The 45,413-nt window shown below is 37.2% G+C and carries 41 protein-coding genes, 2 tRNA genes and 1 pseudogene; 29 read left to right on the top strand and 15 right to left on the bottom strand.

Annotated elements, in window-relative coordinates; translation table 11 throughout:
- Positions 1–90 precede the first annotated feature (90 nt).
- The 6 genes from KIM67_RS11335 to KIM67_RS11310 all read left to right on the top strand — a co-directional run bounded on the left by KIM67_RS11335 (position 91) and on the right by KIM67_RS11310 (position 5,203).
- The gene (locus KIM67_RS11335; protein WP_213831442.1) at positions 91–669 is read left to right on the top strand and encodes a Crp/Fnr family transcriptional regulator; all 579 of its coding nucleotides are present in this window, start codon (positions 91–93) and stop codon (positions 667–669) included.
- A gap of 76 nt (positions 670–745) precedes the next feature.
- Positions 746–1,435 carry a hypothetical protein gene (locus tag KIM67_RS11330; RefSeq protein ID WP_213831441.1) on the top strand — a complete coding sequence of 230 codons (690 nt, stop codon included), beginning with the start codon at positions 746–748 and terminating at the stop codon, positions 1,433–1,435.
- Positions 1,436–1,449: 14 nt separating this feature from the next.
- Entirely contained in the window at positions 1,450–1,863 is a 414-nt protein-coding gene (locus tag KIM67_RS11325) for a hypothetical protein (protein ID WP_213831440.1), read from the top strand.
- A 21-nt stretch (positions 1,864–1,884) separates the two neighbouring features.
- A complete protein-coding gene (locus KIM67_RS11320; protein ID WP_213831439.1) occupies positions 1,885–2,394 on the top strand; it encodes a DUF6653 family protein in 510 nt (169 codons plus the stop codon).
- Between the two features lie 168 nt (positions 2,395–2,562).
- Positions 2,563–3,762: a serine hydrolase gene (locus tag KIM67_RS11315; RefSeq protein WP_213831438.1), complete on the top strand. Its 1,200-nt coding sequence runs from the start codon at positions 2,563–2,565 to the stop codon at positions 3,760–3,762.
- Positions 3,763–3,928: 166 nt separating this feature from the next.
- Complete coding sequence (locus tag KIM67_RS11310; protein ID WP_213831437.1) at positions 3,929–5,203, top strand: alpha/beta hydrolase-fold protein; 1,275 nt, start codon at positions 3,929–3,931, stop codon at positions 5,201–5,203.
- 176 nt (positions 5,204–5,379) lie between these two features.
- On the opposite strand, the gene KIM67_RS11305 is transcribed toward KIM67_RS11310, so the two are convergent.
- On the bottom strand, positions 5,380–5,568 hold the full coding sequence (locus KIM67_RS11305) for a hypothetical protein (protein ID WP_213831436.1): 189 nt from the start codon (positions 5,566–5,568) through the stop codon (positions 5,380–5,382).
- 100 nt (positions 5,569–5,668) lie between these two features.
- On the opposite strand from KIM67_RS11305, the gene KIM67_RS11300 reads away from it, so the two are divergent.
- Entirely contained in the window at positions 5,669–6,724 is a 1,056-nt protein-coding gene (locus KIM67_RS11300; RefSeq protein WP_213831435.1) for a DUF2911 domain-containing protein, read from the top strand.
- Between the two features lie 44 nt (positions 6,725–6,768).
- Here the strand turns inward: KIM67_RS11300 and KIM67_RS11295 are convergent, their stop codons facing one another.
- Positions 6,769–7,620 (bottom strand): MurR/RpiR family transcriptional regulator, encoded by an 852-nt coding sequence (locus tag KIM67_RS11295; RefSeq protein ID WP_213831434.1) that lies wholly within the window; start codon positions 7,618–7,620, stop codon positions 6,769–6,771.
- Between the two features lie 233 nt (positions 7,621–7,853).
- On the opposite strand from KIM67_RS11295, the gene KIM67_RS11290 reads away from it, so the two are divergent.
- From KIM67_RS11290 to KIM67_RS11240, 12 genes and pseudogenes are all read left to right on the top strand, one after another.
- Positions 7,854–9,188 carry a sodium-dependent transporter gene (locus tag KIM67_RS11290; protein ID WP_213831433.1) on the top strand — a complete coding sequence of 445 codons (1,335 nt, stop codon included), beginning with the start codon at positions 7,854–7,856 and terminating at the stop codon, positions 9,186–9,188.
- Positions 9,189–9,307: 119 nt separating this feature from the next.
- Positions 9,308–10,507, top strand: coding sequence for an FAD-binding oxidoreductase (locus tag KIM67_RS11285; protein ID WP_213831432.1), 1,200 nt, complete (start codon positions 9,308–9,310; stop codon positions 10,505–10,507).
- Between the two features lie 5 nt (positions 10,508–10,512).
- Positions 10,513–10,887 carry a nuclear transport factor 2 family protein gene (locus KIM67_RS11280; protein WP_213831431.1) on the top strand — a complete coding sequence of 125 codons (375 nt, stop codon included), beginning with the start codon at positions 10,513–10,515 and terminating at the stop codon, positions 10,885–10,887.
- An 18-nt stretch (positions 10,888–10,905) separates the two neighbouring features.
- On the top strand, positions 10,906–11,454 hold the full coding sequence (locus KIM67_RS11275; RefSeq protein WP_213831430.1) for an RNA polymerase sigma factor: 549 nt from the start codon (positions 10,906–10,908) through the stop codon (positions 11,452–11,454).
- Positions 11,455–11,573: 119 nt separating this feature from the next.
- Entirely contained in the window at positions 11,574–12,749 is a 1,176-nt protein-coding gene (locus KIM67_RS11270; protein WP_213831429.1) for a FecR family protein, read from the top strand.
- 37 nt (positions 12,750–12,786) lie between these two features.
- Positions 12,787–16,305 carry a TonB-dependent receptor gene (locus KIM67_RS11265; protein WP_213831428.1) on the top strand — a complete coding sequence of 1,173 codons (3,519 nt, stop codon included), beginning with the start codon at positions 12,787–12,789 and terminating at the stop codon, positions 16,303–16,305.
- A gap of 16 nt (positions 16,306–16,321) precedes the next feature.
- Positions 16,322–17,719: a RagB/SusD family nutrient uptake outer membrane protein gene (locus KIM67_RS11260; protein ID WP_213831427.1), complete on the top strand. Its 1,398-nt coding sequence runs from the start codon at positions 16,322–16,324 to the stop codon at positions 17,717–17,719.
- Positions 17,720–17,835: 116 nt separating this feature from the next.
- Positions 17,836–18,720 (top strand): PIG-L deacetylase family protein, encoded by an 885-nt coding sequence (locus KIM67_RS11255; RefSeq protein ID WP_213831426.1) that lies wholly within the window; start codon positions 17,836–17,838, stop codon positions 18,718–18,720.
- Between the two features lie 26 nt (positions 18,721–18,746).
- Entirely contained in the window at positions 18,747–20,015 is a 1,269-nt protein-coding gene (locus tag KIM67_RS11250) for an MFS transporter (RefSeq protein WP_213831425.1), read from the top strand.
- Position 20,016: 1 nt separating this feature from the next.
- Complete coding sequence (locus KIM67_RS11245; protein ID WP_213831424.1) at positions 20,017–20,868, top strand: ROK family protein; 852 nt, start codon at positions 20,017–20,019, stop codon at positions 20,866–20,868.
- A 65-nt stretch (positions 20,869–20,933) separates the two neighbouring features.
- Positions 20,934–21,620 (top strand): annotated as a pseudogene (locus KIM67_RS18790) (hypothetical protein); the annotation flags it as partial.
- Positions 21,621–21,659: 39 nt separating this feature from the next.
- Positions 21,660–23,585, top strand: coding sequence for a hypothetical protein (locus KIM67_RS11240; protein WP_371815736.1), 1,926 nt, complete (start codon positions 21,660–21,662; stop codon positions 23,583–23,585).
- A gap of 91 nt (positions 23,586–23,676) precedes the next feature.
- On the opposite strand, the gene KIM67_RS11235 is transcribed toward KIM67_RS11240, so the two are convergent.
- From KIM67_RS11235 to KIM67_RS11210, 6 genes are all read right to left on the bottom strand, one after another.
- The gene (locus tag KIM67_RS11235) at positions 23,677–24,279 is read right to left on the bottom strand and encodes a hypothetical protein (RefSeq protein WP_213831422.1); all 603 of its coding nucleotides are present in this window, start codon (positions 24,277–24,279) and stop codon (positions 23,677–23,679) included.
- Positions 24,280–24,469: 190 nt separating this feature from the next.
- Positions 24,470–24,745 carry an ATP-dependent Clp protease adaptor ClpS gene (locus KIM67_RS11230; protein ID WP_213831421.1) on the bottom strand — a complete coding sequence of 92 codons (276 nt, stop codon included), beginning with the start codon at positions 24,743–24,745 and terminating at the stop codon, positions 24,470–24,472.
- 20 nt (positions 24,746–24,765) lie between these two features.
- Positions 24,766–25,593: a 50S ribosomal protein L11 methyltransferase gene (gene prmA / locus KIM67_RS11225; RefSeq protein ID WP_213831420.1), complete on the bottom strand. Its 828-nt coding sequence runs from the start codon at positions 25,591–25,593 to the stop codon at positions 24,766–24,768.
- 15 nt (positions 25,594–25,608) lie between these two features.
- Entirely contained in the window at positions 25,609–26,358 is a 750-nt protein-coding gene (gene tpiA / locus KIM67_RS11220; RefSeq protein WP_213831419.1) for a triose-phosphate isomerase, read from the bottom strand.
- A 29-nt stretch (positions 26,359–26,387) separates the two neighbouring features.
- Positions 26,388–27,482: a BT_3928 family protein gene (locus KIM67_RS11215; RefSeq protein ID WP_213831418.1), complete on the bottom strand. Its 1,095-nt coding sequence runs from the start codon at positions 27,480–27,482 to the stop codon at positions 26,388–26,390.
- Positions 27,479–28,021: a DUF1599 domain-containing protein gene (locus KIM67_RS11210; RefSeq protein ID WP_213831417.1), complete on the bottom strand. Its 543-nt coding sequence runs from the start codon at positions 28,019–28,021 to the stop codon at positions 27,479–27,481. Before KIM67_RS11210 ends, KIM67_RS11215 begins: the two co-directional genes overlap by 4 nt.
- Positions 28,022–28,117: 96 nt before the next feature.
- On the opposite strand from KIM67_RS11210, the gene folP reads away from it, so the two are divergent.
- The 3 genes from folP to KIM67_RS11195 all read left to right on the top strand — a co-directional run bounded on the left by folP (position 28,118) and on the right by KIM67_RS11195 (position 30,546).
- The gene (gene folP / locus KIM67_RS11205) at positions 28,118–28,951 is read left to right on the top strand and encodes a dihydropteroate synthase (RefSeq protein ID WP_213831416.1); all 834 of its coding nucleotides are present in this window, start codon (positions 28,118–28,120) and stop codon (positions 28,949–28,951) included.
- Between the two features lie 44 nt (positions 28,952–28,995).
- On the top strand, positions 28,996–29,781 hold the full coding sequence (gene cdaA / locus KIM67_RS11200) for a diadenylate cyclase CdaA (RefSeq protein WP_213831415.1): 786 nt from the start codon (positions 28,996–28,998) through the stop codon (positions 29,779–29,781).
- Between the two features lie 147 nt (positions 29,782–29,928).
- A complete protein-coding gene (locus tag KIM67_RS11195) occupies positions 29,929–30,546 on the top strand; it encodes a DUF3667 domain-containing protein (protein WP_213831414.1) in 618 nt (205 codons plus the stop codon).
- Here KIM67_RS11195 and KIM67_RS11190 read toward each other — a convergent pair whose 3' ends face one another.
- A complete protein-coding gene (locus tag KIM67_RS11190; protein ID WP_213831413.1) occupies positions 30,547–32,319 on the bottom strand; it encodes an ABC transporter ATP-binding protein in 1,773 nt (590 codons plus the stop codon).
- The gene (gene truA / locus KIM67_RS11185) at positions 32,312–33,058 is read right to left on the bottom strand and encodes a tRNA pseudouridine(38-40) synthase TruA (protein WP_213831412.1); all 747 of its coding nucleotides are present in this window, start codon (positions 33,056–33,058) and stop codon (positions 32,312–32,314) included. Before truA ends, KIM67_RS11190 begins: the two co-directional genes overlap by 8 nt.
- An 87-nt stretch (positions 33,059–33,145) precedes the next feature.
- Between truA and KIM67_RS11180 the strand changes: the two genes are divergently transcribed.
- Complete coding sequence (locus KIM67_RS11180; RefSeq protein WP_213831411.1) at positions 33,146–33,640, top strand: metallophosphoesterase; 495 nt, start codon at positions 33,146–33,148, stop codon at positions 33,638–33,640.
- Between the two features lie 133 nt (positions 33,641–33,773).
- Here KIM67_RS11180 and KIM67_RS11175 read toward each other — a convergent pair whose 3' ends face one another.
- Entirely contained in the window at positions 33,774–34,184 is a 411-nt protein-coding gene (locus KIM67_RS11175) for a DUF4293 domain-containing protein (RefSeq protein WP_213831410.1), read from the bottom strand.
- Between the two features lie 191 nt (positions 34,185–34,375).
- Between KIM67_RS11175 and rho the strand changes: the two genes are divergently transcribed.
- The 4 genes from rho (at position 34,376) to KIM67_RS11155 (ending at position 40,234) form a co-directional block, all read left to right on the top strand.
- Complete coding sequence (gene rho / locus KIM67_RS11170) at positions 34,376–35,956, top strand: transcription termination factor Rho (protein ID WP_213831409.1); 1,581 nt, start codon at positions 34,376–34,378, stop codon at positions 35,954–35,956.
- Positions 35,957–36,099: 143 nt separating this feature from the next.
- Positions 36,100–36,774, top strand: a complete 675-nt coding sequence (locus KIM67_RS11165) for a hypothetical protein (RefSeq protein ID WP_213831408.1) — start codon at positions 36,100–36,102, stop codon at positions 36,772–36,774.
- A 932-nt stretch (positions 36,775–37,706) separates the two neighbouring features.
- The gene (locus tag KIM67_RS11160; RefSeq protein ID WP_250149238.1) at positions 37,707–37,961 is read left to right on the top strand and encodes a DUF2306 domain-containing protein; all 255 of its coding nucleotides are present in this window, start codon (positions 37,707–37,709) and stop codon (positions 37,959–37,961) included.
- 239 nt (positions 37,962–38,200) lie between these two features.
- Entirely contained in the window at positions 38,201–40,234 is a 2,034-nt protein-coding gene (locus KIM67_RS11155) for an LruC domain-containing protein (RefSeq protein WP_213831406.1), read from the top strand.
- A gap of 79 nt (positions 40,235–40,313) precedes the next feature.
- Here KIM67_RS11155 and rpsT read toward each other — a convergent pair whose 3' ends face one another.
- The 4 genes from rpsT to proS all read right to left on the bottom strand — a co-directional run bounded on the left by rpsT (position 40,314) and on the right by proS (position 42,424).
- Entirely contained in the window at positions 40,314–40,565 is a 252-nt protein-coding gene (rpsT, locus tag KIM67_RS11150) for a 30S ribosomal protein S20 (RefSeq protein WP_073175882.1), read from the bottom strand.
- Between the two features lie 76 nt (positions 40,566–40,641).
- Positions 40,642–40,713, bottom strand: a tRNA-Glu gene (locus tag KIM67_RS11145).
- A gap of 88 nt (positions 40,714–40,801) precedes the next feature.
- Positions 40,802–40,873 (bottom strand) — tRNA-Glu (locus KIM67_RS11140).
- A 75-nt stretch (positions 40,874–40,948) separates the two neighbouring features.
- Entirely contained in the window at positions 40,949–42,424 is a 1,476-nt protein-coding gene (gene proS / locus KIM67_RS11135; protein WP_213831405.1) for a proline--tRNA ligase, read from the bottom strand.
- 93 nt (positions 42,425–42,517) lie between these two features.
- On the opposite strand from proS, the gene KIM67_RS11130 reads away from it, so the two are divergent.
- Both KIM67_RS11130 and KIM67_RS11125 read left to right on the top strand, forming a co-directional pair.
- Positions 42,518–43,837 (top strand): hypothetical protein, encoded by a 1,320-nt coding sequence (locus KIM67_RS11130; RefSeq protein WP_213831404.1) that lies wholly within the window; start codon positions 42,518–42,520, stop codon positions 43,835–43,837.
- Positions 43,838–43,871: 34 nt separating this feature from the next.
- Positions 43,872–45,371: an OmpP1/FadL family transporter gene (locus KIM67_RS11125; RefSeq protein WP_213831403.1), complete on the top strand. Its 1,500-nt coding sequence runs from the start codon at positions 43,872–43,874 to the stop codon at positions 45,369–45,371.
- Positions 45,372–45,413 lie beyond the last annotated feature (42 nt).

The following is a 45,413-nucleotide window of genomic DNA, read 5'->3' as shown; positions in this document are numbered from 1 at the left end:
GAATTCTTCCCCCAAACGATGAACATTGATCATAATTTTATGAATTTAGCAACGTCCTAAAACAGGTAAGGCTACACACTCTATTTAAATATGGATAAAAAGAAAAAAGCGTTAATAAACTTCATCAAACAAATCATTCCGATAAATGGAACTGAAGCTGAAGAAATTGCCAATACATTTCACTTTACAAAAATTAAAAAGGACAATCTCTTTTTAAAAGAAAATGAAATAAGCGACGATTATTTTTATCTAGAAAAAGGATTAATGAGAGTTTTTCTTTATGATTTAGATGGGAATGAAATTACTATGGATATTTTCACAGAGAATAATATCGTTTTTGAAATTACCTCCTTTTTTAATAGAGTTAAATCTGAATCTAACATTCAAGCTTTAACCGATTGCATAGGTTATCGCATTTCTTATGAAGAACTTAATAAGCTGTTTCATGATAAACCGGCATTTAGAGATTTTGGAAGGGCTATTTTAGTAAAAGAGTTTATTGCTTCCAAGAAGAGAAATTATGCTATGATTAACCAAACTGCAGAACAACGCTACCAACATTTATTGACTTCAAGACCTGAAATACTAAAACACGTACCATTGAAGTTTATTGCCTCCTACTTAGGAGTGACCGATAGTACACTTAGCAGAATAAGAAAGAAGAAATAACACTTTCTTTTCTTGCCTTTTGTCAAGTAGAAACCATTTTTGACTGCCTAATTTTGAGTGTCAAAAAAACTTCATCATGGCAGAAATCTCGATTCTCACATCCTCCACAATTATTTTAACAACTCTCTTATCGCTTTGGCTATTGTCCATAGCCCTAAACAATAAAAAAGTAGTTTATGGCATTACCATTTGGATGATTATTGTAGGGGCATTGGGGGCTTCTGGATTTTACCAAAAAGTGGGAACAGTTCCACCCAGATTTGTTTTATTGCTTCCCCCTACTATTCTATTTGTTCTTTTACTATTTACCAATAAAAAAAGTAAAGGGTTTATGGATAATCTTAGTTTAAAATGGTTAACCATACTACACATTGTTCGCATCCCTGTAGAGATTGTTTTTTATTATGTCTTTTTGGCCGGGTTAATACCGGAATTGATGACTTTTAGCGGCTATAACTATGACATCATATCGGGGCTTACAGCTCCGATACTATATTATTTGGTATTCGTAAAGAAAATAGTAGGCCGAAAAGGACTGCTCATATGGAATTTTGTCTGCTTAGGCCTCTTGATCAATATACTGACTATTGCCACTTTAAGTGCTCAGACTCCTTTTCAGCAATTGGCATTTGAACAACCAAATATCGGGGTAGCATACTTTCCATTTGTATGGATTCCAGCGGTCATAGTCCCGATAGTTTTGTTTTCCCACTTAGTCAGCATTAGACAATTGATATCAAGAAAACAAAACATTAGCAATTTCTAAAAAACTAAATGACTATGTTAAAACTTGGTGGATATATAAATATATTAATTGCAATCGGGCATATTGTAGGGTTGATTTGGGCTGATCAAATGTTTGAAGTAACAGGAATTGGAAAGGAAATGAATGTACTTGCCCAGACCCATTCTTCATTACCATACTTACTGACCGTTTTTGTTTCAATCGTATTCTTCATTTTCGGGCTGTATGGGCTTTCAGCAGATAGGAAATTCAGAAAATTACCATTTTTAAAATTGGGAGTTTTTGTAATAGGTGGGATTTATATTCTTCGTGGACTTGGAGAATTGATAGTAGATACTATCCAAGAAACAAATTCATCTACGGAAATAGTTTATTCAATACTGGCATTGGCAATTGGACTACTATTTATAATTGGTGGACTAAAAAAATGGAAGTATAAGAAAGAATAATGAAGACATATTCATAAAATTATGACATTAGAAAGAAAACTAGCGAAAGCATTCAATTTAACACACGAAAATTGGATGAAACATGCAAACCCTTGGAGCGTATGGACAAGATATTCCGTTTTACCAATAATAATTCTTGCTTTTTGGAGTAGAATTTGGATTGGATGGTGGTGTTTAATTCCAGGAGTTTTATCCCTATTATGGATGTTTTTTAATCCGGTATTTTTTCCAAAACCTAAATCAACAAAAAATTGGGCTTCCAAAGCAGTTATGGGGGAACGTGTTTATCTCAACCGTGATAAAATTGAAATTCCTCAGATCCACAATAGCCCACTCCACAAAATATTGAATTCAATTTCTTCCATCGGAATGTTATTGGCAATATGGTCTACAGCAGAATATTCTATTTGGGGAGCAATTTTGGGAACCATAATGGCATACTTGGGTAAAAGTTGGTTTCTAGATAGAATGGTTTGGCTTTATGAGGATATGAAAGATACCAATGATGAGTATAAAAGTTGGGATTATTAAGTAAAAAATAAGCCTTTTTATAATTCACATATTTGATTTGCCATTTAATGGTTATCATTCCTTGAAATCAGATTCTGAAATCACACATTTTTAAATACAAATGAATGAAGATTGTAACGATACTAAAAAAAGTAAGTCCTTCATACATAACAACTAAACATAGTATGGATGAAGCTTTTTTTACAACTTTTTTTCTTGGCAATTTCCTTTAGTCTATCCGCTCAAAATTCTAATAACCAGATTGAAGAAAAATGGAAACAAGACATTTCCAAGGCAGCGATTAAAGAATTAAACAATAGCGGTACACCATCACTACAGATTGCCATTGGATACAAGGATAGTATCATATATGAAAAGGCCTTTGGTTTAGCGGATATAGAAAACAATGTTCTGGCTACTACTGAAACCAAATACAGAACTGCCTCTATTTCTAAGTGGTGGACAGCCACTGCTGCTATGATATTAGTTGATCAAGGGAAACTTGATCTTGACAAGCCCATACAAAACTACTGCCTATCCTTTCCTGAAAAATCATCACCGATCACGGCTCGTCAATTACTAACTCAAACCTCAGGAATTCGTGCGTATATAGAAATTGAAGAAGAACTTGCCAAAGCAACTAACTCACAAGATTCTCTACATATAGAAAACCGAAAGAGAATAGAATTACTGGGAAGTTACACCCATTATACTGACCTAGAGCCGTCTTTAGATAATTTTAAAGAAGACCCAATATTATTTGAACCGGGAACGGACTGGTCATACTCCTCTCACGCTTATCGCGTTTTAGGATGTGTTCTAGAAGGTGCTTCGGGAATGTCTTATCAATCATTGATAAAAGAGTTAGTATTTCGACCAACTGCTATGGAAAACACTACTGAAGACGATTCTTGGGCCATTATACCCAATCGTGCTTCGGGGTATCGTTTAGAAAGAGAAAAATCTGTTCGCAGGGCAGATATGCGGGATGTGAGCGAAAATTTACCCGCAGGAGGACACCTTACAACTGCCTCTGATTTAGTTCGGTTTGCACAAGCATTTAATGCAGGTAAGTTCTTTTCTTCAAAAACAATTACGTTAATGTCCACTCCTTATTTTGAAAATGCTGAGATACTCAAAACAGAACCTACATGGAGAGACGCTATCCCTTCCAAAGAAAAGTATGGCTACGGTGTTATGCGATTTTCTGACCCTGTAAACAAAAAACTTGGACATACTGGGAGACAATCAGGTGCCTCTTCAATTGTATTCGTAATCCCAGAAAAAGATATTACAATTTCTGTATTAACAAATTCCAAAGGATGGAGAGGGTACATTAGCTTTACACAAGCTATTGAAGACATCGTTATTAAAATTATCGATAATTGAATAAAAATAGGACTGAAATGAATATTAGGAAAGCAACAAAAACTGATTTTGACACGCTGAACGAGGCTTGGTCGACACCTATATTATGTACAAAAACCTGAAATAGAAATGAATAGAAAATTGCAGTTAACTTTGTCAGTCAAAAAAGAAAGTCAACATTATAACAATGAATTATAAACATATTTTTTGCATCATAGGATTGCTTAGTTTTCATAAGCTAATAATAGCGCAACAGGGAAAAGACAAATTATCAGTCAAAAAAAGTGAGTCTTTATGTTATGCGCAACAAGAGATAATTCATTCAAAAATTTTAAATGAGGAAAGAAAAGTCAATATTTTTCTTCCTGAAGGCTTTTACACAGAATCTTCACAACATACTTATCCAGTTCTTATACTTCTAGAAGACGAGTTTTTTCATATGGTATCGGGTGTCGTTAAACATCTAAGTTCAGTAGAAAGAATACCTGAAACTATCGTGGTAAGCATAATAGAAATGTCCTATATTCCAACCGTTTATACAAATGGAAGTACTTTTTGGCCAACCAAGCAGCTCTCTGATGAAAATCCAAAACCTTTTACGGAATATTTAAAGAACGAGCTTTTCCCATACCTAGAAAAAAATTACAGAGCAAACGATTTTAGCATGGTGATGGGGTTATCGCCAACATCAATATATGCATTACATTCTTTCATTAAAGAACCCGATTTGTTTGATGCTCACATAGCTATTGCTGCTGGAGATATTTTAGGAATGGGATATAAAGAAGGTGAACGTTTCATTGAGTTATTTGAAGATAAATTAAAGAACGATTCAAAAAGAAAAAGATATCTCTATGTTACATCATCAGATGCTGATGGCGGTGGTAATTCTCCTGAGATACAAGAAAACCTTGAAGAATTAGAAAGAAAACTTACGCCTTATATCTCGGACAATTTTAAGTTTATTTCTAAAATTTTTCCAAACGAAGGGCATTATGATGTGGCTTTACCTGCTTTTATAGAAGCATTGGAAATGATTTTTCCGAAAGAGAAGTGGTCTGCTCGATATCGTGATATTATCAAAGAAGAGGGAAATGCCATGGAAAACATTGATAATTATTTTAAAACGCTTTCGACAGAATATGGATTTAAAATACTTCCAAAAGCAGAGCGTTGGAATAGTGTAAATAGATTAAGCTGGATAGGACCAAACTTACTAAAGCAAGGCAATACTATTGAAGCCATTGAAGTTATTGAGCGCTGGGTTGAATATAGTCCAGAATCCGAACTCGCTCTAAAAGAACTTGCGAAAGCATACGAAGCAAATGGGAGACTTGATGAAGCACTTTCAATATTGAGAAAAGCGCATCAATTATCTTTAGAATTAAAAACAGAACAATTAGATAAATACGAGTCACAAATTAATCAGTTGGAAAGGAAAATCGCTAAAAAGAAAAACTAAGAAGACAAGGTAACTACATCAACTTTTGGGTTATATAAAGTATATTTTGTTTGATATTTTTTAAAATATACTATACTTGTTCCTAGTTCTTCTAATACCGATTTTGTGATTGTTTAAATTGATTTCGTAACAAGTGAGGGTGTGAAAACGTGACAAAAAGATTAACCAATCATTTCTTAAAAAGTCAATTTATCTCCTTCTTTTGGAACAACTATATTTTTTTCTAAGTTATTATCATCTATATATTGCAATAAATCACTCTTTGTTAAACTGCAACGATTGATAGCACCCATATGAATTGCAATAATTTTTGTTTTAGGTAAAAGTTGTGCAATTTCTTTTAATTCATTTATTGTTAATGTCATGGTAACCTTTAAAATAAATATTTCATTTTCAATTCGTTAAGTCCAAACTTACTGACTTCGTTTTTTTTCAATACATTCAAACATTATTTAAAAAAACAAAATGAACAGTTCTAACCTAAACCTATCGCTCTTAGCTTTTATTTTATTATATATTCCAGTAAGTGCACAACACTTTAATATTCATAATCCTATTACTTTACCAGATAAAAGCCAGCAATCCAGTATTTCACAACGTATAGGATACACAGACATTACCATTGATTATCATAGCCCTGGAACAAGAGGCAGGGTAATATGGGGAAGTATGGTTCCTTATGGCAAAGTATGGCGGGCAGGAGCCAATGAGAATACAAAATTCACAATTACTGATGATGTCCAAATTGAAGGACAAAAACTGCCTGCTGGCAGTTATGGCCTTCACCTTTTTCCAGAAGAGAATCAATGGACGTTTATTTTTTCAAAGAATTATACCTCCTGGGGAAGTTATTTTTACGAAGAGGATGAAGATGTATTACGCATAACCGTGCCTGTCCAAAATAATATACAGATTAGGGAGTGGTTAAGTTTTGATTTCAATAAGCGAGAACGTGATACAGCTTCAATGGTGTTAAGTTGGGCGGACAAAAAGGCTGAACTAAACATTACATTGAACATTGATGAGATAGCATTGGAGAACATTCGAAAACAACTACGTTCAGATGCATATTGGGAGTGGTTTAGTTGGTGCCAAGCTGCGGATTACTGTGCTGAGTACAAGATAAACACGAAAGAGGCCCTTGAATGGGTAAATAAGTCGATTGGGTTTCAAGAAAAATTTTCCAATTGGGATGTCAAAGCAAAATTATTAAAACAACTGGGCCGTCAAAAAGAAGCTGAGGAAGCAATACAAAGGGCAATTGAAGTTGGTAGTGACGTCTATCTTGAACGCTATGGACGTAGACTTTTAAGGGAGAAAGACTTTGAACAAGCTGAATATGTTTTTAAAAAAGCCATAAAGAAAAATGAAACGTATTGGAGAGCACATTATAATAGAGGAAATGCCCTTAAAGAACTTAATAGAAATAAGGAGGCTAAAAAATCTTATGACATTGCTCTCAAATACGCTCCAGCTGATAGAAAAAGTCAAATAGAGAGTAGCATTGAGTCTATTCAATAATTAAACTTTTTCAAAAAAACGATAAGAACATAATTTCTAAGTCACTATATTTTGTAAACATTGTCTTTTTCGGACATTGCCCTAAAAAATTTAAACCGTGCGACTGTCTCAGGTTTTAAAATGTTCGCAATACTGTAAAAAATAGCATTTACGATACAATATGCCCCCACCATACTACCAAAATAAAAACTGTTGGAACTGTTAATGGTAATATGATAATCGCTGTATTGGATCAAAGGAGATAAATCACTGTCCACAATAGAGATCGTAGTTGATTTTTTATCCAATTTTGCAGCTTTTAACGCTTTAATAGTTTGGTTTTGACATTTATCCAAGCAAATGGCCAAGACAACATCTTCTTTTGAGAAATGGGACATGTTCAAGAAAAGTTCTCCATGATATTCTGTACTGGCATGTATCTGTGGAACAGCTGATCTACATATTCGCTCCATATAATTGGCTACCAAACCTATATGCCCCAACCCGATAATATATGTTTGCCTAGAGGCGATTATGGCATTGGCTATTTTTTCAACTACTTCAAAGTCAATAGCATCATACGTCTTTTGCAGCATCATTATGTCTCCCAATATAGCATCTTGCGCTACCTTTTGTGGGTTGGAATGCGCACGAACTTCTTTAATCATTCCACTAAAAACCGAATCTACCCTTGTCAGTTGAACCTCATCCTTTAAAAGTTCCTTTAGTTCATAAAAACCATTCAACCCTATGGCTTTGCAAGCTTTCACTATGGTTGCGGGATTAACACCCAACTTGTCCCCCAACTCTTCCATTCTCATCAACACTACCTTATCTGGATAATCCAAGGTATATTGGATAATCAACCTTCTCTTTTTTGAAAGTTTGGATAAGTCAATACCGTTTATCGTTTTCATAAGCTACAATAACAAAAATATACAAAATACAGGGCCAAAAACCATAATAAATAAACACTATTAATATTGCTTTTTACAAAATAACGATTTTAATATTGCATTTATGATAATTTTTCTTAAATTGTGTTAAATCCCAATTCATTTTATCAATTAAGACTTCAAAAATATTGGAGTTCCTACGATGTTATTTAATTCATTAACGAAGTGCATACTTCTAAATCATCCTTTAGAAAATGTCAAAAAATCGATGGAGCAGTAAGTTTTCGTTTATTATCACAACCTCTGCATTTGCAATAGGGTTGGGAAATATATGGCGATTTCCTTACGTAGCTGGTGAAGGAGGAGGCGCTGCTTTCATATTGGTTTATATCGTCTTAATGTTTCTAATTGGTATTCCCATTTTGACCATAGAAATAGCCTTGGGCCGTATGTCAAACACCACAATACTTCTTGGTTTTGGAAAAATGGCCAAAAAAACCAATTGGAATGGTATCGGTTGGTTAGGTACGGTGTCCTGTATATTAATCATGGGGTTCTACATTATGATTATGGCATGGATAGCAATTTATCTTTGGGAATGTCTTTCAGGAGGGATTTCAAGATTACCAGTCTCAGAAATTACAGGACATTTTGATGTCGTTGCTTCAAACTTACCCATGGTCATTACCGTAATCTTGGCCATTATGCTTGCCGTATTTTTTGTAGTACGCCAAGGTCTAAAAAATGGGTTGGAACGCTACGCTAAGGTAATGATGTTCGGATTAATCATTCTTATGATAAGTTTATGTATTTGGGCCGCTACTTTAGATGGTGCTTCAGAAGGGTATCATTGGCTTTTGTCTCCCGACTTCTCCAAGATTAATTTTAAAATAATAATGAATGCACTAGGGCAGCTTTTCTTTTCGGTGGGAGTTGGCATGGCCGTTGCATTTGCTTTTGGCAGTTATGCCCATAAGAATGAAAACATCATAAACAGCACTACATGGATTGTTTTGGCAGATACTTTTTTTGCATTCCTTGCAGGGCTTATGCTATTCCCCGCCATTTTTAGTTTCAATCTCCAACCCGATTCAGGACCAAATTTAATTTTTGTTACGATGGCTACCGTTTTCAACCAGTTGGAACATGGTTGGGCAATAGGCACCTTATTCTTTCTACTACTTTTTTTAGCAGGATTTACTTCTCTTATTTCTTGTATACAGGGCTTAAAAGATACCTTCAAAGACAAATACAACTTATCCGATGCAATTGCTTTGTTGTTAGTTATTGGCTGTATAATAGGTATAGCAATACTAGCGGTTTTCTCATATTCAGATAATCCATTACTACTATTTGGAAAAACAGTTTTTGAAACTTTGGATTATACCACGAGCACCATATTGCTGCCCTTAAGCGGACTACTTACAGCTGTATTTGCAGGGCATATTATTGGTTTTGATAAACTCAGGTCACATCTTATAACAGGAATGAAAACAGTAAAAATCGGAGCATATTGGAAGGTTATCCTATTATGGGTATTGCCCTTGGCATTGCTTATTATCTTGATAAATGGTCTTTTGAACACTTAAGTAGATTATGAAAAAAGAATCAAGAAAAAAACAAACAGCACCATTTCAATCCCCAGAGGACAAAACAATCTATCTATTTACGAATTGGTGGAAAACAAATACTAAAGCAAAAAAGACCTATGAAAAAGTATGATGTTCTTGTGATTGGCGGTGGAATCTATGGCGTTACCGCAGCTGTGGAATTAGCGAAGCGAAAACATAGTGTCGGGTTGATCAATCCTGATACCATTCCCCACCACTTGGCGGCATCGACAGATGTGACCAAAGCTGTCCGAATGGAATATGGTTCGGATATGGAATACTTTAAGATGGTTGAAATGTCAATAGATAAATGGCATGAATGGAATGATTTTTTTAATGAACAAATGTATCACGAGGTTGGTTTTTTAATGCTCTGCAAGGACAGCATTGAAAGTGAAAAACACACATTTGAAAAACACAGTTATCAAAATTTATTGGATGCCGGTTACAAACCAGATCGCCTAAATGCAGAAAGTATCAAAAAACGTTTTCCAGCAGTAAATACATCAGAATATATAGACGCAAATTTTAATAAAAAAGCTGGATATGTAGATTCTGCATTAACAGTTAAAACCTTGGCTAACTATGCACGGTCCATAGGAGTCGATATTCATGAAGGACAAACTGCCAATGGCTTTGAAATTGAAAATGGGGCGTTGACTGCTGTAAAAACAAAAGAGGGGCATACCTTTCAATGCGGCCATGCACTTGTGGCTGCGGGAGCCCACACACCACTGTTACTTCCAGAACTACAGCCTTACATGAAATCTACAGGGCATCCCGTATTCTGGCTCAGGCCTAAAAACCGAAATAATTTTATTCCTCCAAAATTCTCTGTATTCACTGCTGATATTTCCAATTCTGGATGGTACGGTTTTCCATTTTTGCCAAAACAGGGCATCGTAAAGATTGCGAAACATTCTAACGGTACCGCAGTGCATCCTGAAAACGATGATCGGCAAATCACTGATGCAGAAGCGGCAGAGATGCGATCTTTTGTGAAAATGACATTTCCAGAGTTAATAGATGCCCCACTGGTCTTTAGCAGGAGGTGTCTTTACATAGATACTTTGGATGGACATTTTTGGATAGACAACCATCCTGAAATCAAAGGGTTATCCGTCAGTACCGGAGGCAGTGGACATGGACTTAAAATGGCTCCAATATTGGGAGCTATGGCCGCAGATATCGTAGAAGGCAAATCCCATCTGTTTTCCAAAAGATATAGATGGAGGCATCTCTCGGGCAGCACAAGTCAGGTGGAAGAAGCTAGGTATGTGATTAACAGAAAACTATAACGTACATGAAAGCAGGGAAAATTATACACAGGTTCATGGCCGCATACAATGAGAGAGATTTGGAAAAGTTTATTGGGTTTATGCATCCTGAGTTTACATCCTGCTTATTTGAATCGCAACACTGCTTATGTTCAGATATCGAAGATGCCAGAAAAGTATACCGTAAAAGGTTTAAGGAAAACAAAGAACTTTTTGTGACTACCCTAAATAGAATGGTCAATGACAATGTGGTTGTTGAATCACAGGTTATTGAAGGATTTGACAAGGGCAAGACCATACATGCAATTGCAATTTTCGAACTTCAAAATGATAAGGTAAAGCGAGCGTCATTTGTCAGGAGGGAAATTCATACTTCTGAAAGCCTTTCGGTTTTGATGTAATCTATTAAGAACAGAGACATGGAAAAGAACAAGTACTGTAATAAAGAAATATTGTTAGGAGATTTAAAAAATGGGGTTATGCCGGCTTTCACCCATGTTTTTAACTGTTACTTTAATGAATTGAATAGTTATATCGCCGTTATCTGCGGTAATCAAATTTTGGCACAAGAAATCGTACAGCAAACTTTTGTTAAGTTTTGGGACAAGCGTAAAAAACTGGTGGTTAAAGACAATATAAAGCGATACCTGTTTAAAATGGCATATAACCTCTATAAAGATCTGCAAAAACAAAATACTAAAGAACTAACGGTCATAAAAGAACTACAATACGCATCAATGATGAATCTTGTGGAAAAAGACCCCGAAGAGACAGAACGAAAACTTAAGCTCCTGAATGAAGAGATAGAAAAGCTACCAAAAAAATGTAAAACTGTTTTTTTACTTGCAAAAAAAGGAGGCTTGGAATATAAAGAAATTGCGTTCCAATTGAACATTTCGGTAAAAACGGTTGAAGTGCATATTTCTAAAGCAATGCTCCGCCTAAAGAATACACTTAATCAGCATTAGTACTTTTCCTTCATTTTATTAAATTTTTACGATTTATTCAACATTTATCCAAAAAATAAGAATAAAAAGTAAGGGTTACTATTTTTTTTTGAGTCTACTCTTAAGAAAATGCTAAATAGTTGAAGAATCACAGCAATATAGATACTGTCATTTCCAAGTTTCTTGATGACCAAGCTACAGAAGATGAGAAAATATTTCTCGTAGAATGGATAAAAGATCCCGAAAACAAATCTTATTTAGAAGATTATATAAAAACTGAAATCTGGATCAAATACAGTTTTAACTCATCAGTAATTGAGAAACAGCTTTCAGTTTTATCAATCGTCACAGAACCAAAAAGAAAAAAGGCTCGTTCAAGTTTTGTAAAATATGCTGTCATTTATATTGGGGTTTTGACTTCTGCTACGTTGATATATTTTTCCCAGAATCATGTGAACGATCAAATAATGGATGAATCCATGATCACACTTGAAATAAATGATGGTGTGTCAAGATTCTTTTCCCTTGAAAATCAGGAAGGTCTCAATTTGAAAGATAATTCCATAGTTTTTGAAAGCAACCTATTACTAAAATATGAGTCTTACCTCAATAACAATCAAAAATCGAGCATTCATGAATATCACACCCTCCATGTTCCTTATGGGAAAACTTTTAAAGTTCAATTTTCAGATGGGTCACTCGTACATATAAATTCTGGCTCAAAGCTAACCTATCCCAAAAGTTTTAACGAATTCAATTTGAGAGAAGTAACCCTTGAAGGTGAGGCATATTTTAAAGTCTCAAAATCCGATATCCCTTTTCAAGTTAACGTTGATGGCATATCTACCACGGTCTTGGGAACAGAATTTAATATTTCAGCATACAAAAACGACACGCTAAAAGAGGTAATACTGGTTGAAGGATCGGTTCAGGTATCTGAAAACGATTCTAAAGAGCGTTATATGCCGTCCATTATGGTTCCCAATCAAAGAGCAACAAAGCAAAACCAAAGTACAGGATTAGTAATTGATCAAGTTGATATCAAAAATCATATTGCTTGGATGGAAGGTATCCTAGTGTTCGAAAAAGAGAACATAAATGCTATTATAAAGAAATTAGAACGTCGCTTCAATATTACTATTAGGAACAATTATAAAAAACTAAATGCCTTAAGCTATAGCGGACGATTCAAGAACGAAAATATAAATGACATATTAAAAACTATGCAAGCGCATACCAACTTTTCATATATAGTGGAAGGAAAGACATTGACAATCAATAATCCTAACAATAAAAGGCCTATGGAGCAACATTAGAGTTTTTTGAAACGAATACTAACTTAAACTGACATCAATGAAAAATTATTTATCAATTACCAAAATCAACTGGTCGGTCAAAGTATTTTTGCTTTGTACCGCCATGCTCTGTTTTACAAATGCAAAGGCAGCTACGTGCGAACAAGATGACATGGTCACTGCCAGTTTTAACAATGTAGAGTTAAAAAAAGTCTTTGACGAAATAGCCAAAAAAAGTGGTTATAATTTCTTCTACGAAGCTTCGGAAATCAACATCGATAGGAAAGTCTCCATAAGTGTAGCAAGCACTTGTATCGATGATTTCCTGAAAGAATTGTTTGCAGATATGGATGTAAACCACCAAATCGTGGCCAAACAAATTGTAATTAAATCAAGAGAGGTCAAAAAAGAAATTCCGAAGGACAATAAGACAAAGAATAACGAAATTGAGCTACTACAAACCACAATAGCCGGTACTGTTCTTGACAATAATGGAGTTCCGTTGTTAGGAGCTACCATTGGGGTCAAAGGCACCAATGTGGGTGCTATTACCGATTTTGATGGAAACTTTGGACTAATCGTTCCTGAAGGCGGCACAACTTTAGTAGCCTCCTACATAGGTTTTAGAACAAAAGAAATTGCAATTGGCAACAACACTTCCTTTACGATAACTTTAGAACAGGATGCTGCCAAATTAGATGAAGTCATTGTAGTTGGGTATGGTACTTTGGCAAAAAAGAGAGTTACAGGGTCAGTAATCTCTATTGACTCGGAGTCGATAGTCGAGGTACCGGCGTTAACACCAGAGGCAGCAATAATAGGCCAAGTAGCCGGTGTTCAGGTCCAAGAAGTATCAGGGGAACCAGGGGCGGCACCGAATATCAGGGTTAGAGGTTCTGGTTCCATATCGGCAGGTAATGATCCATTATTTGTTATCGATGGTATACCTATATCAAGAAATTTAACTACCTCCACTATTGGCGGCGTATCAAGAAGGCGTGCAAGTTTTCAACCACCACCGGTAAACCCATTGGCCACATTGAACCCAAACGATATTGAATCCATACAAGTACTAAAAGATGCCTCTGCAGCTGCAATCTACGGTTCACGGGGTGGAAACGGAGTACTTTTAATTACCACAAAAAAGGGCTCCACTTCGGATAAAGGAAAATTTTCTTTCGACTCTTTTTTTAGTCTTCAAACTGTTGCTAACAAGATTGATTTAATGAATGCAGAAGAGTTGATTGATTTTACCAGGGATGCCAGAAACAACAACTACCTTTCGTCCGTAGAAGGAGCTTCAATCAACGACCCAATTGGTAATGGCGATAGAGGAGATGTCAACTTTGAAATGCCAGAATCCTTTATCAATTGGGATGGAACGGATACCGATTGGCAAGATTTAATTTTCAAAACAGGTATAACCCAAAGTTATAATTTCTCCTATTCCTCACCGATTCAAAACAAGACCAGCTTTTTTGCTTCGGCCAGTTATTTTACCCAAGAAGGGATTTTAGATAAATCAAACTTTGACAGGTATAACCTATTGCTAAATCTGAATTCGCAGGTGACGGATAAACTAAATCTTGATTTAAGAATAGCACCAACAATCACTGAAAACCAAAGAGTACCAGCGTCGGCACCGTACTTTGCAAGACCTCCAGGTATTGTTTATTCCGCATTGGTACATTCTCCAACTGTAGCTCCATTCAATCCAGACGGTACGGTCAATCAGTTGAACAACCAATCCTATTTGGGCGGTGGTACCACAACGGCAAGTAATCCTTTGGCCATTACAAATGCAATAGATGATGAGATATTTCAATTTCAGACCAGAGCTTCATTGGCTTTATCTTATGAAATTTTACCAGAACTCACTTTTAGGACATTTGGAGGCACTTACATAAACTTGTTCAACCAAGACTTTTTTAGAAACAACACGCTTTTGTACAGAAATGCAACTGAGGGGGAGTCTTATGCCCAGGCAACATCATCCACTGAGGTAAATTGGGTATGGGAGAATACGTTAAATTGGGAGAAAGAATTTGGTGATCACTTTTTTAATGCGGTTTTGGGATATACAGCACAAAAAGACAACATAACCATTAAGGAGGTCTTGGCAGATAACTTTCCGGACGATTTGGTGCCTACTATAAGTGGAGGACAGGTTTTTGCAGGCAACGCCATTAAAGAACAATGGACTTTGGCTTCTGCATTGTTTAGAATGAACTATAGTTTCAAGGATAAGTACTTGTTTACAGGAACGATCCGTTCAGATAAATCATCACGATTTGGCACCAATAACCAAACAGGGTATTTCCCCTCTTTTTCTGCAGGATGGCGTTTAAACGAAGAAGACTTCCTCCAATCGATAGAAGCAATTTCTGAGCTTAAGCTAAGATTTAGCTGGGGAGAAACCGGTAATTTCGAAATACCGAACTATGGAGCAATAGGATTGCTCTCTCCAGATAATTATAATCTTGGCGGAAATGAAATCAATGGATTAATACAATCCACTATTCCCAATCCAGAATTGACATGGGAAAGATCCCAGCAAACGAACATTGGTCTTGAACTGGGGTTATTGGACAATAGAATATTTCTGTTGGCAGACTACTACACCACAAAAACGTCCGACTTGTTGTTGAATGTAAGTATTTCTTCTGTTTCAGGTTTTCAAACCACATTACAGAATCTAGGGGAGGTTGAAAACAGTGGTTTTGAAATAGCATTGCGAACTAAAAACTTTGTGGGTGATTTTTCTTGGGATACGGAGTTTAATCTTTCGACCAATAAAAATGAAGTGCTATCACTTAACGAAAATAACGAACCTATTTTCTCTGCAGGTAGTGCGGGAGTAAGGCATGTTACCCGTGTAGGCGACCCAATTGGCAGCTATTTTGGTTATGTGGTGGATGGTGTTTACCAAAACCAAGCAGAGATTGATGCAGCACCTGTGGACACACAAGCACCTGATCCATCTCCAGGTGATTTCAGGTTTAAAGATGTAGATGGCGATGGCGAAATAACTCCGGACGATAGAACCGTTACCGGGAGTTACTTTCCAGATATTACCTGGGGGATCAACAATAGGCTAAGCTTTAAGGGAATCGATTTTAGCTTTTTGATTCAAGGCGTTGAAGGCAACGAGATTTTGAACCTCACATCAAGACACTTAAAGAATGGAGAGGCAAACTTCAATTCGTATGCCGTGTTCAACAATAGATGGAGATCAGAATCAGACCCTGGTAATGGAAATATACCAAGAGCGGACAGACAAACAGGAAACCATGGCAACAACAATAGACCCTCTTCTTTTCAAGTTGAGGATGGTTCCTTTATTCGATTACGAAATGTAACGCTAGGGTATTCAGTACCTACTGATAAACTTTTTGGGAATAGTATAGATCGCTTAAGATTCTATGTTACAGCTACCAATCTGTTCACTATTACAGATTACTTGGGATATAATCCAGAGGTCAGTAATATTTCTAACAATAGTTTAACTCCAGGGGAGGATTATGGGGCTTATCCTTTGACCAAGTCAATCACAATGGGCGTCAACCTAACCTTTTAATTAAAAATTGTAGAAGATGAAAAAAATAATCATAATACTAGTAACGTTCAGCGTATTATCAGCTTGTAGCGATAGCTTTACGGAGTTGGCACCAATTTCAAACCGAAACGAAGCAGATTTCTTTAACACAGTAGATGACTTTATCGCATCGCTGAACTCAAGTTATGCAGGGCTGCAAGATGATGGAGTTTATGGTAGAGCCTATTGGACCATGTTCGAGATGCGTTCGGATAACACCGACCAAGGACCTGATGCAACAGGATTGGCAAGACAATTTACCGAAATAAACGCATTCACAGAGGATCCTTTAAATGAACAAATAGATGCAGGATGGAGTGGTTCTTACCGAGTTATTGCCAATTGTAATGTTATTTTGTCTAGAATAGAACCTACAGAAATAGATGCAGGATTAAAGAACCAGATTACAGGAGAAGCACTCTTTCTGCGATCTCTTATGTACTATCATTTGGCGGTAGCCTTTGGAAATATCCCATTACAACTCACCCCTTTTATTCCTGGTGATGAATTGGTTCAAGTGGATGCTAGTACAGTGTATGCACAATTGGTCTCGGATTTGGAGATTGCAGAGTCCAATTTACCTATCTCCTACCCTGTAAGTAATATAGGCAGGGCCACAAAAGGGGCCGCAGCTACTTTACTGGCAAAAGTATTGCTCACTATAGGTCAAGATTCTGATGCGGAAACTGTTTTACGAAGAATAATCAGCGATTACAATTATGAGCTGGTGCCTAACTATGCGGACTTATGGGGGGCAGCAAATGAGAACAATTCCGAATCTATATTTGAGGTACAATTTATTAGTGGTGGTATTGGACAGGGAAGTGCTTTTACCAATGATTTTTCACCAAGTTCCGATTTACAAACAGGTCAAGGTTTTGGAAGAAATAGGCCTACTGCTACTTTGGAAAATGCTTATGAATTAGGAGACTTAAGATTTGAACCTTCTATGGGAACTGAATGGATCAATGTAGATGATGAAGTTGTCGTTCAGAATTATGTAAGAAAGTATGAAAGTGATCCACCAACAGAAAATGATTCCGATATAAACTTCGTGGTTTTTAGATATGCGGATGTATTGCTTATGCTGGCCGAAGCTTTGGGAGAATCACCGGAGAGCTATGGTTTGATAAATCAAGTCAGAAATAGAGCTGGTCTTGACCCGATCGATGCCGGCACACCAGGCACGTTTGAAGAAAAACTTTTGGACGAAAGACAGGTTGAACTAGCCTTTGAAAATCATCGTTGGCCAGATTTAAGAAGATTCGGTGTAGTAGTCGAGAAATTGATCGAAGCTGAGGCTGATGTGATATCGGAAAGCGATATCAGAAACCTGTATTTTATACCACAGCGGGAATTGGACATCAACCCAGATTTCATTCAAAACGATAATTAGTTGTAGTTAATTGAATTTGATTAGTCATCATTTACTAAAATTTTGCCTGCTTATGCTTTCATAAAAAGATGATAGTCAACAACTAAAATCAAATTCGTAAATAAAAGAATCAGATAATGAAAAAACTTTTAATAATTGTATGTATGTGCGCTGGATTTTTGATTCAGGCACAGGAGAAAAAAGTACTGAATATCATAGCCATCGGAGCACATCCAGATGATTGCGACTCCAAATTTGGAGGCACAGCGGCCCTCTTCGCCAAGATGGGGCATAAGGTAAAATTTGTTTCCCTGACCAATGGCGATGCGGGCCATCAATCTCAAGGAGGCGGTGCGCTCGGTAAACGAAGACGGGCAGAAGCCAAAAAAGCTGCAGAAATTTTGGGGATTGAATATGATGTGCTGGACAACCATGACGGGGAATTGATACCAACGCTTAACGTTAGACATCAAGTAATACGGAAAATTCGCGAGTGGGATGCAGACATTGTTTTAGGACTTCGTCCCAATGATTATCACCCAGACCATAGAAATGCCGGCATTGCAGTTCAAGACGCTGCTTATCTTGTTATCGTTCCTAACGTGACACCAGATACGCCCCCTTTAAAAAAGAATCCGGTTTTCTTATATATGAACGATCGTTTTAAAAAACCATATCCATTTTCAAAAGACATTGCCGTAGTAGTGGACGAAGTTATCGATAAGAAGGTAAATGCTTTGGCCGCGCACGACTCCCAAATGTTTGAATGGTTACCTTGGGTGAGTGGTGCGGATATGAGTCAAGTCCCTTCAGGTGAAACAGAACGTTTCAGCTGGTTAAAAAACAGATGGGCAAAAGAAAGAAAATGGAATGAACTTGATACGAAAGCAATAAAGAAATGGTATCCAGAAGCAGCAATTTCAGATGTTAAGCATGTTGAATTTTTTGAAATATGCGAGTATGGAAAACAACCGACAGATGAAGAAATAAAGCTACTTTTTCCGATGGTCGGCAAGAAATAATCCTAACCCACTAAACAACCAAACGAATGGATAGCAAAAAAACAACTCCAAAAAAGTACTACCATATCATAGCGTTGGTGATGCTGGTGTTCTTTGTCATCTCTTTTATCACCAATATACTCAATTCAATAATTGTAGATGTCAAGAATAGCTTTGACCTTAGCTTAACAATGACCGGCCTGCTTCCTTTCGCTTTTTTTATAGCATATGGAGTAATGTCCATTCCAGCTGGGTTTTTATCTGAAAAGTATAGCGATAAAACCTTGTTGTCATTATCCTTTTTATTCATGGCTTTGGCTTCTTTGGGTTTTGCATTTTTTCCAGGTTATGTGGTCTTTAGTATTACGTTGTTTTCCTTAGGCTGTTGTATGGCAGTGCTGCAAGTTATCATAAATCCTATGTTAAGAATTGCTGGTGGAGAAGAACATTTTGCTTTCAATTCCGTTTTGGCACAACTGGTTTTCGGACTGGCTTCTTTTTTGAGCCCTTTTCTTTATAAATACATAGTAGATACAAACTCTGACGAAATGGGGTTGGCAAGCTTCATAAGAGGTCTGGTACCTAAAGATTTACCATGGGTGGGTCTCTATATGATTTTTTCAGTGATTGCTCTATTCCTATTAGTAGTGGTCTTTTTTACCAAATATCCAAAATATGAAAAGAAAGAAGATGAGGTCGCAGGAGATAAAAAGTCGTATTTCAGCCTTCTTAAGAACAAATGGACTGTCCTTTTCTTTCTAGGCATATTCTGCTACGTAGGAACCGAACAAGGTGTGGGCAATTGGATTTCCCAATTTCTTAATCAATATCATGGTTTGGATGCTCAAACTGTTGGGGCGGATACCGTAGCCTATTTTTGGGCGATGCTTACCATTGGTTGCCTACTAGGTTTATTGTTATTGAAAATTATGGACAGTAGAAAACTGTTGATCGGGGCTACGTTGGTCACCATACTATTTTTGGTTCTGGCACTTACTGGCAGCGCAAAGGTTGCATTGTTCGCTTTTCCAGCAATAGGTTTCTTTATTTCGGTCATGTGGTCTATTATATTTTCTTTGGCACTTAACTCTGTGCGGGAAAATCATGGATCCCTTTCAGGAATATTATGCACAGGAATTGCCGGTGGAGCAGTCATTCCATTTTTGGTAGGGGCCTTGGGTGAGGTTACCAGTCTGAAAACAGGTATGTTCTTTTTGCTCATTCCTTTAGCATTTATTTTGTCCATTGGTTTTTTCGCAAATCCACTGATAAAAAACAAAACCATTCAGTTGAAGACCAAACAAAGTGATCAATAAAATGGAAGTAATAGGCGTGGATATAGGAGGAACCAATATTAAATCAGGTCTCGTAAAAGAAAGACTGGTCCAGGATCAGTTCAATATAAATGTAAATACAAAGGATTCTGAACAGCAGACCTATGAACGTTTATTTAGATGTATCGATAGCTTAATTTCCAATAACACCAAAGCTATAGGTATTGGGGTGCCTGCCGTAGTAGATGCTGCCAAAGGAATTGTATACAATGTTCAAAATATCCCCGCTTGGAAAGAGGTGCATCTGAAGAAAATTCTACAAGAAAAATATGAAATCCCAGTTTTTGTAAACAATGATGCCAACTGCTTTGCGATGGGAGAAAAATTATTTGGAAAAGGAAAACAGTTTAAAAATTGTATCGGTCTTTCTATAGGTACTGGTTTAGGCATGGGAATCATTATCGATAATAAAATCTATAACGGAGTTCTTTCGGGAGCTGGGGAGATAGGAATGGTACCATATAAAAAAAGCATTTTAGAACAGTACACAAGTAGTTTCTTTTTCACCAAAAAACACGGATTAAGTGCAAAAGAGGTTCATGAAATGGCAAAAAAGGGCAATAGTACTGCCTTAAATACCTTCTTTGAATTTGGTGAGCATTTAGGGCAAGCCCTCAATACCATTTTATATGTATTGGCACCTGAAGCAATAATTTTAGGAGGTTCCATAAGCAAGGCTTACTCTTTTTTCAAAGAATCCATGATGAAAACGGTAAGCTCATTTGCCTACCCAGAACAACTAAAGAATTTGAAAATTGAATTATCTGAATTAGCAGAATCAGCCATTTTAGGAGCGGCAAGTCTATGCTTTCAAAAATTAGAAAAAATAAAATAAGAATAATGACTTTACAGCACTGTACACTTTATAAACAAATAGTGTTGGTTAAAAAGATTTTATAAATGAAGAACACTATACTGTTAACAATGATTTGCATTTCTTTGAATGGATTTGCTGTTGAAAGGAAAAAGCTCAGTATTGCCATTGAAAATAATATAGAAGGTGCACCTATAACACTCGGGATTCCTTTTCCAAAAGGAGAACTGTATTCAAGAGACAATGTTCGCCTATTAAATTCCAAAGGTAAAGAGATACGGTGTCAGACCACAGAGGTATCCACTTGGGAACCTGCTGATAACAGTATTAAATGGATTTGGGTGTTTTTCTTCTCTGAAGCAGAATCCAATTATGTTTTGGAGTATGGAAGTGATGTTATTGCATTGGAATCAAAAGAACGAATAATCTCTACAAACAATATGAGACCCCGTGGCGGTATTAAAGTAAATACCGGGCCATTATCCTTTTCTTTAAATAAATTAGGAAATGGGTTCTTGGATGAGGTATATCTAGATTCCAATCAAAATGGAAAATTTGAAAGTACTGAACTAATAGCTTCTTCTCCCAAAGACAATAGAGGGACTTTTTTAGATATTTTGGACGATTCCGGAATCGATATTTCTAAGGCTGTCATCAATGAAGTGTTCAGAGAGAAAGGTTCAGGTCCAATGCACATGATATTCAGGGTCGAGGGTACATATGTTTACGGAAGAGCGGACAACAATATATCCCCGTTTACAATCAGGTTGCATACCTATGTCGGAAAATCATATGTAAAAGTTTTACATACCATGACGTATACAGGTATTCCAGATAAGCACAAGAGACAGAAGGGCGAACATGCTAATATTGCGACACAAAACAAAGAAATTTTATCTGAAGATACTGCTGATGACCCAGGATGGACCCAGTCGAACGATCAAATTGCGGCATGTGGCCTACAGTTAAAATACCATTTAGAAGAAGAGACCGAAGTTTCAATGCCCTTATTTAAAGGTAATTGGGATGCAGTATCATCGACGCAAAAAATAGAAAAACTAAATATTGATAAAAAAGTAAGCTTGCTGCAAAGAGGCCCTAAAAGAAATAATGGCGCAAGTGCAAAAAGTTTATTTACGGGCAAATCTGAAAAGAACAAAGACATAGGTCCGTCTTCTACCGATAAGTCCTTGTTTAAAGCAACCATCACTAAAGACAAAGAAGTAATCACCGAATCGCAAAGAGCAAAAGGATGGATTAATGTTTCTGATGCTACCAAGGGCATATGTATTGGAATCAAAAATTTCTTAGAAGAGTACCCAAAAGGAATTGAAGTGGACCCAAGTTCAAAAATGCTCAGAGGAAATATTTGGCCATTAGAAAATGGCCCAATGAACTTTGCTAGAAAAGACACGGAACTCGACGGGCAAATGCTAGACAATTTTGCTCAGGGTATCACCAAAACAACTGAGTTTATTTATTATTTCCATGATGGTCAATCAGATGCTGTTATCAATCAAAAAATGGACTATGTGCTTAGTAGTCCAGTAGCCCATACTTCACCAGAATGGTATACCGCATCTAAGGTATATGGCAATATGGCACCTTATTCCAATAAATACCCAGAATTTGAAAACGCCTTGCAATACAAGTACGAATGGTGGTCTTTCAATCAACAAAAACAACCTTGGTATGGCATGTTTGACCATGGTGATGGAAAAACATACTTCTTCAACAATAAATGGGTACAGTGGACCAATAATGAGCCTACGGTTGATTTTATGTTGTGGACCAACTTTATGAGGACCGGCAATGCTAAATATTATCATATGGCCCAAGCTATGAGCAGGCACACTATGGATGTGGACAACATACATTGGCCAAAAAAAAGAAAATACTTGGGGCAGATTAATGATGCTATAGATTTTTGGAATTATGAAGATGAACCAAAGTCGACGCCTTATTTAGGAATTGGCCGCAGACATGCAAACGAGCACTGGCACGCTTTGTTGAGTGCGCATGTATGGATACAGGGATGGATTGCATCATATTATATCTCTGGCGACCATCGCGCTCTGGAAGTTGCTAAAATGACCGGTGACACCTACTTGAAACGTATTTGGGGAGAACACGATTTAAGAGGAAGAAGATTATATCTATCTGTCCTCAATCTTGTAGAATTATACGATGCTACTAAAATTGTCAAATACAAAAAAGAATTGGATGAACGGGTAGATTTAATGTTAGATTTTCAAAAAGAGCAGGGTGGAAACCTATTGTTGGATAGGTATGGGTATGGTCAAACTTATGTAACGCAGAGTTTATATAAATATTACCAACTCACAGGTGAAGAATGCGTTAAAAATGCATTGTTGAAACATGCCCATTGGGTCAGGGACGTACCTCCCTTAAATCACGAAATGGAATCGTACTTTGCCTCTATCCATCCTTTATTGATAGGTTATGAATTTAGCGGACACGATACCTTCTTGAAAGAAGCACTGGAACGCTCAGAGTTACTCAAAGTAGGGAAATTATCAAAACGTAGTGATGAATTCGAAAGTGTGGAATCCTACAATGAAGCATTGTTAAAAGTTTCCAATCTTCCAAAAAGTAAAAAGCGTTTTACCAATTGGCAAATAAACCAAGGGTTACGAGTTTTTGGTTGGACGCATGCCTATAATATTCCTTATTTGCTGTTTTGGATGGATAACACCGACTCTAGAAAAACAAAATAATAGTTTAGTTGATTTTTATCCCATATGGGGTCAAACCAAAAAAAGCTCTCAATTAAATCGAGAGCTTTTACGGTTTAGTGTATGCTTAACTTTAGTTTTTTAATGAATCTAACTCTAACCTTGTTTGGCTTAACTCTAGTTCCAAACGTTGGTTTTCTTGAATGTATTTTGAACGTAATTGTTGTATTTCCCTAATAAATTCGTCTTTTTGAACATATTCAGGTTCCATTAGTACTCCTTTCAATACACTAAAAAGTGTAAACAAGAAACTGATAACCACAGCAGAAACTAGAAAAATAAGTAATGTTTTCTCTCTTTTAAAAGTTTGCGAATTCTTCTCAAGGAGTAATTTTTCGTCCTTCGATAATTTACGGTCACCAGAAAGTTGATTCAAAAAAACATCCCATTTTTCTTCTTCTTTAACGTGCATGTCCATAAACCCGCCTTCATTCAAAAAAACCTGGGTTTTGGGCGTAGAGGCAAGAATAAAGACTTCAACCCCATTTCCACTCATCACATCCAATAAATCAGAATCATGATCTCGGATATCTTTTATCAATTTTTCAACGAAGTCCAAACTATAATTGGGATGCAAAAATTCATCGTAAAGCACTTTTATTTCAAAATAATCCCTGCGACTTAATGCATACTTTAAAAAACGGTCTTTAAGTTCTGCTTTAAAAAATTCGCCCATTTTCCAAGTAAGAAAAATTAAAGGTTTGGTTTATTGGTCAAAAACAAAGTTAGTGTAATCAAAAGCGGTAAAACCTACTATCCATGTAAAGAATTTATAACTTTTACCATCATTAAACGTAACGTAATCATAAATTGACATTATTTTCAATATACTATTTTGAAAACATGGCATGATAACAATTCTGGCACTAGATTATTTCCGCATTAAGTCCAGCTTGAAGTAATTTGGAGCATCTTGGTTTTAAATAGGTGTACTCACCGGTTTTTACGGTACACTTCCCATTATAATGTACGATTAGAGAACATTGCTCGGCTTGTTCAGGTGTATGCTCGCATACGTTCATAAGCGTTTCGATAACGTGGTCAAAAGTATTTACATCGTCATTGAACAGTACTATCTCGTTCTGGTTTACCGTTTCTTCTTCTAATAGTAATTCTTCCGATACTTTTTCCTTGATTCCCATGGTGCTACTATTAATCAAAACTAATTTACATATTTTACAGAAATCCAATTATTCTTTTCCATTTTTTTTTCAAATTCTAAACCATAGGCCACACATTTTGAGGAAATTGCATCTAAATCGCTTAAATAGAAGCCACTCAAAAAAAGTGTTCCATTCGTATTTAGACAATTAGCGTATATGGGTATATCTTCAAGTAAAATATTTCTATTGATATTGGCAAGTACGACATCATATTTTCTCATGGTCAACAAACTGCTATCACCTTGGTATACGTTAATTTGATTACAATTGTTTCGTGTTACATTTTCTTTGGAATTCAAATAACACCATTCATCAATATCAATGGCATCTACTGTATCTGCCCCTTTCATTTTGGCAAGGATTGCCAAAACTCCGGTACCACAGCCCATATCCAATACGGATTTTCCTTTGAAATCCATATCTAAGATATGTTGCAACATCATATGCGTAGTTTCATGATGGCCTGTTCCAAAGCTCATTTTGGGCTCAATGACAATGTCATATTCAACAGCAACAGCATCGTGGAACGGTGCTCTTACCATGCACCTATTCCCTACTGCAATTGGGTGAAAATTATTTTCCCATTCCTCATTCCAATTTTGCTGCTTAATTTCGGTATGTGACCATGTAATATCAAAATCTGGATTTTTGAGGATGAAGACATCTTCCAGAACAGTCTCTTTCCATTCAGATTTTAAAATGTAAGCCAAAAGCCCAGAGTCGTTTTCCACAAAACTTTCAAACCCTACTTCACCAAGTTCCGCAATCAGGATATCTGTAGCGGGTTGTTTGGGAGCTACTGTAAAACTGTATTCAATGTATACCAAACCGCGTTTTGAAGTTTAAATAGCCTTGATAATGTCCACAAAGTCGTCCGCCTTTAAAGCAGCTCCTCCTATTAGACCACCATCTACATCTGGCTTTGAAAAAATCTCTGAAGCATTTGAAGGTTTTACGCTTCCTCCATATAAGATAGAAACCCCATCTGCAATGGAATTTGTAAAAGCCCCTGAAATTGTTTTTCGTATAAAAGCGTGCATTTCCTGGGCTTGCTCCGGGCTTGCTGTTTCACCTGTACCAATTGCCCAAACAGGTTCGTAGGCCAATATAATACTGCTCCATGCCTTGCTATCCAAATCAAAAAGTGCATTTTTTAACTGGCTTTCCACAACTGCAAAATGATTATCAGATTTTCTATCTTCTAACTCTTCACCAAAGCAGAAAATGATTTTCATGCCTTTTTCCAGTGCAGTTTTTACTTTTTTGCTCAATAAATCGTCCGTCTCTCCAAAGAGCGAACGTCTTTCAGAATGGCCAAGAATTACCATATCTACTTCAATGTTCAATAACATATCAGCAGAAATCTCCCCAGTGTACGCACCGTTTTCCGCATAATGCATATTCTGCGCTGCCACTTGTATCGTTGAGGATTGTAGGCTTCTCTTTGCGGCAACCAAGTTCACAAATGTTGGTGCTACAATAACATCAGCATCCGTATCGGGCAACTTTGCCGATAAACTCGACAGCAAAGTCTCTGTTTCTTCAAGGTTTTTGTTCATTTTCCAATTTCCTGCTACTATCTTGGTTCTCATATGTTATTGTTATTTTGTTATGTAGTGTATTAGAATACTAATTTGTTCAAATCATTATAATGTACTTTTTGTAAGATGGTCCCTCTTTCTAGAACCAGCACGGCAGGATTAGAGCGTACAATAGTTTTCAGTGCCGTTTCATCCGTAAAATAAAAGTCGAAATTCAAGCCAAACTTCTCTTTTATTGCATTTGCCCTATCGACGCTGGAAGCAGACATTCCAACCACTTTATATCCTTTCCCACTTGCTATTTTGGTCACTTTGGATACTTCTGAAAAAACACTGGTATTGCTCTTTGCCAAATCGTACGCTATTACCATGACCAACTTATTCTCCTCCAAAATTTCCGAAGCCATATCTTGACCATCCCGTTCAATGGTGAAATCATGTATTGGAGGCTCATAACCTTCTTGTATCTCTGTAGTTTCCACATCTATAAATTCACCATCCACTTGTGGGTACTCGCCATTCGTCACAACAATCTTATCATCACCGTTGACTTTAAATCGCCAAGCATACTCATAAATAGCCTTGGCAGCATCTTCTGGCACGCTCATTCCTTCTTGAATGTTCGCTCCAATTTTATAGGGCCTAAAATCCACCGAAGGAAGGTGGTTCAATACGTGATTGGCAAACAAAGTACAAGCGATCAAGGCTATTCCACCAATAATCCAATTGATTTTGGTATTAAATATTGGTTGGATATACTTTTTGCCCAAAAACAAAATGAGGATAAAAACCAGAAGAATTATATCTTTTGCGAAAGATTCCCATGGTGTAAGCTTTACGGCATCGCCAAAACAGCCACAATCGGTTACTTTATTAAAATAGGCAGAATAAAAGGTTAGAAATGTGAAGAATACTATCATTAAAAGTAAACTCCAAACCGTAAATTTTGGTTTGAACCCGATCAACAACAGTACACCTAAAATCACTTCAACGATAACCACAAAAATGGAAATACCCAAAGCTAAAGGCATCAAAAAAGGAAGGTCCAATACGCCTTGGCTGAAATATTCTTCCAATTTAAATGAAAAACCAACTGGATCATTCAGTTTTATGAGTCCACTTATAATAAACAAAATCCCAACAAAAATTCTGGAAATCCAAACCAAATACCTCATGATTTTTCATTTAAATGAATTAAGGCAAAAACCGCATAATTGATAATATCTTGGTAATTGGCATCTATTCCCTCACTTACCAAAGTAGCTCCTTTGTTGTCCTCGATTTGTTTTACGCGAAGTAATTTTTGAAGTATTAAATCCGTTAAGGAGCTCACCCGCATATCTCGCCATGCTTCACCATAATCATGATTTTTGTTCTCCATCAATGTTTTGGTCGTGGTCACTTCTTTATCGTAGAGTGAAATTGCCTCATCCACCTTCAAATCTGGTTGTTCCGCTACTCCTTTTTCCAACTGAATCAACGCCATAATGGAATAATTTATGATTCCAACAAACTCCGATTGTTCCCCTTCATCGACCTTACGCACTTCGTTTTGCTGCAAACCGCGTATACGCTGGGCCTTTATAAAAATTTGGTCTGTCAGGGAAGGAAGCCGTAATATCCTCCATGCCGTGCCGTAATCTTTGCTTTTCTTGAGAAATAGTTCACGGCAGGTCTTAATCACGTGGTCATATTGTTGGGAAGTCTGCTGCATGTATTCTTGCTAATTTGCGTAAATTTCGTCAAAACTGAAATGCTTTGACAAACAGTATGTCAAAGATAATCAAACCCAATAAAGTGCGTATTTTTTATGACCATAAACTGTAAAGGAACCCTTATCGATTTTACCGTCCCAAAAATTATGGGAATTCTTAACCTTACACCAGATTCCTTTTATGATGGAGGAAAATATAAAGAGGACAGCGGTATTCTTGCGCAAGTTGAGAAAATGCTAAAGGATGGCGCTACCTGTATAGATATGGGCGCCTACAGCTCCAGACCTGGTGCCGAGCATGTGCCTGAAAATGAAGAACTGAAACGATTGATTCCGATTATTACCCTAATCCTCAAACAATTTCCGGAGGTAATAATTTCAGTGGATACGTTCCGGAGCAAGGTTGCTTCTGAAAGTATAGCGCATGGAGCTGCATTAATAAATGACATTTCTGCAGCGAATTTAGATTCCAAAATGCTGGATGTTGTAGCGAAATATCAGGTTCCCTACATTATGATGCATTTGAAAGGCACCCCGCAGTCCATGCAAAAACAGGCAGTTTATGATGATCTATTAAAGGATCTGTTGTTTTACTTTTCTAAAAAAATAAATGAAACTACTTCTAAAAAAATAAATGACGTTATCATAGACCCCGGATTTGGTTTTGCCAAAACAACAGAGCAGAATTATGAGCTCTTGAATCACTTAGATTTGTTCAGAACCTTTAAAGTTCCTATTATGATTGGTTTAAGTAGAAAATCCATGATTTACAAAATATTAAAATCTTCGCCAAAAGAAGCGCTTAATGGCACTACAACGCTACATACGGTCGCATTATTAAAAGGTGCCAATATTTTAAGGGTGCATGACGTTAAAGAAGCATATGAATGCATAAATCTTATTGAAGAGTTGAAAGCAAATAGCCAGTAATTTTTGATTCTGCTATTTTTGTTAATTTTACAAAAACACCGCGGTTGGATTTCCTAAATTTTATTGAATTTAAAATCACAGATGTCATAGACATTGTGCTTGTTGCCGCGATGTTGTATTACATCTACAAATTGGTAAAGGGTACGGTCGCCATAAATATTTTTATTGGTATTGTCATCGTCTGGGCCTTATGGAAGTTAACGGAACTGCTACAAATGAAGATGATCAGTAGTATGGTGGGCGGATTCATGAATATTGGGTTAATAGCCCTTATCATTGTTTTTCAACAAGAGATCAGGAAATTTTTATTAATGGTCGGTTCTACCAATTTTGCTTCTAAACGAAACTTTATCCGTCATTTTAAATTTCTTAGACAAGAGACCATGTCAACGGATACCAATGTAGAGGCCATTATAAATGCATGTAAAAAGATGGGGGTCAGTAAAACTGGCGCGCTTATCGTAATTGAAAGGGCCAATTCCCTTGATTTTATAAAGTCTTCTGGGGATAGCATGAATATTGAAATCACCCAACCTATTTTAGAAAGCATTTTTTTTAAGAACAGTCCGTTACATGATGGCGCTGCCATTATCCAAGATAATTACATTACAGCTACCAGAGTAATTCTACCTGTTTCCAATGACCGTACCATTCCTTTGCGCTTTGGCCTACGGCACCGTGCTGCAGCAGGAATCACAGAGAAGACAGATGCCATTTGCTTGGTGGTAAGTGAAGAAACCGGAGCTATTTCTTATATTAAGAATGGCGAGTTTGTCCCATATAAAAATAAAGAAGAACTCATTGATTTCATTAAAAAAGACTTAGAATAAATGGGGTGCAAAAACTGTAACAGCTCACTTAGATCAGATTATAGTTTTTGTCCAATTTGTGGCGCAAAGGTTGTTAAGAGCAGATTATCCTTAAAGAACATTTGGCAAGATTTAAGCTTTCAGGTATTTAATTTGGATAATACCTTCTTGAAAACATTTCGCCATTTATTATCAAAACCAGATACGGTAATCCAATACTACGTTTCTGGAACACGAAAAAAATACATGAATCCCATAAGCTACTTTGCCATAGCGATAACACTATCGGGACTTTTGTTTTTTGTTCTTAGAAACATATATGAAATAGACCTTACACAAAGTAGTTTTTCTGATAATCAAACTACGAATTTGGATTTTGTTTATGATTATCAGGGTCCGATTTCATATCTCTTCATGCCCGTGTATGCATTAATGACCTGGTTACTATTTATTGATAAGCGCAAATTCAACTATACGGAACATTTGGTGACCAACGCTTATATAACCGCACAAACATCTTATGTTCAAGTACTGATATGCCTTCCCCTATTTGGATTTTTTGACATTAGATATGATGTTTTTAATGGGATACTCTTAATCGCAGTCGTCATTTATCAGTTTTTCATTTTGGGGAAAATGCACCAAACTGGATTTTTCAGTACTTTTTTTAGAGGTTTTGTTTATCTAATATTATTTATGATCATTACGATAATGTTAGGAGTATTAATAGCGGCAATCGCATTGGTATCAGGCTATATGTCTTTAGAAGATTTTATCGCTAAATAGTTAGGCAACCTCTTCAGCCAAGAATTGGGCTTCATAAAGATTACTATAATATCCACCTTTTTTTAGCAATTCCTTATGCGTACCTGTTTCTACAATCTGCCCAGCATCCATTACTATAATTTTATCGGCCTTCTTAATTGTGGCCAAACGATGCGCGATGATAATAGAAGTTCTGCCTTCCGTAACCTTATCCGTAGCTTGCTGTATCAATTGCTCTGAATAGGTATCGACAGAGGATGTAGCTTCATCCAAAATTAGAATACTTGGGTTGCTTACATAGGCTCTTAAAAAAGCAATCAATTGTCGTTGTCCACTAGAGAGCATGGTTCCACGTTCTTTCACATTATAGTGGTAGCTACCTGGTAAACTCGAAATAAATTCGTGCACTCCAATCTGTTTCGCCGAAGCTTCAATAGTAGAAAGCTCTACAGAAGATTCTCTAAGTGAAATATTATTGGCTATCGAATCGGCAAAAAGAAAAACATCCTGTAATACGATGGCAATATGGGAACGGAGTGATTTTAAGGAATAATTGCGAATAGTATGGCCATCGATTAAAATATCACCAGAATTTATTTCATAAAAACGATTCAATAAATTGATAATGGTTGATTTTCCCGCTCCCGTGGCACCTACAATGGCTACGGTTTGGCCTGCTTCGACCTTGAATGAAATCCCATGTAAAACTTCTTCATCCGCTACATAACCAAAACGTACATTGGAAAATTCTATATCACCCTTCACATCTTCTTTTTCCAAAGTCCCAGTATCTGCAATCTGGCTTTCAGTATCTAGAATCTTGAATACCCTATTTGCAGCAACCATTCCCATTTGTAATGTATTGAATTTATCCGCTATTTGTCGCAAAGGACGAAACAATAGATCCATCAAGAAAAAGAAAGCAAAAATAGACCCGGTATCGTTTAAAGCCACATTTTCAATATTCTGAATCACACCAAAATAGACCACTAAACCAATACCGATAGAATAGGAAATCTCCGCTATGGGGAAAAATATGGAATTGTACCACACTGTCTTCAACCAAGCATTTTGGTGTTTCTCGTTGATTTTTCTAAACTTCTCTTTTTCAATTTCCTCTCTATTGAAAAGCTGTACAATTTTCATTCCTGCAAGTCGCTCTTGGACAAAGGAATTAAGATTTGAAACCTGTGCCCGAACCTCTATAAAGGCAACCTTCATCGCTTTTTGGAACAAACGCGTTGCTATAAGAATAACAGGAAGAATAGCAAAAACGATAAATGCCAACTTCCAATTAATGAGTATCATGACCGTAGCACCAGAAACCATCTTTAACAAATCTGCTACAATAACAAAGAAACCCTGACTAAATATCTCACCTATACGTTGCATATCTGCTACGGCACGGGTAACCAAGACACCAATGGACGAATTATCAAAATAGGTCATCTTAAAACCCATCATCTTTTGAAAAAGTCGTACCCTAATATCCTTTATTACGGATTCTCCCAAAAGGTTTGCATAATAATTAAAGGAAAGTTGGCAGACAACTTGCCCAAATAAGGCGCCCAGCATTGCCAATACTACATAAAACAATAACTCGCTATCTTTATTGGATAAGGCCTCGTTTATGATATCCCGTACCAAGATCGGCGTAAGAACAGCAAAAGCAGCTGAAAGAATTGCAACAATGGCTACGACCCAAAAAATTGTTTTGTATGGTGTGGTATGCTCAAAAATTCTTTTGAACAGTCCAAAATCAAAAGCGGTTCCTGTTTCCTCGGTTTTACTCATTAAAAATTGCTGTGGGGTATAAGATTTTAGTCAAATATAATCCTTTTGCAGGGACGGAAAACCCAGCTTCCTCCCTATTCTTACTTGCTATTATTATTTTGATTTCTTCTGGTTGCATTTTACCTTGACCAACATCTAACAGGGTACCCACAATGGCCCGTACCATATTCCGAAGAAATCTATCTGCCGTGATAGTAAATATCAATTTATCGTTTGTAGCAATCCAAATAGCCTTCGAAATCTTACAATTGAAGGTTTTTACATCTGTATTGGACTTGGAGAAACATTCAAAATCTGTGTAATCCATTAAAAAAGAAGCTGATTTGTTCATTGCCTCTAGATTTAGAGGATGTCTAACGTGATATGCAGTATCCGAATAAAAAGGACTTTTTTTTTGAACTATCCAATATTCATAGGTCCGCTCCGCAGCATCAAATCTGGCGTGGGCATGTTTTGTAACATGTTCAATCGCTTCAACGGCAATATCCTCGGGAAGAAACGCATTGAGCCGAAACACTAAATCTTTTGTATTACCAATCGCACCATATTCAAAATGAGCATACATTTCTCTAGCATGCACTCCAGCATCCGTTCTACCAGCGCCCAAAACTTCAATTTTTTCGCGCAATAAGGTGGACAATGCCTTTTCCAATACTTCTTGTACCGTAATAGCATTGGGTTGATTCTGCCACCCATGGTATGCTTTTCCGAAATAGGAAAATCGGATAAAATATCTCAATTGAATGCCTTATTTTTAAGTCATTAAAGATACTTAATCCCATCCAACAGAAATCCAACATTCTTTTTTTAGGAAATTTTTAGCGTTATGACCAAAATTTTATTGCTTTCGGACACTCATGGCCACATAGATAACACCATTTTAAAGTACGCGGCGCAAGCAGATGAAATTTGGCATGCGGGCGATATTGGAGGCTTACACATCACGGACAAACTGGAAAGGATTAAGCCAATACGAGCAGTGCATGGTAATATTGATGACCATATTATACAAAACGAATTTCCAGAGAACAATCGTTTTTTTTGCGAGGATGTTGATGTTTGGATAACCCATATTGGAGGCTATCCCAATAAATATAATGTTAGGATAAGGGAAGAAATCAGGAAGAATCCGCCAAAACTTTTTATTTGTGGGCATTCGCACATATTAAAAGTGATGAACGATAAAAAATTGAATTTACTCCACATGAACCCGGGCGCTTGTGGAAAACATGGGTTTCACCAAGTCCGTACAATGTTACGATTTACGGTAGACGGTTCTAAAATAGCCAATCTTGAGGTTATAGAACTGGGCAAGCGCTAATCTTTTTAATTATCCAATACGGTTAGAACTATTGTCTTTCTATGCATTATAAACTTTACAGAATAAAGCTGCTAATAAAAAATCCCGGCCTAGGCCGGGATTTTCTCGCACTAATACTACTAAGATGTTAGGTTCAACGTAAGCGATCAACAGATTTTACAAGATCTTCATCCTTTTTGATAGCTCTGTTGGCCAGAACCAGAAAAACGATAGAAAATACAGGAATCAACATCCCAATACCCTTCTCAGAAACAATAGTTTCTCCGGATAAGCTTAGCGATCGATAAACGAAAAATCCTAGTAAAAAAAGGTTCAATATCATATTCAATCTGTTTACTACAAATTGATTTTGTCTGTTTTTGTACATGAAAATCGAAATCACGGCCAAAACTGCGGATGCATAAAATACAATACTTATCCATAATTCATTTTTGGCGAAAAACTCAACCCCATCCCCATTAATCCACAAACTAAAAATAAATGGAAGAACTCCAGCCATTAAAGCTACAATAACAAGAAATAACGTCTGGATTCGCTGAATCATTGTTTAAATCGATTTCGGAAAGCAAAAATAAGCGTCTTTTTGGTAAATGACCCTTAATCTTGAAAAATAATTTGTATACTTGTGTCGTTATTAGCGAAGCACTTACCCAAGGAAACTTTCCTATCGTAGTACCCAAATAACTTTTTACTTCAATTATTCACGTTATACAAGTTTAACCTATTCATAACTTAATGTTCGAGATTTCAGATCTAAAAGCTAAAAAGCTTCCTGAGTTACAGGAAATTGCAAAAACCCTCAGTGTTCCAAAATTCAAGACACTCAAAAAACTTGATTTGGTCTACCAAATTCTGGATACGCAAGCATCCAATCCAAAAGCCGTACAAGAAACTGACATGGTGGCCAAGGAAAAACCTGCTCCAAAACCAAAAAGAGAAAGAGCTCCACGACCTAAAAGAGAACCAAAAGAGACTGTTGCCAAAAAGCCTGCCGAAAGTAAGGCAGCAGAAACGGAACCGGTAGCTAAGAAAGAAGATAAGCAACCGGAAAAAAGAGAGCCGCACAAACAAAGTGGGGCTCAAAAAAACCAAAACAATAACAGAAGGAACAATCAGCATCAAAGGAATAGCGGCCATGAAAAAAAGAGCAGCAATTTTGATAAAGATTTAAAAAACAGGTACAAAGAACCCGAATTTGAGTTTGATAGTATTATCGAAAGTGAGGGCGTACTTGATATTATGCAAGATGGTTATGGCTTTTTGCGTTCTTCTGACTATAATTATTTATCCTCTCCTGATGATATTTACGTCTCGCAATCACAGATTCGACTGTTTGGCCTAAAGACCGGAGATACGGTACTGGGAAATGTTAGACCTCCAAAGGAGGGAGAAAAATATTTTCCTCTTATCAAGGTAAGTAAGATAAATGGATTGGATCCACAAGTGGTCCGTGACCGTGTATCTTTTGAACACCTAACACCATTGTTTCCAAAAGAAAAATTTAAGTTGGCCGAGAGACAAAGCACATTATCAACGCGTATAATGGACTTGTTCTCCCCCATTGGAAAAGGACAGCGTGGCATGATCGTTTCCCAACCCAAAACGGGAAAGACCATGTTGTTAAAAGATATTGCCAATGCCATAGCCGCCAATCATCCTGAGGTTTATCAAATCATTCTTTTGATAGATGAACGTCCAGAAGAGGTTACGGACATGCAACGTAACGTACATGGAGAAGTTGTTGCCTCTACATTTGACAAGGAAGCTACAGAACATGTTCGTGTTGCCAATATCGTGTTGGAAAAAGCAAAACGTTTGGTAGAATGTGGCCATGATGTTGTTATCCTGCTGGATTCCATTACAAGATTGGCACGTGCCTACAATACCGTACAACCTGCATCTGGAAAGGTGTTGAGCGGTGGTGTTGATGCCAATGCCTTACATAAACCAAAACGTTTCTTTGGAGCGGCACGTAATATTGAAAATGGCGGGTCACTATCTATAATAGCTACAGCTTTGACAGAGACAGGTTCTAAAATGGACGAGGTTATCTTTGAAGAGTTTAAAGGTACGGGTAACATGGAACTACAATTGGACAGAAGAATTTCTAACCGAAGAATCTTCCCAGCTATTGACCTTATTTCTTCATCAACGCGAAGGGATGACCTTCTGCTGGATGAAACCACTATTCAACGTATGTGGATCATGCGAAAATATTTGGCGGATATGAATCCTGTTGAAGCTATGGAGTTCATGGAACAACGTATAAAGCAGACCAAGAACAACGAAGAATTTTTGTTGACGATGAATCAATAATTTCCATATTGGAATAATGATATCAATTACCATTACAAGACCCTTTGATGAAATTCAAAGGGTTTTTTTATACCTCCATTTTATAGAAATGCCATATCTTTAGTACGGTTTCCCATACTATCAACACTAAAAACACTTACAACATGAAAAACACCAAAAAAGCAGCACCATTCCTCCTAGTTTTTATCCTATTGTTACTAGGTGCTTGCCAACCAAAACAAAAGGAAAATCCAAAAGAAGAACCTGAGGAAGAGCCCAAAGAACATGTAGAGCCTCCCAAACAGATTATCTCCTTAACGGAATCGAAATCACTATATGATAATTATGGTACGAACCGCGTGGAAGCCATACAACAATATGAAATGACCACAAATAGGGACGAGAACTTTAAACCATCCAGATTTACTTCTTTTGATTATAAGACCATGAAACAGTACATGGCCTTTATAGAACAAGAGGCTGAAGCTGCCAACGTGGATATTTCTACCTTGCGTTTCTATTTTGCCACTTATCCCAATAAAAGACGATTTCCAGACGGTCAAAGGGTGGTCCATCCAAGACAAAACTCGCTTTTTATGCTGCCCACCATGAAGGTTAAAGGCTTGGATTATGGATTCTATATTGGTGCCGACGGCAAAGCAAAACTTGTTAAAGATGCAGTAGGTATAAATGGAGTGCAAGATTCTATACAACAAGCCAATGGAACAGCCCAGGCAAGTTTTATGCCTTCTTTGACTACAGCTCCGCTAATGCAAGGAGAGCAGAGCTTGACCATGAATCATGGAAATTCCTCTCCCCCACCATCTGGTGATTTTTAATTAAAATATGACACAGGAGCTACTGCGTTTTATAAAAAATCAGTTTTTTACAATCATATATCTTATCACTTGGTTGGTAGCTGTATACAGATATAGGAGGTACTTTGATACTGTATTAAAGTATCTCCCTATCCTTATCATTTATACTTTTTTTACAGAACTTTTGGGTTATTTTATAAAATATCATGACGATTTTCAGTTCTTTTCAGATAATCGATACTCGCATTTCAATGTAATTATCTATACTGTTTATCAAATAATATTTTTTCTTTTTTTTTATAGGGTTTATTGGAAAACCCTAGTTAACAAAAACTCAAAAAAAATAATCCAATATGGAGCCTTAATAAGCATGGTTGTTTATATAATAAGTGCTTTTTTTCAAAATCCTTTTCTCAAACCGTTAAACTTTGCGCACTCATTTGGGTCAGTAGTTTTAGTTATGGGTTTGATTTTCTATTTCAAAGAAAAAAGTGCTGAGAAAAATCTTTTTTCCAAAAAAAGCAACTTGCTCTACTGGATAAGTATAGGCTTGTTCCTATTTTATGTATTTTTTCCTTTTATTGTACTCTCGGATTATTTAAAGTTTGACGTATCCATCCAATTTCATCTTAGAACAGTGCTGTTGACCGCTATAGTTTTAATGTATTCATTTTTTATAATCGGTTTATTATTAGGGAAAAGACAGGCATTTAGATAGTCTTTTCTTTACACAGTTTATCGCCTATAAACAACAATTGGGAAACCTTTTGTGCTGGAACTTCTGTGATTTTTCTTCCTTTGAAAAAGCTAAACCATGACAACTATATATCTGTTCTTAATGTATATTCACCTTTTTACGGTCGTTCCCTGCATATTTTTGGGCGCATATCTTTTTATCGGTAAAAAAAGGAACAAAAAAACAAAAAAACATTGGAAAGGTTTATATGGGCCTTATGTTTTTCACCGCACTCGTCTCTTTGTTTTTACCTGCACAGGTTGGCAGCCAGTTTCTAAATCATTTTGGTTTTATACATTTCTTTAGTTTTTTAACCTTGTATACCGTTCCAACAGCAATAACCGCTATAAGGAAGAAAAATGTAAAAGCACATAAGCGCAAAATGGTCTTGCTATATTTTGGGGCATTGATTATCGCTGGGGGCTTTACATTGGCTCCAGGCCGGTTTTTACATGAAGTATTTTTCGGATAGCATCAATACACCACTACTTTAGCTTCTTTCACAACTTTAGTGGTACGAATTATTAATCGAATATATAATATTGTAATCTTTTTCGTTCATATATGTAGTTTAAAAACTACTAATTATTTATCGAATAAAGCATGCCATTAACCGATACTTGATGGTATCCCAGCTAAAACAGAAGCATTTATATAATAAACGAATATAATTTTATACTATTAATTTGGATGTAAATCCGCAAAATAAAAATGATGAAAATATCCCAAATCGTTTTCTCACTAATTTATTTGGTACTACTATTTACCTTTTCCTCTTGTGTCAAAGATAATTTTGATGATTCCATTGATACGGAAAGTGAAGATGAAATTGAAGTACCTGTAGATGAGCTGAAAATTACGGAACTGCAAATTCCATCTGGCTTTGAATTCAAAACGGAAAGGTCGGTGGAATTGACGATCAATGATAATTCTACCAATGTCAAGTATGACGTATACGCCTATCAAGAAAATTCAACCAATGGTCAGATAACCTATGTCAATGAAGACGATGAAGAAGTTACCGGTACGGGTTATGTTGTGGACAATCTGAACCATCTAATTTTCAGTGGCGCTCCTTCTGGAGGAAAAATTGAGCATACATTTGTGGTTCCAGATTATTATAATCAACTATACATAAGAAGAAAAGAGGGTTTCGCCTATTCTTCAGAAATAGTCAATATCTCTTCAGAGCAGGTCATTTACAATTACTCGTCATTAAGTGCAAAAAGCGCCTCTTCTTCCAAAGGCATTGTTGAGGACTTTCTATACTGCGTAAATGGTAGTGCAGAGTTGTTTCAAGTAGACCCCATTACTGGGGCGTACACTTTTATCTCTACCATGCCCATGGGCAGCTTTACTGCTGCCATTGATCAGCAAAATAACTTTTTATATTCAATAGGCAGATCTAATCCGAATCCCCTGATGCGCTATGATATCGCCAATGATACATGGACCACAATAGCAAACTTAGGTATAGGTGGCCCACGTTTGGATTTTAACCCTCAAGACGGGTTGCTCTATTTCTCAACACAGGCAAAGCTGTATTCTATTGACCCAACCAATGGATCCATTCTTTCTCAATGGGATATCAACGGTCTTGACCGAACGCAGGGTGGGGATTTAGCATTCGCAGCAGATGGTACCTTATTCGTATGTACTTTTTCTGGGCTTTATCGACTTGAATTGAATGTAGAAGGTGACTACGACTCTACCAGGATTAGTGGTGAAGACTTGCCATTCAATCCAACCTCTATGACATTTGACTCCAATAATGAATTGTGGCTGGCCAATAATGGCAGTAACAGCAATTTGATAGTTATGGATACCCAAACAGGCGGTTGGGAATACAGATATGGCCCCAATTCAAATTCTGGTATCTCTTTTGACAGAACTATAAATGATTTAACCACTTTCCGTGTTTTTGATGAAGAAGCAGTGGACCCTGATACCGATGGAGATGGTATTACTGACAGCAATGATGATTTTCCTGAAGATGCCGACAAAGCCTTTGAGCAATTCACACCAAGTAAATACGGTTGGGGAACCGTAGCTTTTGAAGACTTATGGCCGTTCTTGGGAGACTATGATTTCAACGATACGACAATCAACTATAGGTTTGTTGCCGTCCTTAACTCGGACAACATGGCTGTGCAATTAGATATTTATTTTGAGGTAAGCTCTGATGGAGCCGGTTTTGTAAATGCTTTCGGAATTGAACTGGAAAGTATAGCCCCAAGTTTAATAGAATCTGTCACAGGCACAGTGTTAACGGAAGGTTATATCAACGTAGCCTCTAATGGTATTGAGCAAAATCAGGATAGAGCGGTCATAATTCTATTCGACAACCATGAGACCATGTTGGGAATACCTTCAAAAATAGAGGTGAAATTCACAACGCCCATTACCACCAATCAATTGGGAATTGCACCATTCAATCCCTTTTTGATAGTGGACAGAAACAGAGGAAACGAAATCCATTTACCCAATAGGTTCAGAACTAGTTTAGGAACAAACACCCCCTCTGCCGAAGGTGTTAATCGAGATGAAGATGGTAATTATCAAACTGAATCAGGATTGCCTTGGGCCATCAATATTGTTCACAATTTTAAACCCCCAAAGGAAAATGTTCCAGTGAACCAAGCCTATAACTTCTTTAATGAATGGGCTACTTCAGGAGGAACCGCCTTCCAGGATTGGTACAAAGATTCTTCTGGCTATAGAAATGAATCCGAACTGCAGGAATAGTTCTATCACCTATTACACAACAAAAAAGCGCCCTAAAATTAGGGCGCTTTTTATTTATGCTAAATAATATGAAAGGGTACTACATTGCAGCAACCTTACTCATTAACTTACTTTTTAAGTTAGCAGCTTTGTTATTGTGGATGATGTTTCTCTTAGCAAGCTTGTCTATCATTCCAACTACTGTTGGCAACAAAGTTTCAGCGGCTTTCTTATCTTCCTCATTACGTAATTTCTTAATAGCATTACGTACCGTTTTATGCTGATATCTGTTACGTAAACGAACTGCTTCGTTTCTTCTTATTCTTTTTAATGCTGACTTATGATTTGCCATTATCTTTATTTAAAATGGATGATAAAAATTAAAAGTACTTTTTTTAATTCCTTACCTTTAATTTATTACTTTTTAGTAGCCCGTAGGGGAATCGAACCCCTGTTACCAGGATGAAAACCTGGCGTCCTAACCCCTAGACGAACGGGCCATTTTGGATATAACTAATTATGGTTTCAAAAAAGCTTCACTCTTATAGAACTCAAAATTAATCCATTCCAATATTTCATTGAACTTCGTAGCCCGTAGGGGAATCGAACCCCTGTTACCAGGATGAAAACCTGGCGTCCTAACCCCTAGACGAACGGGCCGGGTGCATAATTGCGGATGCAAAAATACAATTATTTTTAAGTCCTGCAATAGTATGTTTTATTTTTTGCTATCTTTTAATATGCCTTAGCAAATAGTACACGCTGGTAAGATGGTTTTCCCGTAACCATACATTTCCCCGCCTCTTTTTTTGCATCTAAAGGAATACAACGAATTGTAGCTTTGGTTTCATCTTTTATTTTGTCTTCGATCTCAACGGTACCATCCCAATGTGCAGAAACAAATCCACCTTTTTCAGATATAATTTTTTTGAACTCATCATATGAATCCACCTCAGTAATATGTTCCGATCTAAAGTTCAAAGCTTTTTGAAACATGTTTTCCTGAATCTCATCCATCAAAGAAACTATCTTATCCACAACCGCTTCTGCTTTAACCGATTCCTTTTCAAGCGTATCTCTTCTAGCCACCTCATAAGTTCCATTCTCCAAATCGCGCTGTCCAATCGCTAAACGAACAGGTACACCTTTCAATTCGTATTCATTGAATTTAAAGCCCGGTTTATGGGTATCCCTTTTATCAAACTTAACAGAGATTTCTTTACTACGTAATTCCTTTACTAAGGGATTCACCTTTTCTGAAATAGCATCTAACTGCTCCAACCCTTTATAGATTGGAACAATAACAACTTGAATAGGTGCTAACTGGGGTGGAAGTACCAATCCGTTATCATCACTGTGTGTCATCACCAAAGCCCCCATCAGTCGGGTTGAAACACCCCAAGAGGTTGCCCAAACATATTCCTGTTTTCCTTCTTTATTGGCAAATTTCACATCAAAAGCTTTTGCAAAGTTCTGTCCTAAAAAATGTGAGGTACCTGCTTGCAATGCCTTACCGTCCTGCATTAATGCCTCAATACAGTACGTCTCTTCCGCACCTGCAAAACGCTCGCTTTCTGTTTTTGTACCCTTTATTACCGGAACACCCATATACTTTTCCGCAAATTCTGCATACACGTGCATCATCTGCTGGGCTTCTTCCAAAGCTTCCTGCTCTGTAGCATGTGCCGTGTGTCCTTCTTGCCATAAAAATTCAGCAGTACGCAAAAACAACCTTGTACGCATTTCCCAACGTACCACATTGGCCCACTGATTGATCAACAACGGTAAATCCCTGTAAGATTGAACCCATCTTTTATACGTATCCCATATAATAGTTTCTGATGTAGGCCGAACAATTAGCTCTTCCTCCAACTTTGCATTTTCGTCAACTACGATTCCGCTTCCATCTTCTGCATTTTTTAACCGATAATGCGTTACCACTGCACATTCCTTTGCAAAACCCTCAACATGACTAGCTTCTTTACTTAAATACGACTTAGGAATGAATAAAGGAAAATAAGCGTTTTCATGTCCAGTCTCTTTGAACATCTTATCCAACTGGGCCTGCATCTTTTCCCAAATGGCAAATCCATAAGGTTTTATGACCATACACCCTCTAACCCCTGAGTTTTCAGCTAAATCTGCCTTTACTACAAGCTCATTATACCATTTGGAATAATCCTCGCTCTGACTCGTTAATTTTTTCCCCATCTACAATAGTTTGGCACAAAACTTGTGACTTTATAACAAAATAGTTCGGTAAAACTAACTATTTTTAGTATGTTCAACAATAAAAATTGCACTATGACAAAGTCTATACGCTTCTCGAGATTTCAAATTCCCGCCATATTTGTTCTGGTCATTTTTCTAATGACCTCTTGTGGTTCCTATCAACAAGCTTCTTACTATGATGATGATGGAATTTATTCCAACAATAATCGTGTTGCACGTGTAGAAAAGAAATCTGCCGAGGCTGTAAGAAATGAACAAAGAGAGAGCGATATATATGGTGATTATTTTGGTGAAAGGGCAAATGAGTTTGATGAGATTCTAGATGATGAGATTTTTACAGATGTCGATAGCTACTATAGCGGCACTGAAAATGATGATACTCAAATTGGTGAACAAACAGATTATTTTGCCACAAACAACACTTACAACGGAAATCCAGGTTGGGGCGATAACCCCACTAATTTAACCGTAAACGTTTACGATAATAGCTGGGGCGGTGGCTTTGGCTGGGGTTGGAACGATCCATGGCTTTGGAACAATTGGGGCTGGGGCGGTGGCTTTGGCTGGGGTTGGAACAACCCGTGGAGATGGAACCGTTGGGGCTGGGGCGGTGGTCTTGCTTGGGGTGGCGGCTTTGGCTGGGGCGGTGGCTTCGGTTGGGGCGGTGGCTGGGGCAACCCTTACTGGGGTGGTGCCTGGGGCTGGAACGGAAACTATGGTCGCGGTTGGAACAGAGGATTTAATAGAGGTTATGCCTACAATAGATCAAGAAGGGGCTATTCAAACAGTGTAATTCCAGGTACTGCAATAAGAAGCAGGTCCAATCTAGCTTCTAGAAGAAGTGGATATTCCTCAAGATATGCAAGTGGACGTTCCAACGTAAATAGAAGTTCTTCAGCTGGAAGGAGCTCAAGGTCGTACAGTAGTGGTTCTACGGCGAGAAGATCAGTAAGTTCAGATGCAATAGCAAGAAATAGAAATTATAGATCAAGTAGAAGTACACGGTCTGCCGCAAATTATGGAAGTAATGGCAGAACCAGTCGTTCCTATGGAACTTCACCATCATCTTCAAGAAATAGTGGAACCTATAGAAGTAGTGGTGCAAACAGGAGTTCTTCATCTGGCTACAGAACTTCGGGAAGAAGTACAAGAAGCTACCAGTCTTCTGGTAGAACTGCTCCAAGAAGTAGCAACTACAGCCGATCTTCTGGTAGCTCAAGATCATCTGGCAGCTACAGAAGCAGTGGAAGCAGAAGCTCTAGAAGTAGTGGCAGCTACCGTAGTTCTGGCAGTAGCTCAAGGTCTTCTGGTAGCTATAGAAGCTCAGGTGGTTCCAGTAGGTCTTCTGGAGCATCTAGATCATCTGGAAGAAGTAGTGGAAGAAGAAGATAATCCCTAATTAATGCAAGGCAAAAAAAGAAAACAAATGAAAAGAATCCTAACTTTCATAACGGTATTGGCATGCACTTTTGCTAATGCCCAAAATATTAACGACGTCTTACGCTTTAGCAATGAAAATATTCAAGGAACCGCAAGGTTTCAGGCTATGGGCGGTGCATTTGGTGCCTTGGGTGGTGATTTATCATCTTTAAATGTAAACCCTGCGGGTTCAGCTGTTTTCAACTTTAGTCAATTTACCATAACAGGCACAAATTTTAATAGAAACAACGAAGCCGCTTTCGGAAATAGCCTAACGGAAACCAATATTAATTCCTTGGAATTAAATCAATTGGGGGGTGTATTTGTCTTTAAATCCACCGAAAGTGCATGGAAAAAACTGGCACTTGCTTTCAACTATGATATGGTGCAGAATTTTGACAATGAATTTTCCGTATCGGGAAATACAACACAAGGCATCGATAATTATTTCTTGAACTTTGCACAAGGCCAAGCTTTAGGACCTTTACGAGTACAAGAGGGAGAGTTCATAGAAGATGCTTATTTAGATATAGGTTCCAACATTGGCTTTGGAGCACAACAAGCATTTTTGGGCTTTCAAGCCGGTATTATAGAGCCAACGGTCGATGATGACGAGAACACTGCTTACGTATCCAACGCAACTTATGACGGAGTAAACCAAAACTATCTTCAAAGTACTACTGGGTACAACAGCAAGCTAACTGCGAATTTTGCAGGGCAGTACCAAGAGAATCTTTACATAGGGGCCTCGGTAAATTTTCACACCATACTTTATGAGAGATTGACGTTATTGGATGAGAGCGGTTATGACACAGATTCCCCCGTACAGTTCACTACGTTCGATAATCTTTTGAGAACCGAAGGATATGGTTTTTCATTTAGCGTTGGAGCCATTGCTAAATTGAACGACAACATTCGCATTGGTGGTAGTTACCAATCCCCTACTTGGTACGAACTAACGGACGATACATCACAACGCATCAATTCAACATTGGCGGAACCAGATATTGATTTTATCGATTTTAGAATTGTAAATCTATTTGAAGAATACAGAATACGAACTCCCGAAAAACTTACTGGTAGTTTAGCTGTTGTCTTTGGAAAAGACGGACTTTTAAGCTTTGATTACAGCTATCAAGACATGTCCAATGCAGAACTACGCCCCAATTCGGACCCTAATTTTGCAGCGGAAAATGATTTTATCGCAAATCAATTAGGTGTTGTGAACACATACAGATTTGGAGGAGAATACAGGATTGATGATGTAAGTCTAAGAGCTGGATATCGATATGAAGAGAGCCCATATGAAGAAGGAAATCTCATTGGTGATTTAACTGGCTACTCCGGGGGTATTGGTTATAATTTTGGCGGAAGCAGATTGGATTTAGCCGTAAATAGGACAGAACAAGATGTAAATACGTTACTTTTTGATTCGGGAATAAGTAGTTCGACCATGATCAATAGAAGGAATACCAACGTGACCTTGGGCTTTACCCTAAAGTTCTAAACATAATTAACATGGGTTCGACGTAAGCATATCTATTCACAC

Source organism: Flagellimonas sp. 389, assembly GCF_018449435.1.
Lineage (GTDB): Bacteria > Bacteroidota > Bacteroidia > Flavobacteriales > Flavobacteriaceae > Flagellimonas.
The sequence above is the reverse complement of the archived record's forward strand: the minus strand, read 5'-3'. Positions and strand labels throughout refer to the sequence as shown.

Bases quoted from the DNA above. Each gene is read 5' to 3' on its own strand.
- KIM67_RS11290 (WP_213831433.1), top strand. From the start codon at position 7,854: ATGTCAAAAAATCGATGGAGCAGTAAGTTTTCGTTTATTATCACAACC.
- rpsT (WP_073175882.1), bottom strand. From the start codon at position 40,565: ATGGCAAATCATAAGTCAGCATTAAAAAGAATAAGAAGAAACGAAGCA.
- KIM67_RS11130 (WP_213831404.1), top strand. From the start codon at position 42,518: ATGACAAAGTCTATACGCTTCTCGAGATTTCAAATTCCCGCCATATTT.
- KIM67_RS11310 (WP_213831437.1), top strand. From the start codon at position 3,929: ATGAATTATAAACATATTTTTTGCATCATAGGATTGCTTAGTTTTCAT.
- KIM67_RS11300 (WP_213831435.1), top strand. From the start codon at position 5,669: ATGAACAGTTCTAACCTAAACCTATCGCTCTTAGCTTTTATTTTATTA.
- KIM67_RS11275 (WP_213831430.1), top strand. From the start codon at position 10,906: ATGGAAAAGAACAAGTACTGTAATAAAGAAATATTGTTAGGAGATTTA.
- KIM67_RS11325 (WP_213831440.1), top strand. From the start codon at position 1,450: ATGTTAAAACTTGGTGGATATATAAATATATTAATTGCAATCGGGCAT.
- KIM67_RS11155 (WP_213831406.1), top strand. From the start codon at position 38,201: ATGATGAAAATATCCCAAATCGTTTTCTCACTAATTTATTTGGTACTA.
- KIM67_RS11265 (WP_213831428.1), top strand. From the start codon at position 12,787: ATGAAAAATTATTTATCAATTACCAAAATCAACTGGTCGGTCAAAGTA.
- KIM67_RS11320 (WP_213831439.1), top strand. From the start codon at position 1,885: ATGACATTAGAAAGAAAACTAGCGAAAGCATTCAATTTAACACACGAA.
- KIM67_RS11245 (WP_213831424.1), top strand. From the start codon at position 20,017: ATGGAAGTAATAGGCGTGGATATAGGAGGAACCAATATTAAATCAGGT.
- KIM67_RS11175 (WP_213831410.1), bottom strand. From the start codon at position 34,184: ATGATTCAGCGAATCCAGACGTTATTTCTTGTTATTGTAGCTTTAATG.
- tpiA (WP_213831419.1), bottom strand. From the start codon at position 26,358: ATGAGAACCAAGATAGTAGCAGGAAATTGGAAAATGAACAAAAACCTT.
- KIM67_RS11330 (WP_213831441.1), top strand. From the start codon at position 746: ATGGCAGAAATCTCGATTCTCACATCCTCCACAATTATTTTAACAACT.
- KIM67_RS11255 (WP_213831426.1), top strand. From the start codon at position 17,836: ATGAAAAAACTTTTAATAATTGTATGTATGTGCGCTGGATTTTTGATT.
- folP (WP_213831416.1), top strand. From the start codon at position 28,118: ATGACCATAAACTGTAAAGGAACCCTTATCGATTTTACCGTCCCAAAA.
- KIM67_RS11125 (WP_213831403.1), top strand. From the start codon at position 43,872: ATGAAAAGAATCCTAACTTTCATAACGGTATTGGCATGCACTTTTGCT.
- KIM67_RS11285 (WP_213831432.1), top strand. From the start codon at position 9,308: ATGAAAAAGTATGATGTTCTTGTGATTGGCGGTGGAATCTATGGCGTT.
- KIM67_RS11210 (WP_213831417.1), bottom strand. From the start codon at position 28,021: ATGCAGCAGACTTCCCAACAATATGACCACGTGATTAAGACCTGCCGT.
- KIM67_RS11335 (WP_213831442.1), top strand. From the start codon at position 91: ATGGATAAAAAGAAAAAAGCGTTAATAAACTTCATCAAACAAATCATT.
- KIM67_RS11235 (WP_213831422.1), bottom strand. From the start codon at position 24,279: ATGGGCGAATTTTTTAAAGCAGAACTTAAAGACCGTTTTTTAAAGTAT.
- rho (WP_213831409.1), top strand. From the start codon at position 34,376: ATGTTCGAGATTTCAGATCTAAAAGCTAAAAAGCTTCCTGAGTTACAG.
- KIM67_RS11295 (WP_213831434.1), bottom strand. From the start codon at position 7,620: ATGAAAACGATAAACGGTATTGACTTATCCAAACTTTCAAAAAAGAGA.
- KIM67_RS11230 (WP_213831421.1), bottom strand. From the start codon at position 24,745: ATGGGAATCAAGGAAAAAGTATCGGAAGAATTACTATTAGAAGAAGAA.
- KIM67_RS11250 (WP_213831425.1), top strand. From the start codon at position 18,747: ATGGATAGCAAAAAAACAACTCCAAAAAAGTACTACCATATCATAGCG.
- KIM67_RS11315 (WP_213831438.1), top strand. From the start codon at position 2,563: ATGAAGCTTTTTTTACAACTTTTTTTCTTGGCAATTTCCTTTAGTCTA.
- proS (WP_213831405.1), bottom strand. From the start codon at position 42,424: ATGGGGAAAAAATTAACGAGTCAGAGCGAGGATTATTCCAAATGGTAT.
- KIM67_RS11215 (WP_213831418.1), bottom strand. From the start codon at position 27,482: ATGAGGTATTTGGTTTGGATTTCCAGAATTTTTGTTGGGATTTTGTTT.
- KIM67_RS11305 (WP_213831436.1), bottom strand. From the start codon at position 5,568: ATGACATTAACAATAAATGAATTAAAAGAAATTGCACAACTTTTACCT.
- KIM67_RS11160 (WP_250149238.1), top strand. From the start codon at position 37,707: ATGTTTTTCACCGCACTCGTCTCTTTGTTTTTACCTGCACAGGTTGGC.
- KIM67_RS11260 (WP_213831427.1), top strand. From the start codon at position 16,322: ATGAAAAAAATAATCATAATACTAGTAACGTTCAGCGTATTATCAGCT.
- KIM67_RS11165 (WP_213831408.1), top strand. From the start codon at position 36,100: ATGAAAAACACCAAAAAAGCAGCACCATTCCTCCTAGTTTTTATCCTA.
- KIM67_RS11240 (WP_371815736.1), top strand. From the start codon at position 21,660: ATGACGTATACAGGTATTCCAGATAAGCACAAGAGACAGAAGGGCGAA.
- KIM67_RS11190 (WP_213831413.1), bottom strand. From the start codon at position 32,319: ATGAGTAAAACCGAGGAAACAGGAACCGCTTTTGATTTTGGACTGTTC.
- KIM67_RS11180 (WP_213831411.1), top strand. From the start codon at position 33,146: ATGACCAAAATTTTATTGCTTTCGGACACTCATGGCCACATAGATAAC.
- KIM67_RS11280 (WP_213831431.1), top strand. From the start codon at position 10,513: ATGAAAGCAGGGAAAATTATACACAGGTTCATGGCCGCATACAATGAG.